A 56,771-nucleotide genomic window follows, 5' to 3' on the forward strand; every position below is an offset into this window, starting at 1 on the left:
ATCCACGGTGCCTTGCTGAGATGCCATGTCGTCCTCCCTGTGAGGGGCCAGTGTAGCGCAAGCCTGCGCGCCGGCGGGCTTTTTGCAGCGCCGCTCTGGCCAGCGGGGCCATGGTGCGGCTACACTACGGCCATGATTTTTTTGCATTGACGATACTGCCATGACACCCGAGCTGATTATCCACCGCGGCATCACCATCGCCACCCTGGCCGCCAGCCAGTCCGTGGCCACCCATTGCGCGCCCGGCCACACGGCCATCCGCGAGCAGGACGACGGCTGGTGGCTGTATTTTGTCGACGAAGACGGCACCGTCGACGGCTACGACAGCCCGTTCGCCAGCCACGCCGAAGCGCTGTGGGCGGCCAAGGCCGCAGCCGAGTTCAGCGCGCAATGAAGGCCAGTCCATGGGCCTTCCTGGGATTGCCGCAAGCGCCCGTGCCGGAAGCGGAAAGCGCGGAATACGGCGCCTGCCGCGCCACCTTGGACGGCAAGCGGCTGGTCTTGCGCGTGGCGAAAACCACGCCGACGAAAACCGGCCAGTTCGTCACTTCCTGGAAACGCCCCCATCCCGATGCCGAGATCGCCCCGCTGGACGAAGCGGACCCCGTTGATTTCCTCGTCATCGCCGTCAGCGACGGCGTACGGCATGGCTTTTTTATCTTGTCCCGCGCCGTGCTGCTCGAGCGCGGCGTGATGTCGCGCACCAGCGCCGGCGGCAAGCGGGCGCTGCGCGTCTATCCGCCCTGGTGCGCCCCCGCATCCGCCCAGGCCCTGCGCACGCAGCGCTGGCAGGCCGGCTGTTTTGTGGCGGCAGGCGACCAGCGCAGACTGGAACAGCTGCTCGGGCAGTGATTGTTGCCGTTGGCCTTGGAAGTTATCTGCGTCTTGCTGAAGCATTCCAATCGTCCGCTATCGGCCAGCACCCGTCGTTGAGTTCATCGAGAAAAACATGGAAAATATTCTTCGCCACATTCACGAGGGCCACTTCCGGGTCATCGAAGAGTTCAACGCCGCATTCGCTGTTCATGGCGGTTCAAGAAGCGCGTTCTCTGACAGTTTTTCGAAAGAAATTACTGAGAGATATCTTGCGGGTTCGATTGACTTCGACATTGCTGATTGTGCGATGAATGCACTATCCGCCTGGACGCCACTTGAAGATTTTTCTTCCTACTCTTGGGCGGTGTACCAAGCCTTTGATGAAGGAGAGTATATGCACCCAGGGCAAGTCATCGGTAGCAATGAAGATGTATATACTCGTCCATTGCTGCGTAAAGCAATGTCGGATTTCCATCCTCTGGATTGCAGCGAGCGGCCAGTAGCGGATACCCCACTAGCAACTTAAAGGAACTCAGTGGCCTATCATCTGATGATTTTTAAACAGTCTACAGCGATTGAGCCTGCTATCGATTTGTACTTGGGTTCTGCTCACACCGTGCATCTCTATTGGGAAGCTGCCAGCTTCGATATCGGGCTACCAACGATTAGCGCAATTATGGAGCGGGCTGATTCTGAGGCGGGATTCTGTCTGTCGGGTGCCACGCTAATTGCTTTTAAGGTGGAGGTGGAGCTGCTTTACAAACACTGGAATTCACCACAAAGTGGCCATGAATTGCCGCCTACCCATGCTGCACTGATGCGCACAGTGATTTTAGCATTGGGTGATGAGTCGTTTGATAACGCGACGCTGGTGATTGCATAGCCTGGCCTGGCGACAGGATTTGACAGCCTGTTCTGGCGCGGAACCTGGCAGCGCCGGCAACCGGCCACAAGCGCTCGCCGGAAGCACTCATCCGTGAACCCAGCCAATATGACAGAGTGACTTGATGAGAGATGTACTTGAAGAAAAACCAGAATTTGATACGCATGGCGCTGGGTGCCGTGCTGCTGTGGCCAGTCATGGCGCAGGCCGATATTATTCAGCGACACGTGTTTACAGCTATTTCTAGCGAACAAGATAGCGAAGGCGCCGATGTGCTGACCGTGGCGGAAGCCACGGCCTGCGGCGGCAATCGGCTGCGCATCAAAGAGGGGATGCTGGAAAACAAAGATGAGTATGCGAGCCTCAGGCCCGCACTCGCCGAGCGCATCCGTGATAAGACAGCAATGGTCGTGACACTGTTTGGCTGCCCTGTCGGGAAGACCGGCGAGGAGGCCGTTCCGTTTGCGCGCCTGATTGCCGGCTGCGGCCCGGGCACCTGTGCCGACGGCAAGGCGCGCCTGTATCTGGACGAACAGCTGATGCCGCAGGTCAAGCAGCGCTCGCCTTATGTGCTGGTGCTGCCCTTGCCCAAAGCCGCGTTGCCCGGTACCTGGAAGGTGGAGATTTTCGATACCATCAAGAGCGACCTGGTGCGTATCTCCGGACAGACCGATGCTGCCGATTTTGTTTCAGGCAAGATGGTGGGCGGCTACCGCCTTTATGATCGGGATGGCAACATCGAATCGCAGGTAGAGCAAGATGAGCATGGCCGCGAACATGGCGTAGCGACGACGTATTTCAGCGATGGCAAGCTGGAGTCGCGGGGGCAATGGCGCGAGGGCCTGCCCGTGGGTGTACACAATAGTTACCATCCCAACGGGAAGGTAAGCATTCGTCAGGTTTACAGCGACAAGGGCGTGCTGCTGAGTACCCAGCAGTTCACCGAGCAAGGTGCGCCGGTGTATGCCGATGGTCAAAAGTCGAAAAAATGAACTGATGCGGTGCGCGACGCTCCGGGAGTAGGTAGCGATGTAGCAGCGATGCACGGCGCCCAGGGATTCCTGTTCGCTTTGACGGTGGCGAGGGTGGCTGTTGCGTCCGGTGGTGCCCATCGAAAGTTTTTCAATTATTAACATGCTGTGCCTGTCCATACGGCCGTGTTCGACCAACAGCTGACCTTAACGAATTCATGCCTTCTGATGGGGAAAACATGATGAACGATGAGCAAGGAACGCCGGACGACAGCGCCGGTATGGATGCGCCGATGGCAGGCCACGACCTGGTGGCACAAGCCCCTACGCCAGCGATAGCGGAAGTGACCCCGATGCTGGCATTGAGTACCGATGCCAGCAATCAGGGCGGGATCGCCGCACCGGCCGCGCCCGGTTGGCAGGCATCCGACAAGTCGCTGATATATGCGTTTGGCAAGATCGGCTATGACTTCGGAACCCAGGCCCGCATGGATAGTATTTTTCAATTGATGGAGCCCGATCACAGCCCGTTCAATACCGAACAATTGCTTGATTTCCTCGCAAAACGCGAAGCCGAAACGCGCATGCTGATTTGGACCTTGAATGTCGATCTGACGCCGGTGTACGCGCTTGAACCAGGCGAGCCATGCTCTCGCGACACGTATGCGCTGCTGATCGGTGCACTGGAAGGCCAGGTGAGAGGGGAAGGCGACGCAGGTTATATCGCGCGAGTCGCCATCCCCGGCTATTTGACGGGGAAAAAGGTGCGGCTGTATTCGGGCCAGGTGGTGCCTGTCGTGTCGGTGCCAGCGCGCGCGATCTATTACTGTGACGTCAATCAGATCATAGAGGACGCAGTCAAGGCGGTGGGCGCCAACCAGGCAGCTGAGCAAGTGGATAAATTGCGCATCGGCTTGCGCGAATGTCTGAACCGGATCTACTGCAGCGTCTGCAACCTGGGCATGTGGTCGTCCGACCGGGCCACGAATTTTGTCGCTATCAATGCCGCCCAGACGGTCACGGCACTCACACACGATCTGCTCGCCGGCAGTAGCGGCGGCATCTGGCAGTTGGCCCAGATCGCCGTCGAGAAAAGTCCCGTCTGCCGCGTGGATTCCGACTGCTGGGACGTGAAACTGGCTTTCTTTGATCCGGAAAACCACCGCCGTCCCATGCGTATCGTCTGCTATACCATTGATGTCAGCAATGTCATGCCGGTCACGATAGGCGAGCCGAAGTCGTGGGAAGCGAATATGTTCTGACATTCCAGCAATTCTCGCTGATGAAAGTCGTGCGTCTGACCTGAATGCCCGCCTGCGCTGCAGAGACTAATGCCGCGCTCAAGCCAAAGCTGCTTGAGTTTCGGCGCTTACATCGACCTGGCCGGCAACTGAACGCCTGCCGGTGCGGTCAAGCAAGGCGTTCGCGGACGGCACGGGCCTGCGGGCGGCAATGGCGCGAATGCGCCAGGTATTTTTTGCTGGCCTGGGGGCGCACTCACTGATAGGCTTGCACATGCAAGATGGTCAACACGTCAAGTCTTGCCAACCCTGTTGATGCCTGGCTGGATGCCCATGTTCTGCAAGCTGGCCTTTCCCTGGACATAAGCAAGCAACCCACAAGACCTCCCCATGAAAACTTCTGATGCTCACCGCAAAACGTTTTTTTCACCAAGAATACTGGCGGCTTCTTTCCTGTTGATGATCTCCACATGCGCGCATGCCCAAGCGGACGGCCATTCACATGGGGAAAAGACAGACGACTACGCTGCCAGAATTGATCGTTTAATAAAGGAAACGAGTCCGCGAAGTTTCAATGGCGTCATTCTTGTCACGAAAAATGGAAAAACACAATATTCAAAAGCTTTCGGCTATGCGGATTTTGAAAATAAGATACCGTTAAAGCCGGACGATAATTTCAGGATCATGTCGAATAGCAAGCAGGTCACGGCTGTATTGGTATTGAGGGAAGTCGAAAAAGGAAAAATAGACTTGCACAGTCCCGTTAGAAGATACTTGCCCGACTTGCCGCAGGCCTGGGCCGATACGGTGACGGTGCATCAACTGCTCAATTTTTCGTCTGGCATCACGGAAATCGACAAGCCGCTGAGCTTCAAGCCCGGAACGGATTTCTTATATGGCGTAACAACTTATACCATGCTGGGCAGTATTTTTGAAAAAACAAGCGGGAAAACGTATATCGAGGCAGCAAATGACTTGTTCAACGAACTGGGGATGAAGAACAGCTTTTGCTATGAGGAAAATAAAGAGAATAAGGTTATCAATGGCTATGTGAATTCAAAAAATACTTACACATTGAAGGAACATCCAGTCCAGGGCGAATACTGGGTTGGCTTCATTCCAGCCGGTGGTATTGTTTCAAACGCAAGAGACTTGAATATTTGGGATGAAAAACTGCACAAGGGAAGAATTTTGAGCCCGAAAACCTATAAGCTGATGACCAGTTATGATATATCGAGCCAGCATGTTGCTTTCGGTGATGAAAAAAAAGGTTATGGTTATGGCGTGTATGTCAGCGATACAACGCCGGTGAAATATATCGGCCACTCGGGAAAAGGCCTAGGGTTTGCCTCCATTAAAGTTTATTTTCCTGAAAAAGATGTGGATGTTGTTGTCTTGGAAAATCAATATAGCGAAGACAGCGGCCTTCATTACTATTTTGAAAGAAAAATCAGGGAAATCGTAACGAGTAGCAGTCTTGTGAGATAGTCAAGGCTGGCTCGAATAGCAGTTTCGCACGGCGAACGGCAGCAGTCGGGCAATAGCGCAAGGTCAGGACGATGTTCGGCCTGAATTGCACTGCCAAGATGCGCCTGCTATCATCGCTTGCATTCAATGCAACGACAATCTGGAGTTTACAGTGACGGCATACATCCCCGCATCGATCTGGTTGCTCTCGGCAGTGGCTTGCCATCTGATTGCCAAACGGCGCCTCCTGAAGAGGACGGCTGTCAGGGACATGGTGGTCGCTCTGACCGGCCCGTTTGCCATCCCCTGGTTTCTCATCGCCAAGTCCGAAAAAGCCTGAGCACGCTGCCTCCACGCAGTCCTGGACTGTGGATGGCATCTGAATCTCCGGCAAGGTCACCGGCCCGACACTTTTGCTTCATTTAGTCAAATACAAAGGTGAATTGATGCAATTATCCAATTATCTTTTCTTTACTACCCGCTGCGAACAAGCCCTGACGTTCTACGCGCAATGCGGGCTGGGCAAGATAAGCGATGTCTTGCGATTTGGTGTCGATGGCATGCCGGTGCCAAATGAATCGATGCGCGGAAAGATCATGCATGCGCGATTCGAGGGGCCAGGTGTGTTGTTCTTTGCCTCCGACAATGATGATGCGGAGCCCATGCGCGGGTCGGCACACATTTTGCAAATGAATGATAAACAATTAACGAAGCAGCTTTTTGACAAGCTGGCCGATAACGGTGTGGTTACAACACCTCTCGCTACCCAAATTTGGGGCGATTACTACGGTAAATTGACCGACCAGTTTGGTGTTCAATGGATGTTCAATTGTTCCGCCTGAGTTACTCTTGCTGGCAGTGGACAGGTCTGGTGTCAGGAAATGGCCGGGAGCGCAAAAAATCCCAGGACCTGGAACGAAGGCTGGCACCAACCTTTGTCCATGGGGCGCAGGGCAACGCATCACGGATAGTGACGAAAATAAGGTCTTTGGTTACTGCCGAGGGCGCTTGAACAATGATGCACTCGACGCATTCCAGCCAGAGACCGGCCGACGTGGGCATCGGGCCATCACTGAACATGAATGCAAATGTTGAATACGAGATTTTTTGATGCGATTGCATCTGCGGTGGACTTGGATGACCCTGCGGAACAATTTTTGGCTCAGCGATTCATGAGGCGATTGGAAGAGTGACGTCACAATTGCCTGAGGTTGCCAAGTCAGCTGCAGCTGTGGCGAATCGCTTCACCACTGGTGCGGCGACGGCCGAGGAAGTCATTGCCGAGCGCGTACGCCTGTGGCGAGCCATTGAAGGACGAGACCAATCGGACAAGCCGGACGTTTTGAAAATCAGAACGGCCATCTGCGTCCTGCATCCCATGGATATTGCTAATTCTGCCGAAACATTGGAGTATTTTTTTGCGTTTTGGCAGCAAGCAGGCTTGGCACAGGCGGAGCTCGAGGCCGCTATTCAGAGCACGTATGGAATTTGAGGCGGCTGCAACTGGCCAAGAGCCGCCTGCGATGACAGCGATGGCCTTTGTCGGCCCAGAAGCGGACCATTACACCCGTTTGTAAGGAACAGCATGATACACCGTGAACGGCTCACCGCAACGATCGACGGCGACTTTGTCGTTTTTCTCATCGGCATGCGTCTTAACCAGCCATGGAAGGTGCACAAGTGGTGGCCGGTTGCCGCCGCGATGCCACGCATGATCAGCGAGCTGCGGCGCCAGCCCGAGCTGGGCTTGCTGCATGCGGAGATGTGGTTTTCAAGAACGCTTATTATGGTGCAGTACTGGCGCTCGATGGACCAATTGATGAGCTATGCCACCAGCAGGCAGGCGGCTCATCTGCCGGCGTGGAAGGCGTTCAATCAAGCTGTGGGTACCGATGGAACGGTCGGCATCTGGCACGAAACCTTCGCCGTCGCTGCGGGGGCCTACGAGAGCGTGTATGTCAACATGCCGGCCTTTGGGCTGGGCCGTGCCGGCACTCTGGAAGCGGCGACTGGGCACAAGCATTCAGCGGCGGACCGGCTCGGCGTAGCCAAAAAGCCTGAGTAGCGCCGCAAGAAGCGTTCGCTTTGGGGCGAAAGCGGACGTATAAAGCCATGCTGGGTCCTTCAGGCGGAAAGCCTGTTCGCTGCCGGACTGATGCCACGGCGCATGCACTTCACAGCTTGTTCATGGCGACTCACGGTCATTCGTGACAAGGCGGATGGCTTTCTGTCGCGAACGGCGGGCCAATACGCGCGGCACCTTTCTTTTGCTCGCTTATGAGTTTCATGTTTTCAATATTTTCTTGTCCGGTGCTCTTGGCCGGAACAGGAATGTCTGCATTGCCTCCATTTGCCGTCATGCGTCAATGGCAGAATAAACTTCCCCATCGGCCTCATATAGTATTTTTCACCTTATTTCGCCTTGTAAATTGAGCGCAATTAAAAATACAATACGAGAAAATTACCAAGGGGAAATATGGGTATCAAATATCGCATCGATGAAGACCTTGCATTCCTAGAGTATTGCAAGGAAGAGGATTTGCGTATTCTGGCTGGCTATCTCACGCATGACAAGGATGGATCGGCGCGCATTGCCAGCGAACTTCTGGAAGATAAAGACTTCAAGCGTTATGATGGACACAAGGAGCAGTACCGGCAATGCTGGAAGTTGATTGCAGGTGAGCTGCAGCATTTCGGCGGCGACACCATCGTCAACCTGTTTCGCGGGGATGGCGTGCTTTACAAGGAAATCTTGTCGGACGTTTGCGATAACCAGAACGTCAAGACGGGAAAAAACAGCTCTGCCTATGATATGGAAAATAAGCTGCTGGAGAAATTCATCGGCGATGCATGGGAAAAACTCAGTGCGGAACAACGTGCTTCGCTGCTGAAGGAATTTGACATCAATAAAATGTCACGCGATGCGGAAGGACTGGCCTTGCTGAAAGCGGCCTTGATGAGCGGCGGCATCGGTTCCCTGCAAATATCGGCGCTGATCGCCAGTTCCGCTGCAAGCATGTTTGCAGGGCGGGCAATTGGCGTCATTGCCACAGGCGGCCTGGGCAGAAGCCTGGCCATGTTTGCCGGACCCATCGGACTGGCCGTGTCGGCGGCGCTCACCGTGCCTGCAATCAGCGGTGCCGCATATCGCGTCACTATCCCTTCCGTCATTCAGGTCGCGTATATGCGCCGGGAATGTGAAACGCGTGATTTTTTCTAAGGAAATATAAATGTTGCAAGAAACAATATGGATCGTCGACCAGGCCAAATTGAAGCCGGTGCTGATACAGGCCTTAGCGGAAGGCAAGGCAACCATACATGACGGCGTGGCATACTGGGCCGAGGGCAGCGGCGGGTCCGGTATTATCCAGCATCTTCCGTTCAAGGAAAGTGCCGCCATGAGCGTGGAAGAAGCGCTGAAAATGGCGCAAGCGACAACAGTGGCCGCTGCGGCCGTCTCGACCGGCATTATTCTTGCCGCGATTGTGGTGCAGACAAAGTATTTGGCAAAGAAGCTGGATAAAATCCAGGCAACGGTCGACGTCATTGCGCAAGATGTGCATTCGCAGCACATTGTGTTTTACATGGATAAGATCAGCGAATATGTGGGGCAGGTGGAAGCAGCGCGAACCTTGTTGCAGGATCGGAGTCTGGCAGAGGAAGTACGCGAGCTGGCCATTCCGCTGCTGACCAGAATGGCGGGGAAACGCAATGAAGTCCTGTCCTTTATCGATAATATTCTTGCCTTGGCCAATACGTCCAAAGACGTGACCCCTAAGCATTTCGCGCTGATCACCAATTTCGCCCAATTAATGCTCGACATCATGCCAGCCGGAATTCATATCGAATATCTGCTTTGCGCGCGTATCGGCAAGCTGCGGCTGGCAGAACATCTGCTGCTCGATGGCGCCGGGCGATATAACGACGGTTTGCAAATCTTCCGCAGTTTCATGAATGACTTGCATCGTGAAGTGATACGCGGCGGCGCGGGAGAGCGCAGCGACGTCTACCGCTCCGTCGAAGCGAACGCGATGCAGCTTTTCAAATCCGAGCACGGAAAAATGCTGCTATCGCTGCCCGCCGGCCGCGCTGCCAGGTAACGGCAGGCTGCCTGCCGGCGCTACCTTGCTCACCACATAGCGGTATTTTCCCGAGGCTTCTGCCGCTATTTCCTCGACTTCCTCGATGGCGATGTCCACCTGCGCGCCCAGCCGGGCCTGGAAGCCGCTCACGATGGCGGTGCGCGTGGCGTCGTCCAGGCGGGGCAGGCAGACCAGCAGCACGCGCGTGCGCAGCAGGCTTTCCTGGATAATCTTGAAGCTGCGCACCTGCGGCAGTTCGCGCACGATGTAGACGAGGGCCAGGCCGTGCATGACGGTGCCGTCCTGCGCCGTGAGGAAATCCGTGCTGCGCCCTTCGATCTTTTGCAGCAGGGGCAGGCCCCGTCCGCAGGTGCAGGGCTGCGTGCCCAGCGCGCCCACGTCGCCCGTGGCATAACGGATGAACGGGTAGTCTTGCGTGGCCAGGTGGGTGACGACGATTTCGCCCGTGGCGCCTGGCGGCAGCGGCTGGCCCTGGCCATCGACGATTTCCACGATGACGTCTTCAGCCGTGATGTGCATGCCGCCGTCCGGGCATTCGTGGGCGATGAAGCCCGCGTCGCGCCCGCCGTAGCCGTTGGCCACGGGGCAGCCGAAGGCGGCGGCGATCTGCGCGCGCTGTTCGTCGTACAGGCGTTCGGCCGTGACGAACGCCACTTTCACGCCCAGGCCGTCGAGCGGCAGGTCGCGCGCGCCGGCGTGGCTGGCGATGCGGCACAGGGCTGACGGGTAGCCGAACAGCATGCGCGGACGCCAGCGGCGCAGCTGCTGCACGTAGCCATCGAGGCGCGCGGGCGACATGGAAAAGGCGGGCAGCAGCGTGGTGCGCAGCAGCGCATCGCGCAGGCGGCGCACGCGGTCTTGCGCGTGCAGCTCGATGGGCGAACCCCACAGCACGGCTTCGCGGTCGCCGATATCGACGCCCCACCAGCGCGTGGCGCGCCACTTGGCGGCGATGTCGTGGCTGATGCGGCGCCGGCCAAGGAGGAACTGCAGCGGTTCGCCGCTGGAGCCGCCCGTGGAGAACGGGCGCAAGCCCACGGCGCGGGCGGACTTGAAGCTGTCCCGCGCACTCGCAATATCAACCTTGCGCAGCAGCGGCAGGCGCGACAGGTCGGCCAGCTGCCGCACCTGTTCCGGGTCGAAGCCGCAGCGGGCGAACAGCGCGCGGTAGTAAGGCACGTGGTCGCCCGCATGGCGCAGCAGCGCGCGCAGGCGCGCCAGCTGCCACTGCTGCAGCTGCTGCGCGCTCCACCACTGCGAGCGTTCCAGCCGGCGCAGCAGGCGCGCGCTGTGGTGGCCCTTGAACCATTCATGCAGGGGAAACAGCCAGCGGGCGACGCAGCGCGTGTAGGCACCCGGGCGCGGCGCAGTGCGGATGCGGCGGTAGTGCGCGGCCAGCCTGGGTGCGATGCCGGGCCAGCCGAAGGCGGAGGCGTGCATCAGGCCCGCCTGCGCCATCGCCTGCGCGCGCGGCGGGGCGCGCAGCAGCGCCACGATGGCCTGCGCCATGGCGGCCGGATCGCCGGGCGGCACCAGCAGCGCCGTCACGCCGTCCTGCAGCAGGGCGGGGATGCCGCCCACATCGGTGCTGACGACGGGCACGCCGCACGCCAGCGCTTCGAGCACGGAAATGGGCATGTTGTCGGCCAGGCTGGGATTGAGGACGATGTCGCTGGCCTGGTACAGGGCCGGCATGGCGGCGTTGTCGACGGGGCCGGCAAAGCGCACGGAATCGAGAATGCCCAGCGACCTGGCCAGGCGCGCCAGCGCCGCGCGCTGCGGCCCGCCGCCGGCCAGCACCAGGCGCGCCGCGGGATAGGCCTGGCGCACGATGGCAAGCGCGCGCACGGCGCTGGCGTTGTCGTACAGGCTTTCCAGGTGGCGCGCCACGAGGATGCAGGGCGCCTCGGCCGCTGACGCGCGCGGTGCGGCCGGCGTAAAGCGCTGCAAGTCCACCACGTTGGGCACGACGTGGGCCGTATGGCCATATTGCTCGAAGATGGCGGCCAGGTAGGCGGAAGGCACGACGATGGCGCTGGCGCGGCGCAGGCTGAACGCCACCAGGCGCGGCGCGTGGGCGAAAAAAACGGCTGCTTCGCCGCCCCGGTAGTTGAGCAGGGCCGGCTTGCCTTTCAGGCTGGCGATCCACAGCGCGGGCGCCGCGTGCAGGTGCCAGGACCAGCCGGAATTGGCCATGATGTGGAACAGGTCGACCGTATTGGCCGTGCGCCACAGCCGCCACAGGTACACAGGCAGGCGCAGCGCGGCGCGCAGGTAGCGGATGCGCGCCAGCCAGGGCGGCAGCACGGAGCCGTTGACGGCCAGCAGCTGCACTTGCGCGCCGTCGTCGCGCAGCAGGCGCGCCAGTTGCTCCGTTTGATTCGCCATGCCGCCGGCCGGCGGCGGCAGCGGGCCGACCAGCGCGATGCGCAGGCCCGTGAAGATCATGGCGCCACTTCCGCAGTCCTGCGCGCCGCCATGCGCGCATACACGGGCGCATAGCGGGCCACGCTGGCGTCCCAGCTGCGCTCCGTCTCGACGAACGCGCGCGCCTGGCGCCGCAGCGCAGGCCAGCTGGCGGGCGCCAGCAGCAGGACCAGTATGGCCTGCGCCAGCGCCTCGGCGTCGCCGGCGCGAAACAGCATGCCCGTCTTGCCATGTTCGATCAGTTCGCGGTGGCCGCCCACGTCGGACGCCACGACGAGGCGGCCCTGCGCCATCGCTTCGAGCGGTTTCAAGGGCGTCACCAGCTCCGTCAGGCGCATGGGCAGGCGCGGATACACGCAGATGTCGACCAGCTGATAATAGGCGGCCACCTGCGCATGCGGCACCCTGCCTGCGAACACCACGGCGTGGGCTATGTCCAAGTGCGCCGCCAGCGCGCGCAGCGCCGCTTCCTGCGGGCCGCCGCCGGCCAGCAGCAGCCGCAGCGCCGGCTGCGCGGCCAGCATGCGCGGCATGGCGCGCAGCAGCAGGGCCAGTCCCTCGTAAGCATAGAACGAGCCGATGAAGCCGATGACCAGGTGGCCATGCAAGCCCAGTTTGTGCGCCAGCCACAGATCGCCGGGTGCGGTGACGCTGAATGCGCCCGCATCGACGGCGTTCGGAATCACGGTGATCTTGTGCGCGGGCACGCCGCGCGCGCGCAGCTCGCGCCGCAAGCCGTCGCAGATGGTGGTGACGGCGTCGGCGCGGCGCAGCGCGTAGTTTTCCAGCGCCCGCGTGAGCCGGTAGCGCAAGCCGCCGGGCCGGCTGCTGCCATGGTCGGCGGCCGCGTCTTCCCAGAACGCGCGCACTTCGTACACGACGGGGATGCCCAGCGCGCGCCCCGCGTTGAGGGCGGCGATGGCGTTCAGGGCGGGCGAATGCGCGTGCAGGATGTCGGGCTGGAGGCGCTGCGCCAGCGCGCGCAGGCGCACGGCCAGGCCGATGACGACGGCCACCTGGCGCAGCACGGGCAGGCTCGCCCACCAGCGCGCAGCGGGCGCCGTGCGGTAGAAATGCCAGCCATCGACCAGCTGCTGGGCGCCGTCGGCCGGCCCCTGTTTGGCACTGGTGAGCTGCATGGTGTGCCAGCCCAGCGCCCGTTGCTGCCGCAGGATGGCCAGGGTGCGGAAGCTGTAGCCGCTGTGCAGGGGCAGCGAGTGGTCGAGGATGTGCAGGATGCGCATGGATTTACTCCATTGCCATGGCCGGTGAGGGCACCGGCGCCTGGCGGCCATCGACGGGCAGCACCTGGCGCAGAAAGGCCTCGAACATCAGCAGCGACCACAAGGGCGCGCTGTAGTCGCGCCGTCCGCTCGCGTGCTGCTCGAGCAGCAGACGCACGTAGTCCATGTCGAACAGGCCGCACTGCGCCAGGATGGGGCCCAGCAGGCGCTGTTGCAGGCGCTGGCGCAGCGGGCCCCGCAGCCAGTCGGCCAGCGGGACCGAAAAGCCCATCTTCTGGCGATACAGCACGGAGTCGGGCAGCAGCGGGCGCAGGGCTTTTTTCAGCAGGTACTTGCCTTCGCCGCGCCGCAGCTTGAACTGCGGCGGCAGGCCGGACATCCACGCCACCAGTTCATGGTCGAGCAGGGGCGAGCGCACTTCCAGCGCATGCGCCATGCTGGCCCGGTCCACTTTCGTGAGGATGTCGCCGGGCAGGTAGGTTTTCAAGTCCAGGTACTGCACCTGCGACAGGGGATCCTGCGCGGGGCTGGCCAGCGCGTGGCGGCGCAGCACTTCCACGGCGCGGTAGCCCTGCAGGCTGCGGCGCAGCTCGGGGCTGAACAGGCGCGCGCGCATGGCGTCGCCCAGCAGGCTGACGCCGTGAAAATAGGCGTCCGTCGTGTCGCGCGCCAGACCCTCGAACGTGGTCTTGGCGCGCAGGAAGCGGGGCGCCCAGTCGGCCTTCGGATACAGCCGCCCCAGGGTGCCGAACAGCGACTGGCGCAGGCCCGCCGGCAGCAAGGGGGCCATGGCCTTGCGCACCTTTTCCTCGCGCGTGTGCAGGCGGTAGCGCCGGTAGCCGGCCAGGCTTTCATCGCCGCCGTCGCCCGACAGGGCCACCGTGACCCGCTGGCGCGCCAGCTGGCAGACGCGGTATGTGGGCATGGCGGAACTGTCGGCGAACGGTTCGTCGTACAGATTGGCCAGCAGGTCGATCAGCTCGAAGTCGTCCTGCTCCACCTGGCGCGCATGGTGCGCCGTGCCGTAGCGGCGCGCCACCAGGTCGGCGTAGCGCGCTTCGTTGTAGGCCGGGTCGCCGAATGAGATGGAGCAGGTGTTGACGGGCGTGCTGCTGGCCCCGGCCATCAGGGCCACGACGGCGCTGGAATCGACGCCGCCCGACAGGAAGGCTCCCAGCGGCACTTCGGCCACCATGCGGATGCGCACCGCTTCGCGCAGGCGCGCCAGCAATTCGTCGGCCGCCTGCGCTTCGCTGGCGGGCGGATTCGGCGTGAACGGGATGTCCCAGTAGGACTGCGGCGCGGGCAGCGGCTGGCCGGCGCGGATGGACAGCGTGTGCCCGGGCGGCAGCTTGCGCGCGTGCTGGAGGATGCTGCGCGGCTCGGGCACGTAGCCGTACGCGAAATACTCTTCCACGGCCAGCGGGTCGATCACGCGCGGCATGGCCGGATGCGCGAGCAGCGCTTTCAGTTCGGAGCCGAACAGCAGGGTGCCGTCCTGCGCCTCGCCGTAATACAGGGGTTTCACGCCCAGGCGGTCGCGCGCCAGGAACAGCACATGGCGCCGCCGGTCCCACAGGGCGAAGGCAAACATGCCGCGCAGGTGCCGCACGCAGTGTTCGCCCCATTGTTCCCAGGCGTGGACGATGACTTCCGTGTCGCTGCTGGTGCGGAACGGGTGGCCGAACTGGCGCAGTTCCGCCATCAGGCTGCGGTAATTGTAGATTTCGCCATTGAAGACGATGGCGATGCTGCGGTCGGCGTTGAACAGCGGCTGCTGGCCGCTGGCCAGGTCGATCACGGACAGGCGCCGGTGCGCCAGGCCCAGTCCCGGCTCGCGGTGCAAGCCCCCTTCGTCCGGTCCCCGGTGGCGCAGGCTGTGGTTCATGCGCGCCAGCAGCAGCACGTCGATGTCGCGCTGGCCCTGCAAATCAAAGATGCCGCTGATGCCGCACATGGGTGGCCTTTCAGGGATAGGTGGACAGGGGGGAGGGCTGGCGGGCGCCCGTCAGGCGGTCGTACACGGCCAGGTAGGCGCCGGCCATGGCGGGCAGGCTGTGTTCGGCCAGCACCTGGCGCCGGCCCCGCGCGCCGTGGCGGGGCCCCAGTTCGGGCATGCTGTAGTAGTCGAGCATGGCGTCGGCCAGCATCTCGGGCGAACCGGGCGGCACCAGGGTGCCGCTCCAGCCCGACTGCACCAGTTCCGCATTGCCGCCCACCTGCGTGGCGACGATGGGCAGCCCCGTGGCCATCGCTTCGAGGATGGTGTTCGAACTGCCTTCGGCCAGCGAGGGCAGCACGAACAGGTCCATGGCGCGCAGCAGCTGGGCCACGTCGTCGCGCGTGCCGGGCAGCCAGGCGAGATGGGCCGCGCCCGCCTGCTGCAGCAGTTCCAGGCAGGCCTGGCGGCACGGTCCGTCGCCCACGATGATCAGGCGCAGGCGCGCGCGGGCGCCCGGCTGCGCCAGCAGCAGCAGGAAGGCCTGCACCAGCGAGGCATGGTCCTTGACGGCCGCCATGCGGCCCACGCTGCCGATGACGAAGGCGCCGTTGCACAGAAAACCGGGCGGGCCCACGGCAGCCGGGGGCCCCAGGCGCGGATGGAATTGCACGCTGTCGACGCCATTGCCGATGTGCGACACCTGCGTGGGCGCCGCGCCGATGGCGTTCACCAGCCATTCGCCCAGGTCGGCGCTGACGGCGATGAAGTGCTGCACCAGCGGCAGCATGCATTTGCGCAGCAGCCGGTATTTGCGGCGGGTGCCGTGCAAGTCGCTCATGTCGCGCCCGTGTTCGCCATGCACGCGCAGGCGCACGCCCGCCAGGCAGGCCAGCAGCTGCGCTTCCAGGCAGCCCAGGTTGCGCGTGTGTACCAGCGCGGGGCGCAGCTGCCTGAGCACGCGGTACAGGTGCAGATAATGGCGCCAGTCCTTGCCTTCGCGCTTGTCGAGGCTGATCACGTCGACACCGGGCGTGGTCAGGCGCTGGCGAAACGCGGTGGCGTTCTTCAGGCAGACGATGGCGTGCCGGTAGCGCTCGGGCGGCAAATGGTTGATCAGGTTGACCAGGCCGTTTTCCAGCCCGCCCACGTCGAGCTGGTGGATCACGTGCACGATCAGGGGGGCCGTATTGGCTGCGCCGCCAGCCTGCCGTGTGCGGCCCGTCTCGGTGTCAAGGGCCATGCGGCAACTCCTGCAGGCGTTGTTCGATGACGGGCAGCGCCGCCCGCAGGAAAGCTTGCAGGCGCGCGCGCGGCGGCGGCGCCAGTTCGTCGTAGGCGGCAAAGACGATGATGTCGGCGCCATCCTGGCGCGTGCCCAGCAGCTTGGCCTGCGCCAGCAGCAGTTTGACCAGCACGGGCCGGGCCGTGACGACGCCGCCCTGGCGGTAGACGCGCCACACCAGCAGGCGTTCGCCGCCGCGCGCCAGCACGGCTTCGCGCACGTCCACGGTGCCGCTAGCCACGGCGACGTGCTGCATGCGCTGCGCCAGCGGCATCCAGCGCGCGCCGTATGGCAAGGCCTGGTGCGTCAGCAGCTCGGCATTGCGCGCCTGGCGCGCATACCAGTGCAGCTGCAAGCCCACCTGTGCGCCGTCGCCGTTCCGGCGCGCATACGTGGCGGCAAACAGCGCGGGCGCGCCCGCATACGGCGCCTGCCATGCCGATGCCGCATCGTGCAGGCGCTGCCAGGCGGGCGGATCGGGCAAGGCCAGCATGCTGGACGAAGCGGGCGGCGCGGCGCCGTCGTCGCGGTGGCTGGCCAGGGCCAGCGCGGGCCACAGCGCCGCCAGCAGCAGGCAGGACACGCTGGCGCGCACGACGGCGCGCGTGCCGGCTACGCTGGCGCCGGGCCGCACGGGCAGGGTGGATAGGGCGGCGTGCACCGGCGGCAATTCGCGCCAGCGCGCGGCCAGCCAGAACAGCAACAGCGCCACGACGCCGAAGAACAGCCAGCCATAGATCAGGTGATCGACGCCCACGGCCAGGCGCATGTTGCTCAGGTGGCCCAGCATCACGATCAGGTAGGCGCGCACGCCATTGGCCACGATGGGCACGACCAGGGCGGCGGCCATGACGGCCAGGCGCCGCCCCGTGCTGTGCACGTTCACGTGGGCGTACAGGGCGCCCAGGGCCAGCGCGGCGATCAGGTAGCGCAAGCCGCTGCACGCCTCCACCACCGACCAGTTGCCTGTGGGCAGCGAGAAATTGCTGCCATCGCGAAACACGGGTAGGCCCGTCCATTGCAGCGCGGTGACCGTGAAGGCGGCCGTGAAGTCGATCAGCGGTTCCAGGAAGACTTCGCCAAATGGCACGGCGAGAAACAGGTAGGCGAGGGGAAAGGCCAGCAGGCGCACGGCCGGCCAGCCCAGGATGGCCAGCACGCAGGCGGGCAGCATGGCCGTGGCCGCATACTGTTCCACCACGGGCACGTTGGCGGCGTCGGCCAGCAGCCAGCCCAGGCCCAGCGTGGCCAGCAGCAGCAAGCCCTGCCATGACGGCTGGGGCGCAAGCGCGGCCAGGCGGGCACGCTGGCGCCAGGCCAGCCAGCAGCTGATGGGCACGATCAAGAAGCCATGCGCGAACGTTTGCGAGCGGGACCACAGCTCCAGCATCGACCAGAACGTGGCGTGGTACAGCAGCACGACGGCGGCCAGGGCCAGCAGCAGCAAGGCCCGTGCGGCCTGATGCGGTCCATGGCCGTACGGCAGGAAGGCCGCGTCCGGCAAGCGGGCGATGCTGTCAAGCTGCAGGCTCATGTGGATGGCTCCCGCACGGGCAGCGGCGCTGCAGCCGCGCCGCTGCCACCCGCATCGGCTTCGGCAGGCAGGCCCAGCATGGCGCCCAGGCCGCGCAGGTTGCGTTCCCAGTCGTATTCCTGCAACACCAGCTGGCGCGCTGCCGCGCCGATGGACGTGCCGCTGCCTTCGGCCGCGCCGCCCTGGGCCTGGCGCAGCACGCGCGCGGCATGGTGGATGAATTCGGCGTCGTCGCGCGCCAGCAGCAGTTCCAGGCCCGGCTGGGCGGCGATGCCTTCCAGCGCCTGCGGCGTGGCCAGCACGATCTTGCCCATGGCCATCGCTTCCAGCACCTTGTTCTGCACGCCGCGGGCAATGCGCAGGGGGGCCACGGCCAGCGCCGCGCCGGCAAGGTAAGGCCGGATGTCGGGCACCTTGCCCGTCACCACCACGCCCGCCACCCTGGCCAGCGCCGTCACGGCAGGCACGGGCGCGTTGCCGACGATATAGAACTGCAACTGGGGAAACTGGCGCCGCAGGGCGGGCCACACGTGGCGCACGAACCATTGCACGGCGTCGACATTGGGCCAGTAATCCATGGCCCCCGTAAACACCAGCGCCTGTACGCCGGGCGCATACACGGCGGGCTGGGCCGGCATGGGCGCGAAATACGCCGTGTCCACGCCGTTATTCACGTGGCCCGTCTTGCGCCGCGCCATCGGTGCGCACTGGCGGAACAGGGCCGCTTCGGCGGGCGAGACGAAGCTGGAGGCCGTGAACTGCTGGGCGATATGGCGTTCGTACTGCAGCAGCAGCTGCGCCTCGCGCCGGTACAGCAGCGACATGGGCCACGGCTTGCTGTCGCCGTACTGGCGCCACTTGTCGGAATCGACATCGACGAAATCGATCACGCGGTGCAGGGAGCGCCCCGCGCTGCCGTCGATGTATTGCGCCATGGGCCCGGAAAAGGCCAGCGCATGGCGCACCTTGCCGCTCGACAGCAAGCCGTCGACCCATTGCAGCAGGCGCGCATCGCGGTAGTAATGCACGCTCATGGCTTGCCGCGACAGCAGCGCCTGCATGGCGCGCCAGCGGGCCGCGCCGCGCCCCAGGCCGATGAAGCGCGTGCTGGCGCACAGGGCGGCCACGGTTTTCGCGTGCTGCCAGTCGTCGTCATCGTCGATGAAGCAGCCCAGGTGGACGCGGAAATGCCGGCTCAGGTACTGCAGCATGTGCCACGAACGTATCTTGTCGCCCTTGTTGGGCGGATACGGCAGGCGGTGGGCGAGGAAGAGCAGTTCGCGCATGGTGTGTCCGGATGCCTAGCCCAGTTGCCGCACGATATGCGGCCCCAGCAGGTTGGCCAGCGGCAGCGGCAGGCGGCGCCAGGCGCGGATGAACAGCGCGTACCTGGGATTGAGCGGGTTGACTTCCGGTAGCGCCGCGGCGCGCACGAGACGGTAGGCATACGGCAGCGGCTGCGGCGCGAAGCCCCAGTTCTTCTTGAAGTCGTAGGCGCCCGTGCCCAGCTTGCTGCGGCCGAAATCGAACAGGCGGCAGCCGCGTGCGCAGGCGCGGCGCATCGATTCCCAGTACATGAAGTCGTTGGCGCCCGTGCTGCGCGCCAGCACGCTGCCGCCCCCGTAATAGGGCAGTATTTCATCGCGGAAATAGAACTGCAGCACGCTCGCTTGCGCCTGCTGGCCGTGGTACACGGTGAGGATCTCGCAATCGGCGCCGAACACGGCGCGCAGCAGGGCAAAATGGCGGTGCGCGAAGACAGGCGTGCCCAGCCGGTGCACGCTGGCCGCGTAGATCGGGTAGAAGCGTTCCAGGTCATGGTCGATGGCGCTGTGCAGGCCGGCCGCCATGGCCTTGCGCACGACGGCGCGCTGCTTGCGGGGAATGGCCAGCAGATTCTGTTCGGCGTCGGGATGCAGGGGGCGGCGGAAGGTCGCGTACAGGGGCTTGCGCAGCCAGCCGGCCGGCGCCTTGTCCGGCGCATCTTCGTGTGTATTGTCTGTCTCCTCGCGCCAGCGGTATTCCAGATGTCCCACGCCCAGGCGCCGGGCCAGCGCCTGCGCCGCCTCGTCGAGGGCCAGCCGGACAGCCGTGCTGCCGCCGGCGATGCCGCCGTACACGCAGAACGGCAGCGAGACGAGCGAAGAGCCGAACAGGCGGCTGCGCACATGGGCCAGCGGCAGCACGCCGGCGATGCGCCCGTCCCGTTCCGCGTACAGGAAATGGCTGTCGTGCCGGAAACCCTGTTCCATGATGGTTTGCCAGCCGGCGCGGTGAAAGAAGGTGGCTTCGGGGCAAGCATCGACAAAGGCATCCCAGCGCGCATGCTCGTGCCCCTGCAGCGAGCGCACGGCCATGGCGCTTGCGCGCGCCATGGTGCCGGGCGCTGGCGCCGGGAGGTCGAAGGGAAGGCTGGCCTCGTGCATCATGTGCTTTCCAGAAAAATACGGTCCATGCGGTCCCAGGCGAAGTCGCGCGTCAGCCGGGCCAGCCGCGCTTCCATGCGCCCCAGGTTCAGGTAGTGGCGAAAGCGCGTCTTCGCGCTGAGGCCGGGTGGCCGGGGCTGGCCGGGATCGAGTTCCCAAGGATGAAAATAGAATATGCCAGCTTGCCCGTCGCGCGAATTGATGCGCCGCAAAAGCCAGCGCGACAGTGCATACGGCATCAGGCGAAAATAGCCGCCGCCGCCGGCCGGCACGTTGCGCCCGTGCAGGCGCACGGTGCTGACGGGCAATTCCAGCACGCCCAGCGGCCCCCGCGGACGCCAGGCGAAGCGGGGCGCGCCGGGCATGCCGTAGTGGTCGTGGCGGATCGGGTAGATGCTGGAACTGTAGCGGTAGCCCGCTTCCTGCAGCACGTCGAAGGCCCACAGGTTGGCCGCGCCGATGGAAAAGCTGGGCGCCCGGTAGCCGTGCACGGCCAGCCCCGTCAGCTGCTCCAGGATGGTCTTGCTGCGGCGCACGTCGTCGGCAAATTGCGCGGCCGACTGGTCGCAGGCGCGCAGGTGCGCATAGCCGTGGCTGGCCACTTCATGGCCCGCGTCAGCCACGCGGCGCAGCATGGCAGGATAGCGTTCGGCGATCCAGCCCAGGGTAAAGAAGGTGGCGTGGATGTGCCGGCGCTCGAGCAGCAGCAGGATGCGCTCGATATTCGCCTCGACCCGGCATTCGAGGCGGGGCCAGTCGGCGCGCGCGATGTGCGGCGCAAACGCGGATACCTGGAAATAGTCTTCCACGTCGATGGTCAGCGCATTGCGTAACAGCGCGGGCGGCGCCGTCATGGCGTGCCCCCGCGCGCGGCCAGCCAGGCGGCGATGGCGGCGGCGATGCGCGTGGCCGCGTGGCCATCCCACAGCGCGGGCAGGCGGCCCCGCTTGCCGCCCGTTGCCAGGGTGGCGCGCGCCAGCGCCAGGATGACGGCAGGGTCCGTTCCGGCCAGCGTATTCGTGCCGTCGCTGACGGTGACGGGCCGCTCCGTATTGGCGCGCAGGGTCAGGCAGGGCACGCCCAGGGCCGTGCTTTCTTCCTGGATGCCGCCCGAATCCGTCAGCACCAGGCGCGCCCCCTGCATCAGGCCCAGCATTTCCAAATAGCCCAGCGGCGGCAGGCAGACGATGCCGGGCTGCGCCAGCAATGCTTCCAGACCCGCCAGGCGCAGGCCGGCAGCCGTGCGCGGGTGGATGGGGAACAGCAGCGGCAGCTGCCGCGCCAGTTGCCCCAGCACCCGCAGCAGCCCTTCCAGTTGCACCTTGTCATCCACGTTGGACGGCCGGTGCAGGGTCACCAGGCCATACGCGGGCGGACAGGCGTGGCCGTGGGCGCGCAAGGTGGCGGCGGGCGCGGCGGCGCGCGGCAATTGCTGCCGCAGGCTGTCGATCATGACGTTGCCCGTGAAATGGATGCGCTCGGGTGCGATGCCTTCGCGCAGCAGGTTGGCGCGCGCGCCTTCCTCGCTGGTCAGCAGCAGGCTTGACAATTGATCCGTCAGTACGCGGTTGATTTCCTCGGGCATGGTCCGGTCGCCGCTGCGCAAGCCCGCCTCGACGTGGATCACGGGCGTGCCGCGCTTGGCCGCCACCAGCGCGCACGCCAGCGTGGAATTGACGTCGCCCACCACCAGGACGCCATCGGGCGCCAGCGGCGGATAGGCGTCGAGCACGGCGTCGAAGCGGCGCATGATCTCGGCCGTCTGCTGCGCGTGGTTGCCGGAGCCGACGTCGAGGGCGATGTCGGGCGCGCGCAGGTCCAGGTCGGCAAACAGCTGGCCGTTCATGGCCGTGTCGTAATGTTGTCCAGTGTGCAACAAGGTCGTGCGCACGGCGGGCGTCTGGCGGTCCAGGGCGGCCAGGATGGGCGCCATCTTCATCAGGTTGGGGCGCGCGGCCACCACGCACAGCAGGTGCGCGGGCGTTGCTGGCGGCAAGATGGGCATGCTGCATCCTCCTTAAAACTGCATGTTGAGCGTGGCGCTGACGCCGTTTTCGCGGTAGCCGCCGCCCCGGGTACTGCTGTGCTGGGTGCGCCGCAGGTCGATGCTGGCCGTCATCTTTGGCTGCAAGGTGCGGCTGAGGCCAGCCGTGACGGTGACGTTGTTGTCGCGCCGCGGGGCGCTCAGCGAACGCACGCTGGCGTAGCCCGCATTGACGTTCACGCTGGTGCGCGACGACGCTTGCCAGCTCCAGCCCACGTTGCTGCCCACCTGGCGCGTGCGGTCTTCGCTGCCGAATTCCACGCCGGGCAGCAGGCCGCTGTCGATGCCGCTGGCCGTCTGCGCCGTGCGGTCGACGGCATTGACGGCGACGATCACCGTGCTTTTCGCCGTGGCGCGGGCCGCCGTCAGGCTCAGCTGCTTTTGCAGAAAATAGCGGTTGCTGAAGTAATTGATGGCGCCCAGTTCCGGACCCAGCCCGTTCGCATAGCGCAGGAAGGCGTCGATGCGCAGGCGGCGCTGCATGGCGTTGGGGAAGATGCCGCGCCACAGCTGGTCCAGCAGGTTGGCCGCGTCGGCATTGCCCAGGCGCAGGTACTGGGCGGGCATGGTGGTGATGTTCTCGCTGTAATTGAGCGACCAGTTCGTATGGCGCTGCAGGAAGTGGGCGTCGAGGCTGTAGGTCTGGCCAAAGAAGCGCCGCCCCGTGCTGAAGGCCACGCTGGTGCGCGGCGACGGCGTCCAGACGCCGCCCACGGACCAGAAGCGCCCTTGCGGCGCCTTGCCCGTGCTGCTGGCATAGCCTTCCTTTTCCGTGCCCGCGCTGGCCGTGGCCGCCCATTTGCTGCTGAACGGGTAGCGCAGGCCCACGCTGCTGCGCTCCATGCGCTCCGGCGCCAGCTTGCTGTTTTGCGTATTGCGCCTGTCGTAGCTGGCGTTCCAGCTCCAGCCGTTGCCGCGTGGTTCGCCGCTGAGCAGCATCTGCACTTCATCGCTGTGCATGCCCAGCAGGTCGCCGCCGCTGGCCACCGTGCTGCGCGTGTAGCGCAGTTCGGCCGTGCCCACGGCGCGGAAACGGTGGCGCAGGTAGGGGCTCAGCATGGTGGTGCGCACGGTGCTCTCGTTGCCGCTGCCTGGCAGACCGTCGATGATCTGCGGGCCGAACGGCGAGACATTCTGGCGGCTGACGCCGGCGCGTGCCTCGACGTGCAGCCAGTCCTTGACCAGTTCCGCCTCGGTGGACGCCTGCAGCTGGTGGGTGTCCGTGTCGGGCCGGTGCAGGTAGTGGAACTTGCGCCAGCTGTAGTCGAGGTGCACCTGCAGCCGGGGGCCGCTGCCGATCAGGGCCAGGACGGGCGCGATTTCCGTGATGAAGTCGGACCTGGCCTGCGCCTGCGGCGCCAGCACGGCGTTGTCCGTGTAGCTTTCGCGCAGGCGCAGCGACGGCACCACCAGCCAGTCGACGGCGCCGGCGGGCGCGGGCAGCAGCAGGGACAGCAGCAAGGGGACGGATCGCGGCGCGCGGCGGCTAATCGTAATAGCCATAACCGTAGTAGTCGCTGCCGGGGAACGATTTGGTCTTGTTGTAGATCAAATGAATGTGTTCGCACGATTCGATCTGGCGCAGCGCTTCCTTGACGGCGTGCTGGGTCGTCGTTTCCGCCTCGACCACCATCACCACTTGCCCCATCTGTCCCACCAGCGCGTGCGCTTCGCTGGTGATCAGCAGGGGCGGCGAGTCGAAGACGACGACGCGGTCCGCGTAGCGGCTGGCAATTTCTGCCAGCAGCCGGCTCATGGCCCGGCTGGCCAGCAATTCCGTCGCATGCTTGTTGCTGCGCCCGGCGGGCAGGATGCTCAGGTTGGCCACGTTGGTTTTCAGGATCACGTCCGCCATGGCCAGCTGCGGGTCCAGCAGCACGTCCATCAGCCCCGGCTCCGGCGGCAGGCCCAGCACTTTCAGCACGGACGGGCGCGCCACGTCGGCGTCGACCAGCAGCACCGTGATATCCATTTCCATGGCGATGCTCATGGCCAGGTTGACGGCGCAATACGTCTTGCCTTCGCCGGGCATGGCGCTGGTGACGACGATCAGGTTGCCGTGGCGGATGGCGTCGGTACCGGTGGCGCGCGCCTGGCGCAGCAGCGGGCGCTTGATGATGCGGAAATCCTCGGCCACCGAGCTGCGCCCGCCATCCTGCGTGAGCATGCCTTGTTCCGCCAGCCGGGCCAGGTTCAAGGTCCGGTAGCGGGGGTTCAGTGCCTCGGCCTGGGCGTCCGCCTGGTCCGCGCCGTACGGCACGCCGGCCTCGGCCACGCCCAGGATGGTGGGTTCCTGCCTGCCGCTGTCCTTGGTGCTCATCGTCGCTCCCGTGGTGGCGCTAGAATTTCAGCAGCGCGGCCGTCATGACCCCGCCGTACAGTACGAACAGGCTGCCCAGGCAGGCGCCAAAGCCATAGCGGGCGCGGCGGCGGCGCACCTGCTGCAGCGCCGTCCAGTTCATCGATACCGTGCCCAGCACGTTCAAGCCCGTGGCATCGCGCAGTTCGGCGGGGCTGAGGAAGGTGGGGCGCACCTGGCTGATCAGCAGGGCCGTGGCGATGCCGGCCACCAGTGCCGCACCCAGCGCCGCGCTGAACAGCAGCGGGCGGTTCGGCCCCACGGGCGCATATTGCACTGTGGGGGGATCGATGATCTTGAAGGCCATCATCTCCGTGGTGGAGCTCAGTTCGCCCGACAGCTTGGCCGCTTCGCGCCGGCCGATCAGCTTTTCATAGTTTTCCTTGTTGATGATGTAGTCGCGGTTCAGCTGCGCCAGCTGCGACTCCACCTCGGGCACGGCATTGCTTTGCGCCAGCAGGCGCTCGTTGCGCGCGTTGTATTCCTGCACGCGGGCGCGGATGGCGGCCACCTTGGCGTCCGCGTCCGTCAGCGCCACCTTCAGCTGCTGCAGCATGGGGCTGTAGTTCTTGCCCGGATCGCCGGCCGCCGTTTTCAGCTTGCTTTCCTCGATCTTGCGTTCTTCCAGCTGGGCAATGAGACGCTTCGAGGCGATGATGTCGGGATGCAATTCCGTAAATTGCATGCGCAGGCTGTCGAGGTTCTTGTTCAGCGAGGCGATGCGCTCGTCGAGTTCGGGATTCGTGATGGTCGACGCGTTCGGTTCCAGGTCGAGCACGGGTTCGTCGCCCTCGATCTGGCTCTGGATGGCCTTGCGGGCCTGTTCCGCCTCGACCAGTTCCAGCTTGGCATTGTTCAGGCTATCGGACGACATCAGCAGCTGGCTGCCATAGTCGATGCCCTGGCGCGGCAGCAGCAGGTTGTTGCGGATCTTGAATTCCTTCACCAGATTTTCCGCCGCGCTCAGCTTGTCCTCGTAATTCTTGATCTGCTCGTCGATGAACTGCACGGCCTTCTGCGAGTCGCCCTTTTTACCCTGGAAGCTGCCTTCGACAAAGATGGTCAGCAGGCTTTGCACCACGTCGCGCACCAGCTTCGGGTCGCGGCCGCTGTAGCTGATGGTGTAGATGTCGTAGGCGTTGGTGCCCGTGATCTTGATGCGGCTCATCAGGTCGTCGAGCTGGGCCTCGTGCTCGCGCACGGTCTTCGAGTCCAGGTCCAGGTCGACCATGCGCATGACGCGCTCCACGTTCGGGCGGCTGAGCAGGGTGCGGCTCATGATGGCCACCTGCTGTTCCGTATTCGGCACGCTGGTCATGCCGGCCATCAGCGGCTTGAGGATGGTTTGCGTATCGACAAACACGCGTGCCGACGTCTGGAAGTCGTCCGGCAAGGTGATCACCCGGATGAAACCGCCGATTGCCACCAGCCACGCCACCAGCACCGCATGCCAGCGGTATTTCCAGATGCCTTTCAGGCCGGAAAGCAATTGCTGTATCAATTCTTCCATGTCGCTTCCTTCAAGTGACGGTGCTGCACGGCAGAGGACTTGGCGGCGCGGACAGGCGTCTTGCAAGAAATGCTTGCCTGTTGAGTAAGCAAAGTATAGGACCCCTGTCGAGCAAGATTTCCCAAGATGATTGCTTCTTGATACGCCTCAAGGTTGACTTGCCGGGTTTTAATAATCATAGGAAGTTCGCGGCTCAGGCTGGTTCTGCGGGGCCGCCCATGGACGCGCCATCGACCCGAAGAGGCTCCGCATGAATCCGTTTCGCCGTGCATTTGTCTGCCACGCGCTGGTCCTGGCGGGCGCCGCCAGCCTGTTGGGCGCCTGCCGCACGCCCCATCCGCCGGCGCCCGCCGACGACAGCGCACCCATGCACGACTACCTGATCGGTCCGGGCGATTCCGTCAACATCATCGTGTGGCGCAACCCGGAAGTGTCGCTGACGGTGGCCGTGCGGCCGGACGGCAAGATCACCACGCCGCTGGTGGAAGACCTGGAAGCGAGCGGCAAGACGTCGACCCAGTTGGCGCGCGACATCGAGCAAGCGTTGGGCAAGTTCATCCAGCAGCCCGTGGTGACGGTCATCGTCACCAATTTCTCGGGGCCGTACAGCGAGCAGATCCGCGTGATCGGCGAGGCCGCCAAGCCGCAGGCGCTGCCGTACCGGCTGGGCATGTCGCTGATGGACGTGCTCATCGCCGTGGGCGGCATCACCGACTTCGCCGCCGGCAACAAGGCCAGCATCATCCGCATGCGCGAAGGCAGCCAGCAGCAGCTGGGCGTGCGCCTGGACGACCTGCTCAAGAATGGCGATATTTCCGCCAACGTCATGATGCGGCCCGGCGACGTGTTATTGATACCGGAGAGTTTTTTCTAAATCGGCAATAGTCCTGTCAAAACAGCATTTTTGTTTGTCATTTTGTACTTGCGGGCAAATTTCAGCGTGCAATTTTGCTATTAAATAGCGTATTTCTTCTGCTTTTTTTGCCCGGCGTGGGAACTTCTCCAGTTTTTATCTTGTCACAAGGCATTGGCTTCAGTCCGTCTCGACGGCGGCCGATGAACGTGAGGACAAGATGAGCTTTGACGATGAACCCATTATTTCCTTCGACACGCCGGGCAATTTCAGCGACCTGGTGGTGGGCGAGGGGCAGATCGATCCCGCCATGGAGCACGAACTCGACCTGCAGCGCTTTCATATCCGCATGGCCAATTCGCGTGGCCGGCGCGAAGCGGCGAGTTTGCTGATCCGCAAGATGTACGGCTGGCGCGGCTATGCCGTCGATCCCGGCATTGCGCATGCGCTCAATAAGATCACCCTGTTTGCAGAAACGGCCGGCAGCACCGTCGGCACCATGACCCTGTGCCTGGATAACGACGAGACGGGTTTGCCCGCCGATGAAAACTTCCGCGACAAGCTCGACGTGCTGCGCGAAGAGGGCCGGCGCCTGTGCGAACCGTCGCGCCTGGCCATCGACAAGGGCGTCAGCAAGCGCGTGTTTGCAGCGCTGATTCATATTTCTTATATCTATGCCCATAATATTCACGGCTTTACTGATTACGTGATCGAAGTCAATCCCCGTCACGTGGTGTTTTACAAGCGCATGCTGGGTTTCAAGGACTTCGGCGGCGAACGAGAGTGCACGCGCGTGGGAGCGCCGGCCGTGCTGCTGCGGCTGGACCTCGATTACATGGGGGCCCAGATCCGCAAATACGGCGGCTTGATGGAACAGCATGGGGGTGAACGGTCGTTTTACCCCTTTTTTTTTCCGACATGGGATGAGCCTGGCATTACGGACCGGCTGAGGCAGGGGCGCAACTGACAACTCATTTGTTTTTCAGCAAGATCGCCTGCATGTGGCTGCCCGGTATCGCATACGTGATGCCGCTGGGCGCGCTGATGGCCGCCTCTTTCAGGCCCTTGACGTACACCATGTTGACGATGCCGTAGACGAGACCGGTCTCGGGATCGAACAGGGGGCTGCCGCTGCTGCCCGGATACGCCGTCGCGTCCAGCTGGAACACGGTGTACGGGGCCTTTTGCAGCTGCGCCAGGCGCCGCGGGTCCAGGCGCTGCGCGTTTTCACTGGGCATGACCACGGGCGTCAGCGACGACACGGTGGCGCGGTGCGTCACGTGGTGCAAGCCCAGCAAGGTGCCCAGGGGAAAACCCGTGAAGGCCATGGCCTGGCCTTCGCGCACGGCGGCCGCGTCGCCCAGCGCCAGGGCGGGCAGCGGCGCGCCCGCCAGGCGCAGCAAGGCCAGGTCGTGTTCCGTGTCCAGCGCCTGGACTTTGGCGGGGCGAAATTGCGCCACCTCGCCCTGGCCCGTGAGGATGCCGATCACTTCGTCGGGATTGGCGTCGAGCAGTTTCTGGATCACATGGGCGCAAGTGAGCACGCTCAAGCCGTCGCCCGTCACGAAACCCGTGCCGATGAAATTCATGGGCGGCGTGCGCGTCTTTTGCAGGCTGCCCACGCCGACGATGGACGGTTTGACGCGCGCGATGGTTTGCGCCAGGGTATCGTCGGCGCGGCAGGGCGGGCCGGCCAGGGCCAGTACCAGGCAGGACAGCAGGGCGGAAGACAAGGCTTTCATGGCGGCGCACTTTCAAGGGCAGGAGGAGAGCGGACGGGCTGCAGCAGCGCGCACAGCAGCATCAGGTAGCACAGCAGGGCAATGCGCGGCACGTCGAGCAGGCTGTCGAACAGGCCCACGACGAGAAAACCCAGCAGGGCGGCGGTGCAAGCCAGCGCGCCCTGGTTGCCCCGCGTGGCCCGGCGCAGCAGGCGCAGTCCCGCCAGGGCCAGCAGGCCCAGCATCGACAGTGCGCCGCACCAGCCCGTTTCCACCAGCAGATGCAGCGCCAGGCTCTTGATATGCCACGGCAAGTGATGGTGGTCGCTGCTGAAAAACCAGTAATTGTTTGCCTGCGTAAAGCGTCCATTGGCGATCAGCTCCTCGCCGCCGGGCGCGCGCAGGCTCAGATTGTCGACCTCGACCACGGACGAGGTGGCCGTGCCGCTGGCGGCCAGTTCCAGCTGCACGGGCGGGCGCAGCAGCCAGGAACCGCCGCCCAGCCAGGCGCTGTCGAACGGTATTTCGTAGTGCTGCCAGGCACCCGCGGGACTGCCAGTCGGCGCGGGGTGCAGGCGCAGCGGGATATTGACACAAGCTTGTGCGTACAGCAATTGCCGCTGGCACAGGCGCACCTGCAGCACGGGCATGGGCCCCGTCCGGCGCGCATCGAGTGCCAGCGTGTAGCGTGTGGCGGGCTGTACGGGCAGGCGTTGCAGCAGCCGCAGCAGTTCGCCATAGCCGGCGCTGTAGCCGGGACTGGCCAGCCGCACGTAGCGGTTGCCGGGGTTGTCGGGGTTGCCGGCTTCTTCGGCATACGCGATGCTGGCCGGCACCTCGCGCCCCGGATTGTGCCAGTAGTACGTGGCGGGAAAACTGCCCATGCCCATGCCGAACAGGCGATCGCCCCAGTCCGCAGGCTGCATGGCCAGCACTTGCCGCCAATGGCGCAGGCGGCCCTGCATGTCGAAGGCGGTGGTGGCGAAACGTTCGGTGGCGTAATAGCTGGCCGAGACGGGGATGGCCAGCAGCAGCAGGATGCCGGCAGCGCCCGCGATGCTGAGGCTGGCCCGATCCAGCCGCCACAGCGGTGGATGCACGCGTGCGTTGCTCAGCATCAGCATGGCCAGCAGAACGACCAGGCTGGCCGGCAGCAAGGCCGGGGGGCCTGCCCAGTGCCAGCCTATCCAGACGAGATTGCATGCCAGCATGGTCCACGCCACCATCGCCAGGCCCAGCCTGCCCGGGCTTTTGCCGCCGGCCTTGCCTGGCCACAGCGCGCACGCCAGCAGCGCGGCGGCCAGCAGGAACAGGAAATACGGACCTTTCAGCCAGCCCGTACCTTGCAGGCTGGTGCCGTCCGGCCACCAGCTGGCCAGCAAGCCCTGCAGGCACAGCGCGCACAGCAGGCTGGCCGGCGCCAGGCGCCACGGCAGGGGCCGCGCCGCCAGCACGAAACTGGCCGCGAACAGGACCACGGCGGCCAGCAAGCCCCGGTAGCCAGCCAGGGTAAACATATACACGAGCAGGACGGTGCCGAGGCCGGCCAGCAATAGCCTGAGCAAGAGTTTGCGTACAGGCAGCCGGCCGGGCGGGTGCCGTGGCGTACCCGGGGGCGTGCGCAGGGTTTGCCAAAATGTCAGCAGCACGGCTGCGGCCAGTGCCAGGTACAGGCCCCGCGAAAAAGTGGTGAAGGCCGCGTGCAGGGCCAGTGCCAGCAGCAGCAAGGCCAGCGCCGCTTGCCAGCGGCTGCGCGCGCGCGCCAGCCACAGGCCTGCAAACGGCAGGCTCAGGGCCAGGTAGCCGTCGAGCGCCGCGCCGCCCGTGTGCATGGCCGAAAACGGCGCCGTGATGCGGTAGTCGCTGGACAGGTTCAGCAGGCCGGGAAACGCGGCCCGCTCCCACAGCGCGAACAGCGACACCATGGCCAGTCCCGCCAGCATGCCCGGCAGCGCGTAGCGGCGCATGGCGGGCGCGTCTGCGTCGCGCAGCAGCAGCGGCAGCAGCAGCATGCTCCAGGCCCAGGCTTTGCCCAGCCGCAAGCTGTTGTACGGGCTCAGGTAATTGTCCCAGGCATTCGCGTCCAGCGGCGCCAGCGGCAGCACGCCGCGCAGCACGGCGATCAGCCAGGCCAGGCTGCACAGCAGCAGGCAGGCGCCGGCGGCGGGCGACAGCTGCGCCGCGGCGGGCTGGTCCACCGCGCCCAGGCGCCAGTAACCGCACGCCACCGTCAGCAACAGCAGCACGTCGATTTCTTCGAGAAAGAACCAGCCCGTCCACGGCGCCAGGTCCAGCACGGGCAGCAAGGCGGGCACGCAGAACAGCCAGCAGGCGGGACGCCAGCACAGCAGCAGGAAGTAGGCGGGCAGCAGGATGGCAAACAGCAGGCCGGGCCAGCCGTGGCCCAGCGGATAATGGCGCAGGGCCAGCGCGCAGGCGCCGCCCGCAAGCAGGGCCAGCAGCCGCGCCGCCAGGCCGGGCAGGGCCGCGTGCGCCGCCATGGCCTAGAGCTGGGTCAGCAAGGCTTGCGCTGCGGCCCGCTGCGGAAAGTCTTTGTTAGCGGCCAGCAATTGTTCCAGTTGCTTGCGCGCGCCGCCCTTGTCGCCTGACTTCGCCAGGGCCGCGCCCAGGTGGTACAGCACTTCGGGCGACGCCGGCGCCAGCACCGCCGCCTGGCGCAGCAGGGCCGTGGCGCGCTTGACGTCGCCTTGCTCCAGCACGATCCAGCCCAGGGTGTCGAGCACCGAGGGATTGCCGGGCGCCAGCTTGAGCGCCTGCTCGGCCGTGGCCTGAGCGCGCGGATCTTTTTCCTGCTGATAGGCCCAGGCCAGGTCGTTCAGCGCCACCACGTTGCTGGTGTCCTTGGCAACGATGTACTGGAAATGCCCGATGGCGTCGCGGTACTGCTTGGCTGCCAGCATGGTGCCGGCCAGGTAGGTGCGCGTGCTCAAGTCTTCCGGATGCGCCTTCAGCCAGGCCGCCATGCCCGCATCGGCGTCGCGCGCCTGTCCCGCCGCCTGCAAGGCCCGGTACAGCTGCACCTGCAAGGGGCCGATGGGGCTGATCCCGAATGCGTGCTGGTACAGCTTGACGGCTTGCTGCGGCAGCTTTTGCTCCATCAGCACGTCGCCTTCGAGCTTGTAGCCGGCCGCCAGCTTCGGCTGCTCTTCCTGCACCTGGCGCGCCACGGCCAGCGCCTCGCGCTGGCGATTCAGGTTCAGCAGCATGGCCACTTCGATCACGCGCGCTTCCAGCAGGCCGGGATCGAGCGCTTGCGCCCGCTTGACGGCTTGCAGCGCATTATGGTGGTCGCCCAGCGCCAGGTGCAGGCTGGCGATGCGCATCTGCAAAGGCGCCGAGCTGTTCTGGATGCCGGCCAGCTTGATGTAGCTGTCGAGCGCCGACTGCGCCTGGCCCGCGCTGTATTCCACCTGGGCGCGCAGGGCCAGCGCATCGGCGTCGCCCGGATGGCCTGTCTGCAAGGTGCGCGCCAGTTCCAGCGCCTTGTCGGGCGCTCCCGTCTTCAGGTAAAAATTGCTGAGCAGCAGAGCCGGGCCCACGGCGTCGGGATTGTCGCGGTGGGCCCGCTCAAGCCAGCGCCGCGCCTCGTCCGTCTTGCCCTGCGACGCGGCCAGCTTGGCCAGCGCCGCACACAGGTCGGCATTTTTCGGCGCCTTCGCCAGCGCCCGCTCGAAGCGCTCCCGCGCTTGCTCGGGCTTTTTCTCGGCCAGGTCGATCTGCGCCAGGTTGTTCAGGGCGGGCAAGTACACGGGGTCCATGCCCAGCGCCTGCTCGAAGCCGGCGCGGGCGGCCGGCAAGTCGCGCAAGGCCAGGTAGACGCCGCCTTTCAGGTTCAGCAGCAGGGGATTCGTGCCTTTCTGCTGCTGTTCCATCATCTTGACGGCAGCCAGGGCCTTGTCGTTCTGCTTGTTGCGCAGCAGGGTCATCACCAGCATGGTGCCCGCCTGCGGCGTGCTCCTGTCGAGCATGCTGGCCCGCTCCAGCTCATTGATGGCGCGGCTGTTCTCGCCCTGGCCCAGGCGGCTGATGCCCAGCGCCGCATGCAGACGGGCCGTGTCCGGCGCCAGGGTGCTGGCTTTTTCGAAATACGCCGTCGCCTTGTCGTACTGGCGCGCGCGCAAGTGCGCTTCGCCCGCCAGCGACAGCAATTCCACGTCCTCGGGAAAGGCGGCCAGCATCGGTTGCAGCAGGGCGATGGCCGCGTCGGTCTTGCCCCGCATCAGTTCGATCGAAGCCATCATCTTGACGGCGTACAGGTGCTGGGGATACACGGCGAGGAAGCGCTGCAGATACGATTCCGCCAGTTGCGGCGAGCCCAGCGCCAGTTGCACGGCGCCGGCCAGCAGGATCGACGGCATGTGGTCGGGCGCCGCCTTGAGCACCAGCTGCAAGGCTTGCAAGGCCGCCTTGTTTTTGCCCTGGCGAAAATCGAGCAGCGCCTGCGCTTGCAGCAGGCCCAGGCTGTTGGGCGCCGTCTTGCGCGCCGTGGCCAACTGGGCGCCCGCTTCCGCATAGCGGTTTTCCGCGATATCGAGGTTGGCCAGGTCGATATGTGCCTGGGTATTATCCGGTTTTATCTTGAGGATCTGTATGTAGGCGAGGCGCGCCGGCCCGTTCTTGCCTTGCAGGCGCAGCAGGTCGCCCTGCAGGCGCATGGCGTCGAGGTTGGCGGGCGCGCTTTTCAACGCTTGCGCCAGCAGCAGCTGGGCCGCCGGCACCTGCTGCTCCAGCGCCGCCAGCCGCGCCAGGCCCAGCAAGGCCTCGACCTGGTCCGGATGGGCTTCGAGCAGGCGCGCAAACACGGCGCGCGCCTCGTCCCGGCGGCCCAGGGCCAGCAGGGCGTCGCCGCGCAGGGCCAGCACGACGGGGGGCTGCGCCGCATCGTCGGCCACTTCGGCCAGCACCTTGTCGAACTGGCCCAGCATCAGCCAGGACTTGCCCAGCAAGGGCATCACTTGTTGCGCCGACAGGCCCAGCGACTTTGCCTTGCGCAATTCTTTCTCGGCCGACAGCGCTTCGCCCGTGTCGATATAGATGCTGCCCAGCAGCAAGCGTGCCGCCGCATTGTCCGGTTCCTTTTGCAGCAAATTCTTCAGCTGGATGATGGCGGCCCGCGCCTCGCCTTTCTGGCGGTACTGCTGCGCGTCGGCCAGCAGCGATTCGCTGCTTTGCGTGCCGTGGCAAGCCGTCAGCAGGGGCAGCAGCAGGGTGCAGCACAGCGCGGCGGCAGGCAGGCCGGGGAAAGGGCGGGGCAGGGAACGGGCCATGGAAGTCTCCGGTAGCGGCGTGCATGAGGAATGGGCATGGCCTAGCTTAAAAAGATGGCCGCCGCTCTCCTTGATTGCGCTCAACAAGCCGCCGATTGTCGCCGCGCGCGCTGGCCGCCGCCCCGCGTTTCTTGTTCCGGCTCAAGAATGGCCGGACCTGCAACCGTAGAATTTCCTGGACGGCGCTGCTGGGGCCGCAACCATTCGGAGCACACGCATATGGACAGCAAGGTGGAGAGCAGGACGGACGTGGTGGCGGTGGTGGGGCTCGGTTATGTGGGCTTGCAGCTGGCCGTGGCGTTTGGCATGCGCCAGCGCACGATCGGCTTTGATTTGTCGGCCCGCAAGGTGGAAAGCTACCGCAGCCATGTCGATCCCACGGGCGAAGTGAGTACGGAACAGCTGCGCGCCGCGCAATGGCTGAGCGTCGGCTGCGATCCCGCCGAGCTGCAGCTGGCCGATTTCATCGTCGTGGCCGTGCCCACGCCCGTCGACAGCGCGCACAATCCCGATTTCTCGGCCCTGGCCGGCGCCAGCGCGGCGGTCGGCCGCCACATGCGGCGCGGCGCCACCGTCATCTACGAATCTACCGTGTATCCGGGCGCCACCGAGGAAATCTGCATCCCCATCCTCGAACAGCATTCGGGCCTGCGCTGGAAGGAAGACTTCCATGTGGGCTTTTCTCCCGAGCGCATCAACCCCGGCGACAAGGCGCATACCTTGCACAGCATCCGCAAGGTGGTCTCGGGCGACGACGACGCCACCCTGGACAAGGTGGCGGCCCTGTACGAAGGCGTGGTCGAGGCCGGCGTGCACCGGGCGTCCAGCATCCGCGTGGCCGAAGCGGCCAAGGTGATCGAAAACACGCAGCGCGACCTGAACATCGCGCTGATGAACGAACTGGCCATCATCTTCGACCGCATCGGCATCGACACGCTGGAAGTGCTGCAGGCGGCGGGCACGAAATGGAATTTCCTGCCGTTCCGGCCAGGCCTGGTGGGCGGCCACTGCATCGGCGTCGACCCCTATTATTTGACGCACAAGGCGGAAATGCTGGGCTACCACCCACACGTGATCCTGGCCGGGCGCCGCATCAACGACGGCATGGCCAAGTTCGTGGCGGAAAAAACCATCAAGGAAATGGTGCGCGCCGGCTTCAAACTGAAGGGCGCGCACGTGAACGTGCTGGGCTTGACCTTCAAGGAAAATTGCCCGGACTTGCGCAACTCCAAGGTGGTCGACATGATCCACGAACTGCAGTCGTACGGCGTGCAGGTGCACGTGCACGACCCCGTCGCCGATGGCCGCGAAGCGCTGGAAGAATACGGCTTGTCGCTGGAAAGCTGGGAACAGCTGCCGCGGGCCGAGGCCATCATCAGCGCCGTCTCGCACCAGGCCCTGCTGGCCCGTCCGCTGGCCGACTTCCAGAGCAAGGTACTGGAAAATGGCTGCTTCATCGACATCAAATCGCATTTCGACCCCCGTCCGCTGGAAGACGGCGGCTTGCACGTGTGGCGGCTGTGATGGCGGCCGATGCCTGCGGTCCGGCCGCAAATCCGGCGTCTGGCGGTCCGGCTGCCAGCGCTTACGCGCAAGCGTGCGCGCAGCTGACCAGCGAACCGCGGCGCTGGCTGGTGACGGGCGTGGCCGGCTTCATCGGTTCGCACCTGCTGGAAACCCTCTTGACGCTGGGGCAGGAAGTGCGGGGCCTCGATAATTTCATGACGGGCCACCGGCATAACCTGGAACAGGTGCGTGCCAGCGTGGGCGAACAGGCGTGGCGGCGCTTCACCTTCATCGAGGGCGATATCCGCGACCCGCTGGCGTGCGCGCGCGCGTGCGGCGGGACGGGGGGCGCAGGCGGTGTTGCCAGTGCCGCGGATACCGTCGCGGATGTGATTGCGGGCAGTGCAAGCGATGGAAATCGTGGAAGTACGGGCGGCAATGCCGGCGCTGGCAAGATTGCAGACAAAGATGCAAGTAATAGTGCGGGAAACAGCAAGGGGGCTGGTGACAGCGCCATTGCAGGCCATGGCGGCAGTGACAGCTATGGGGCGGGCGGCAGCGACTATGCCGGTGGGCCCGTCGACTACGTGCTGCACCAGGCGGCGCTCGGTTCCGTCTCGCGTTCGCTGGAAGATCCGCTGCTGTGCCACGCCGTCAATGTCAGCGGTTTCCTGAACATGCTGGCCGCTGCCCGCGATGCGGGCGTGCAACGCTTCGTGTATGCGGCGTCCAGCGCCACCTATGGCGACCATCCGGCCTTGCCGAAAGTGGAACAGCATATCGGCGCACCCCTGTCGCCATATGCCTTGAGTAAATATGTCAATGAACTGTATGCGCAAGTGTACGCGCGCTGCTACGCCATGCAGACGGTGGGGCTGCGCTATTTCAATGTCTTCGGCCCCCGACAAGACCCGCTGGGCGCCTACGCGGCCGTCATTCCCCGCTGGATCGCCGCCATGCTGGACAATCAGGCCGTGCACATCCACGGCGATGGCGCCACCAGCCGCGACTTCTGCTTTGTGCACAATGCCGTGCAAGCCAATATCCTGGCCGCCACGAGTCCCGACCCGGCTGCCGTCAACCAGGTCTACAACGTGGCCGTCAACGCCCGCACCAGCCTGACGCAGCTGCACGCCACCATGCAGCAGATGCTGCTGGCGGCCCGCCCGCAGCACGCACCGCTGGCGCCCCGGTACGGCGAGTTTCGCGCCGGCGACGTGCGGCATTCGCAGGCCGACATCGCAAAGGCGGCCCGCTTGCTCGGCTATGCCCCCACGCACGACCTGGCGCAAGGTTTGCGCCAGACCATCGCCTGGTATGTGGCGCAGGCTGGCCAGACCTAAGGCAGCAAGCAAGAGGCAAGAGCTTGCCCGGCGTGTAGACAAGCTGGCAAGGCGTGACGACAGGCCGGCCAAGCATGACGGGCAGCCGGCCGAGCGCAAGGATCTGCCACCCGTTGCAAGGATCAGCCGGTCTGGCATGACGATCAGCTGATCAACTGCGGGCTACAGGCTCCTCAAGGGCTACAGGCTGCACAAGCGAACTACAAGCTCTACAAGCTGCTCTGGCGCGCATTACAAGCTGGCCAGGCGCAAGGTCGCGGCTGGCGGCTTAGCGAATAGCGAATAGCAGATAGCGGGTAGCAGGTAGCAGCAGGCCGCCCCCGAGGTGCGCGCACAGGTGGCCCGCGCAGCAGGTGATCGCTACCGGAGCCAGACGCGCACGATATGCATGCGCCCGGTCATCTGCCGTTCAGTGCTGCATGGGTGACCCTGCCGGTGTCGGCGTCGGCGTCGGTGCCGGCACTGTCGGCGCGGGCGGTTCGGGTACGCCGTCGGTCTTGCTGCGCAGAACCCGGGGCGTGCCGCGGAAATCGGCCGTATGCAGGGTGACGGGGCGGCGCCAGACGCGGGCGATATACGCGAGCACCTGTTCCGCCCGCTCCAGGTCCAGGCCGCGTCCATCGCGCTGGTGATCGTGGCGCAGCACCAGGCTGCCGTCGTCGTTGAGCAGGGTGGCGGCGATGCAGGGCGCGCCATAGTTGTACTTGGGCGCCAGGATAGCTTCGCGGATGGCCCGCAAGTCGCGGTTGGCCAGGCGCGTCTCGCCGTCGCGGCGGCTTTCATGCACGAACAGGCCCAGGCGGTCGGCCAGTTCCCCGTCCAGATAGTTGCGTATGAAACTGAAATCATCATCGTCGCGGCAGATCTGGCGCGCCTGCGCCAATCCCTCGCACTCGATGATGTGTTCCCACATGCAAAAGCCCAAGTGGTAGGGATTGACGGCCAGCGCCTGCTGGTGCTCGCCCGCGTAGGGGCGCACCACGTCCGAATGCGACTTGATGGCGGACAGATACAGTGCGGGCGGCAGGAAACGGGCTTCGCGCAGCAGCCGCGCATGCCAGTACGAGGCCCAGCCTTCGTTCATGATCTGGCAGGCGTACACGGGATAGAAGTAAAACGACTCTTCGCGCACGGCCAGGAAAATGTCGCGCTCCCAGTCGGCCAGTTCCGGTCCGTATCGAGCGATGAACCACAGCAAGTCGTACTCGGCTTGCGGCGGCAGGAGCGGGCGCTGCGCCAGCCGCGCCCTGGCCGCCTCGTGCGCCTCCAGCGCGGCCGCTTCGCCCGGCAGGCGCCGGTAGCGCTGCGCAAAAGGATCGTCAACGCCGGTCCTGTCTTGCTTGCCGGTCACACCGGCGGGTGCGGATGGTGCGGCATAGGGAGGACGGTGCAGCTCGGCGTGGATGTCCACGTGCTGTTCCAGCGCCAGTGCCGCGTCGAGCACGGCCTCGACCGCCTCCTGTCCGTGGCGTTGCAGCGCCGCTTCGAGACGCTGCGCCCGTGCCGCGCTCTGTTCCAGGATGTGCTGGCCCGCCATGGCGCCGAACCGGAGGAACAGGGCATTGCGGCTGGCAAAGTCGGCATGGCCCAGCACATGCGCCGTGACGAGGGTATTTTCTGCAATAGAATTGTGTTCGGCCATGTAGGCATGGCAAGGGTCGCCGGGAAACATGACCTCGAACATATGCGAGTTGCCCATCTTTTGGTGCACGAGCTGGTGGATGTAGCGCACGCCGAACGACCAGTGACGCATGCGCACGGGCAAGCCATAAATGGCGATTTCGGCCATGAAACTGTCCGGCACCAGCTCGAATTCGACGGGGGCAAATTCCAGGCCCAGTTGGCGCGCCAGCGCTTCGATGCGCGCCGCGTAGCCGTCCAGTCCCGCTGACTCTGGCGTATTCGCCATATCTGGCATGCCTGCAATTGCTGTTGCCGTGTCGCCTGTTGTCGCTGCCGTGCCGCCGTGGAGGGCGGGCGGTGTCGCCGGACCAGGCTCCGCAGCCGGCCGTGGGGCGGATTGCGGACTGGGCCGCGTCATGGGGTTTCCTCCGCGTCGGCCGCCTCGTGCTGGAAAAAGGTGCGGATGGCGGCCCACACATCGTCGGGTTTGCTGAGCAGGCTGCTGTGCAGGGGCAAGCCGCGCCGTTCCTGTTCGGCAAACAGGCTGTGCATCTCCGTTTCCAGGCTGCGCGGTACGCCGGGCAAGGTTTCCACATAGCCTATATAGTTGAGCAAGGCGGCCAGTTCGCCCAGGGCCACGCTGGCCGGCGCCCGGTCTTCGCTGAAATTCTCGCCGTCGGAAGCATAGAACAGGTAGGTGTTGTAGCGGCCCGGCGCGTAGTGCTCTTTCAGCAGGTCGCGGCTCAGGCAAAAGGCCGTGGAGGCCATGGTGCCGCCCATGCCGTTGACCTGGAAGAACTCGGCTTCGGAAAATTCCCAAGCCCGCGTCGTATGGGCGATGAAGCGCGTTTCCACGCGCGCATACCGGCGGCGCAAGCCTTGCAAGGCAAAGAAAAAGAAGGACTTGGCCAGCCTGCGCTCGGCCTGCGCCATGCTGGCCGACACGTCCAGCACGAAAAACACGACGGCATTCGCGCTGGGCCGGGGCTGCGGCAGCACCTGGCGGTAGCGCAAGTCCTCGTTGGTGAAGGGCACGGGCTGCGCTTGCACCGCACGCCGCTTGATGGCTTCCTTGACGGTGCGCCGCCGGTCCAGGCGCGAACGGGCGCCATGCCGGTCCAGGCCGCTACGCACGAGCCGTACCTCGTCGATCGCGCCCAGGTGGCGCGGTTTCAGGTGGGGCAGGGCGAAGGCGTCCCACAGCCAGTCTAGGATGTCGTCGATGGGGAACTCCAGCAGCAGGCGCACCGTCCCCTCGCCATTGCCTCCTTCGCCTTGCGTCCCGGTCTCGTCCGTGGTGGCGGGACGCGCGGGGCGCAGGATATCGCCGGGCTGGCCGTCCCCTTGGCCCGCGCCCACGCTGTTGCGCGCGGGCGCCAGGCGGAAACGCGCATGTTCGAGCAGGCGCATGGGCACGTGCACCGTGCGCTGCTGCGGTCCGCCGATCAGGTCGGGCGTGGCGATCAGCTCGGGCAAGTGCGCCTGCACGGCTTCTCGCACTTTCTGGTTGTGGCGCAGCCAGTCGCGCGCGCCGCGCGAGAACAGCGCATACCACGGCTGGGCCAGGGCCGGCGCGGCCGAAACCGGGGCTGCTCCGCCTGCAGCGCCTGCTGCGGCGTCGCGCGCTGGGCCGCCATCGTGGTTGCCGCTGCCTGGCGAGGTGGTGGCGGACATGGCTATTCCTGCGCCAGCAAGGTGGTCACGTAGTTGAGCGCTTCGCGCGCGCTATGGGCGTCATAGCCATATTCGTCGACCAGGCGCTGCTCGACGGCGGAAATCCTGGCCCGCACGTCGTCATCGGGGCGCTTTGCGGAGCCCACCAGGCGCAGCACGTCGCGCCGCTGCTCGAACAGGTATTGCTGGATGGCGTCGTGCAGCTGCGCATGGCTGGCCAGGCCAAACGCTTCTCCCCGCTTGAACGCGCTCATGGCCTTGCGTACCACTTCTTGCCGGAACGACTGCTTGCCCGAGTCGCTGATATGGATTTTTTCTTCCACGGCGCGCAGGAAGCGCTCGTCGGGACGGCGCTCTTCGCTGGTGATGGGATCGCGGATCTGGCGGTTGTCCAGCATGGCTTCCACTTCATCGAGGTATTTGTTCAGCAAGTCTTGTGCTTCTTGCTCAAATGAAACGAACAAGGCCTTGTGCACATCGGCCTTGACCCAGCGGTTATAGAAATCCTTGCGCGTGAGTACCAGGTAATCGACCCACTTGCGCTTGCGCCGGGGCTCGATGCGCGCATCGTTTTCAATGCCATCCTTCAGGGCCAGCAGCACGTCCATGGTGGAAAGGCTGTTGCGCTGGGCGGAAATGATGGCGTGCGACAGGGCATTGATGACGAAACGGGGAGACACGCCCGACAGGCCTTCGTCCGGCGCCTTGTCGCGCTCGCGCATGCGGCGGATGTCGGCCGGTTGCAGGTCGTCGACGTCCTCGTCCGCGTAGATGCGCAGCTTCTTGACCAGTTCGGCTTCCTTGTCGTCCGCTTCGGGCAAGCGGCTGAGGATGGCAAACACGGCTGCCGCATGCAGCACGTGCGGGTCGAGGTGCACGTCGCGGAAGGCGGGCGCGGCCGCCAGGATCAGCTTGCGGTAGATGCGTGCTTCCTCGCGGTAATTGAGCGTGTACGGCACTTGCACGATGACCATGCGGTCGAGCAGCGCCTCATTCTCGCTTTCTTGCAGGAATTTGCGAAATTCAGCCAGATTCGTGTGCGCGAGAATGGTTTCATCGAGGTAGATCAGGGGGAAACGCGACACCTTGACATTCTTTTCCTGCGTGAGGGTCAGCAGCAGGTAGAGGAATTCCCGCTTGACCTTGAGGATCTCGATCATTTCCAGCATGCCGCGGCTGGCCGCATACACGGCGCCGGACCACGACCAGGCGCGTGGATCGCCTTCGTCGCCGTACTGCGCCACTTTCGACAGGTCGACGGAGCCCACCAGGTCGGCCAGGTCGGCCGTGGTGGGGTCGTGCGGCGCATACGTGCCGATGCCGCAGCGGCCCGCCTCGGACAGATGGATGCGCTCGACGGGCATGCGCAGGAAGTCGCCCCCGTACTGTTCTTCCAGGCGTGTGCGGCAGTGGGGGCACAGGTCGCCATGCAGCTCGGCATCATAGCTGGCGCGAAAGTCAGCGCGCATGCTGTGCGGCACCAGGTGCAGCGGCGATTCGTGAACGGGACAGCCGGCGATGCCGTACAGCGCCCCCTCGCTGCTGTGGCTGTATTCTTCCAGGCCCCGCTTGAGCAGGATCACCATGGTCGACTTGCCGCCCGATGGCGGGCCCAGCAACAGCAACATGCGCCGGCCCACCTCGGAACCGGCCGCGGCCGCCTTGAAGTAGGCGGCAACGCGGTCGATCGCTTCGTCGATGCCGAACAGCTCGTCGTCGAACAAGCGGCAGCGGAAGCGCCCGCTGTCATCGGTGTGGCCGTTCCAGCGCATCATGTCCCACAGGTACTGGTGCGCGCTGCGCGCCAGCAGGGCTGCCCGGCCCGGCAAGATCTGCTCGAGGAAGTCGGCAAAACTGCCGCGCCAGGGGCTGATGCGGTGTTTTTCCGCCCAGGCCGCCATGCCGAGCACGAAACCCGCATGCTGGGCGGCGTGCGGGCCGGTGGCTTCTGCGCCAGCAGTGCCTGCCAGCTCGCCCGCAGGCGCTGTTGCCGCAGGCGCGTTGTCGTCGGATTGGCGTGTCATACCAGGGCTCGTCATTGTTTCCCCATCCATACCGTTGCTGCCGTTGCTGCCGTGGGGCAGGCCCAGTTCCAGCGTGTCGGCCAAGTATACGGCGCCGCCTCTGCCCGCACGCCTGATCTCGCTCAACCTTGACGAGGGAACTATTTTTGTCTTCGCCGCCCTCTGGTGAGGCAGGCCAGCCGTGCGCCAGCGTAGTTGAATCCAGATCAATACCGGCTGGCGCGGCCCGCCCACACTGGAAGCTTGCAGCGACCCACGAGGAGAACATGATGATAGGCAATGAAAATGGTTTCAGCGCCCCGCCTGGCAGCAGCGGCAGGGGACAAAGCGCCGACGATGAAGAGGCCGTCGGTCAATTTTCCGTCCCAGGCGACGACGACAATGCGGCCGAGAGCGCATCCGTCTCGGACGTGCCCGACGCCTTGAGCGGCGTCAGCATGGAATTGCTGGAAATCAAGCGCAGCATCGAAGACGGCATGCGCCAAAGCATCTCCCAGGCGAGCGGCGTGCGCGCGGCCGATGCCTTCAGCGATGGCGGCAATATCCAGGGTGTGTCCATCGGCCTGGGCGAGGGGGCCAGCGACAGCTCGTCGGGCGAACCGGGCTTGCCGGCCCTGACCCTGTACGTGGCCGAACCCACGTCCGTCGACCGCGCCAAGGCCGCCATCGTGGGCGCCATGGGCGTGCGCGCCGTGGCCAGCGACAAGGTGCCCGTCAACATCGTCGTCACGGGCGTGATCGATGCGCAACCGCACCGCTTCCGTCTGCGCCCGGCGCCGGGTGGGGTGTCGGTCGGGCATTTCCGCATCACGGCCGGCACCATCGGCTGCCTGGCCGTGGGGCGCAGCGCGCCGCGCAACAGCCGCCTGATGATACTGAGCAATAATCATGTACTGGCCAATTCCAACGGCGGCGTGTTCAACGATTGCATCGTGCAGCCTGGCCCCATCGACGGCGGCCGCTGTCCGCAAGACCAGGTGGCCGTGCTTGAGCGTTTCGTGCCCATCAATTTCAGCGGCGGCGTCAACTTTGTCGACTGCGCCACCGGCTGGGCCTGGCCTGACCGGGTGCGGCCCGAACTGGTTTACCTGAGCGGCGGCGTGCCTGCCTATTTCCGCATCAGCAATGCGCTGGTGGCGCCTGCGCTGGGCATGCTGGTCGGTAAATCCGGGCGCACGACGCAATTGACGCAGGGCCGCATCACGGGGCTGGGCGCCACCATCAACGTCAACTACGGCGGCGGCCGGATTGCGCTATTCCAGGACCAGATCGCCATCACGGGCGTCAGCGGGGCGTTCAGCGCGGGCGGCGATTCCGGCTCGTCCATTTGGACCTGGAACCAGCAGCGCAATCCCGTGGGCCTGCTGTTTGCCGGCGGCGGCAACATCACGTTTGCCAACCAGATGCGGCGCGTGGTGGTGGCGCTCGACATCAATTTGTACACTTGAGTACGCTTTCAGAAGCAAGCGGGCGCGTCACGCCGCCTTGCATAACGCTGCCTTTTGCACGATGATGATTGAGGGCCTGTGCCGGCTGCGAGCGTCGCCTGATGCGTCTTCCTGAGCGTCTTTGCCGGGGCAGGCTGCTGGCAGGAGCAGCCGCCTGCGTGCCCGGCGAAGCGCGCGGCGGCGCCCGATGACCGGGTGTATCATGGAATGCATCAGGAGGGTGTGTCATGTCAAACAGTAAATTTGCACAATCGCCATATGCCGTCTTCGAGGATGCCGCCATGCCGTATTTGCCGGACGAGCCCCTTGGCCAGGGCGCTGCCGGCGCAGGGTACGCCCCTGCCGTGCCCCAGGGCCGGCTGGAAGCGGCCAAGCGGCGCAATGAGCGGGCGCTGATGGCCATCGACGGCGTGGAAGGCGTGAGCCTGGGACGCAACGCCGTCGGCAAGGAAGCGCTCGTCGTGTATCTGCGCGACTCGTCCGTCAAGCGGCGCGTGCCCTTGCAGGTCGAAGGCTATCCGGTGGAAACGAGCATCACGGGCCAGATCGACATCCAGCGCTGGTAGCGCGCTGGCGCGGCGGGCTTGCCTTCACGCCAATCAGAAGCTTACCCGCGGCTTGCCCGCCAGCGAGGCAGCAGGCGGGCAGAGGGGCAGGCCGTGCTTCGGCGCGTTTGGATCGGCCACCGCGTGGCAGGTTATGATGCGGCTGGTGCCCATCCCGCGGGCCGTTGCGGCGGAGGGCCCGGTTCACTGGCGGCCCTCCTGAACCTTCGCCCTCCTTGCCAAGCCGCTGGTCTTGCCGGCGCGCCTTATTTGCTCAGGCGGCCGATCGCTTCGGCCACGCCCGCGCCATAAGCGGGGTCGCACAGGGTGCAGTTGCCGATGTGGCGTTGCTTGACTTGCTCCGAGGCGCCGGAAATGGCGCGCGCCGTGTTGTCGAACAAGGCTTGCTGCTGTGCCGGGCTCATCAAGCGGAACAGGGCGCGTGGCTGCGAATAGTAATCCTCGTCGACGCGGTGGTTCCAGTGGTCGGCCGCGCCTTCGATGCTCAATGGCGGTTCGCGGAAATCGGGCTGCTCGGCCCATTCCTGCTCGCTGTTCGGCTCGTAGCCCAAGGTTCCGCCCTGGTTGCCGTCCACGCGCATCTGGCCGTCGCGGTGATAACTGTGGAACGGGCATTTCGGCGCATTGACGGGAATATGGCTGTGGTTGACACCGAGGCGGTAACGCTGCGCGTCTCCATACGAAAACAGCCGGCCTTGCAGCATCTTGTCCGGCGAAAAGCTGATGCCGGGCACCACGTTGGCCGGGTTGAAGGCCGCTTGTTCCACTTCGGCAAAGTGATTGTCCGCATTGCGGTTCAGTTCCAGCACGCCCACTTCGATCAGCGGATAGTCGCCGTGCGGCCACACCTTCGACAGGTCGAACGGGTTGAGGTGATACGTGCCTGCCTCTTTTTCCGGCATGATCTGCACGTACAGGGTCCAGCGGGGGAAATCCTTGTTTTCGATGCTTTCGTACAGGTCGCGGTGCGAGCTTTCGCGGTCCTTGCCCACCAGTTCCTCGGCTTCGGCATCCGTCAGGTTTTGAATGCCTTGCTGGGTCTTAAACGTGAACTTGACCCAGAAACGTTCGTTTTGCGCATTCAGGAAGCTGAAGGTATGGCTGCCGAAACCGTGCATGTGGCGGAAGCTGCGCGGCAAGCCCCGGTCGCTCATCACCACCGTCACCTGGTGCAGCGCTTCGGGCAGCGAGGTCCAGAAATCCCAGTTGCTGTTAGCGCTGCGCAAGCCCGTGCGGGGATCGCGCTTGATCGCGTGGTTCAGATCGGGAAATTTGAGGGGGTCGCGCATGAAGAAGACGGGCGTATTGTTGCCGACCAGGTCCCAGTTGCCTTCTTCCGTGTAGAACTTCAGGGCGAAGCCGCGGATGTCGCGTTCCGCGTCCGCCGCGCCCCGTTCGCCAGCCACCGTGGAAAAGCGCGCGAACATGGGGGTTTGCTTGCCCAGGGCGCCAAAGATCTTCGCCCGCGTGTAGCGCGTGATGTCGTGCGTGACGGTAAACGTGCCATGCGCGCCGGAACCCTTGGCATGCATGCGGCGCTCGGGAATGACTTCGCGGTCGAAGTGGGCCAGCTTTTCCAGGAACCACACATCTTGCAGCAGGGCAGGGCCGCGGGGGCCGGCCGTCTGGATATTCTGGTTGTCGACTACAGGCGCGCCAAAGGCAGTGGTCAGCTTTTTCATTGGACTCTTTCTTTATAGGGAGGTCAACGGACGAGCCAGGGCCTACCCAAACACTGGCTGGGCTGAGCATTGCGAGGCGCTCACCGAGGCTGGTCCAGAGTAACAAATTTCTAAAAAGCAAATTCAGTGTAATCCATTTCGAGGCCGGCAACAGCCCCGCCGCGTCAGGGGAAGCAGCGTGCCCATCATAGCCCCTGGGCGAGGTCCAGGCCAACACGATAGCCGCGGCGCATACGGCTAGGCGGCTGACGCCGCGCGCAGGGCGGCCAGCGACCGCAGCTGCCTGCCAGGCGCGGGCAGGTTGTCCGGCGCCAGCCACTGCGCCAGCGCTTGCCGCACGGCGGGCCAGTCCCCATCGATGATGGCAAACCAGGCCGTGTCGCGGCTGCGGCCCTTGTAGACGGTGGCCTGGCGAAAGACGCCTTCGAACTGAAAGCCCAGGCGCAGCGCCGCCTGGCGCGATGGCGCATTCAGGCTGTCGCACTTCCATTCGTAGCGGCGGTACCCGAGTGTATCGAACGCGTATTGCATCAGCAGATACTGCGCTTCGGTGGACGCGGGCGTGCACTGCAGGGCTGGCGAAAACATGACATTGCCCACTTCGATGGCGCCGTTGGCCGGATCGATGCGCATCAGGGCCAAGGTGCCGACGGCCAGGCCGCTCGACAGATCGATGACGGCGAAGTGCAAGGGATCGTCGCTTTGCGCGGCCAGCGCCGCATAGGCGCGGTAGCTCTTGGCGTCGTCGAAGGGGCCGGCCAGCATGTAGGTCCAGCCGCGCTGGTCCGGCGCCTGCGCATACGCGCGGGACAGGTCTGCCGCGTGCCGGTCGGCATCCAGCGGCTCCAGGCGGCAATAGCGGCCGTGCAGGGTCAGGCGTTCGGGACGGGGGCGGGCGGACCAGTGCGGCATCGGAGCGCCGATGGCTTGCTGGAAGGAATTCTGAAACGACGACATGGATGGCTTTCTGCTGAGGTGGCCCGCACGCTGCGGTCCTGAGACAGGCAGGATAAGTGGGGCATGGCCCCATCACAAGCGCCAGTCAGTGTATATTTTATGGTGCCACGATTTCACGCCTACCCCATGAACCAGCCGCAAACGCCTCTCGAACTTCCCCTGTCCCGTGCGCCGGACGCTGCGCCCCTGCAACGGCAATTGCATGCGCGCCTGAAACACGCCATCCTCGCGGGCAGCATGCCGGCAGGTAGCCGCCTGCCCGCGTCGCGCCTGCTGGCCCAGACCCTGGGCATTGCGCGCAATACCGTCAGTGCCGTGTATGAGCAATTGGCGGTGGAAGGCTTTGTCCTTGCGGGACGGCAAGGCACCGTGGTTGCCGTCTTGCCCCAGCCTGGCGTGGCGCCGCCCGCGCCGCCCATGCCGCCGTTGGCGCGGCGCACAGTACTCCTGTCGGCCGCGCCCGTCACTGAATGTGCGCCCGCCGCGCTGCGCCCCGGCGAACCGGCCTTGCCGCAGTTTCCACTGGCGGCGTGGCGGCGCGCGCTCGATGTTGCCTGCCGCAGCGGCAGTGCCGCGCTCGCGTATGGCGAGCCGGCGGGCGAACCGGCCCTGCGCGCGGCGATCGCCCGCTATCTGGGCGTGGCGCGCGGCGTGCGTTGTCTGCCCGGGCAAATCATCATCACGGAAGGGGCGCAAGAGGCACTGGGGCTGTGCGTTCGGCTGCTGAGCAATCCTGGCGAGACGGCGTGGGTGGAAGACCCCGGCTACCGCGGCGCCAAGGCAGCCATGCGCGCGGGGGACCTGCGCATCGTGCCCATGCGTGTCGATGGGCAGGGCATGGTGGCCAGTGCCGAGGATTGGCAGGCCCGGCCACCGCGCCTCGTCTACACGACGCCGGCCCACCAATATCCGCTGGGCCCGGTGCTGTCGGCCACACGGCGCCTGCAGCTGATCGAGGCGGCGCAAGCGCATGGCGCGTGGCTGATCGAGGATGATTACGACAGTGAATTTCGCCATGCGGGCGAGCCGATCGCCGCCATGCAGGGCTTGGCCAGCCAGGGACCGGTCTTGTATGTGGGCACCTTCAGCAAGACCATGTTTCCCGCCTTGCGCCTGGGCTTTCTCGTCTTGCCGCCCGCCTTGCTGGCGGCGGCTCAGGCGCCGCTGGCCGCCATGCTGCGCGGCGGACACCGGCTGGAACAGCTGGCCATGGCGCATTTCATCGACAGCGGGCAGTATGCCCGCCACCTGGGGCGCATGCGCCGCCTGTACCGCGAGCGGCAACAAGCCTTGCGTGCGGCGCTGGCGCAGTCGTTCGACGTGCCGCACAGCATAGAGGGAGGGCATTGCGGCCTGCACCTGACTGTCCGTCTGGCTCCGCAGTATCCGGATGCCGCCATCGCCGGCGCCGCGCGCGCCTACGGCATGGCGCCCACGGCCCTGTCCAGCTTTGCGCTGGCGGCGACGCCCGCCGACAATGGCCTGGTGCTCGGCTACGGAAACACGGCGCCCGGCCTGTACGCGCCGCTGCTGAGACGCCTGGCGCAGCTGGCAAGGGCAGCGCGCCGGATGCCTGAATGAGCTAGAAACGGTTCCAGTTGTTGTGCCGGTGCTCCGTCGCTTCCTTCATCAAATGGCCTGCGCGCAGCGCGTCGCCGGCCTGCACCGTCATCGCCAGTTCCTGGATGGCGGGCGGATATTCGTGGTGGGCCGCTTCTTCCAGCAGTTCACGCCCCTTGGCCAGATCGCGCGGCACGCCGCGGCCTTCGCGGTAGGCGTTGTACAGCAGGAACATGGCATGCGGGTTGCCCAGTTCGCTGGACTTTTCCAGCCAGTGCGCGGCGGTCACGGGGTCTTTCGGCACGCCTTCGCCATTTGCCGCCAGCAAGCCCAGCATCAGGGCCGCCTTCGCATGGCCTTGCTGGGCCGCTTGCCGGTACCACAGCCACGCCTGGTCCGGAGCTGCCGCGCGCCGCATCTGGCCCAGTTCGAATGCTGCTTCCGTGTCGCCCGCGCGGGCCGCCTGTTCGAACAGGGCCAGCGCATCGGCGCGGCGTTCGGGTCGGGCCTGGTAAATCAGCGCCAGTTCCCGCTCGGCCACCGGCATGTCCTTGCTGGCCCAGCTGCGCACCTTGCGTTCGGCCAGATGGTCGCCCGCCTGGCGCGCATGCATGGCGACGGCTTCGATCTCGGCCGGCGTGGGCGGCGGCGAGGCCTGGCAGGCGGCCAGGGCAGCAGCGAGCACGACGGCAGGCAGGGAGAGTGCGTGTTTCATCTTGATCACCTTTCATTGCGGGGGCCGGAACCGTTGCAGTCCCGGCCCATGGACCTTATTTGCTCAGGTCGATGCGGTACTTGGCGAAGCCGCTGGCGTCGAGGCCGCCTTCGGCCGCCACGTTGGCAATGCCGCTGCCTTGCGCCAGCGCCAGGTGGCCCGGCGCCGAGCGCAGGATCACGGGACCGGCCGTGGCCGTCTTGACGAAGCTCCAGCTGCGCGCGCTGCCATTGGCTGCCAGGGTCACCTTGCCGCCCTTGGTGCTCAGCGACGCCAGGTAATTGCTGACCACGGCCTGGTTCGCATCGGGCGACTTGATGATGGTCTTGCTGCCATCGATGCCAGGCACGGCGCCGCCGCCACCGGCGCGGTAGTCGTTGGTAGCCACGATGAAGTCATCGCCATCGGCCACCGCCGCGCCCTTGTACGTGAGGTTGACGATGCGGCTGCCCGCCGGTTTCGTCACATCGATCTGGTACGTCAGCGCGTTGTTCTCCGCATAGAACACGTCATAGTTGTAGATCGTGCCATACGACGGCACCAGGTCCTGCTCGGCGCTGCTGGCCGGATCGATCTGGGCAAATTGCTTGGCCGACGTTTCCAGCCATGCCTTCAAGTCCGAACCCTTGATCTTCACCGCTTGCAGGTTGTTATTGCTGTACAAATACAGATCGCCCGGATTGCGCACTTGCAAGCCGACGGGGGCGGCCGGCGTCGCGCCAGCGGCCACGTCCGTGAAGTCCGATGGTCCGTTGCGGCCCGCCTTGAACGGCGCGCTGCACGAGATGACGGGGATGTTCTTGTAGCTCGACAAGGTGGCATCCGTGCTGGTGGCGATGAAGTTCTTCACGTAATCGAGCTGCGCCTGGTTGACCAGCTGGATGGCGCTCACGTCGCCCACCAGGGCAAAATAGGCGGACATCTCGAAGTCCGTGCTGATGCCCAGCGGCTGCTTGGCGTAGGCGATGGTGGCTGCATGCTCGGTGGCCACCAGCGGCGCGATGGCCGGGTCGGCTTTCACGAGGGTCTTGCCATCCGTGTACTTGAAGCCGCGCGATTCCACCGTCGTCTTGGCCGGCTGCACCACCCACTTGCCGCCCTGATAAGCCATGGTCAGCTTGATGATACCCAGACGGCGGCCCCAGCTTTGCGCCATGACGGTAGGCACGCCGTTGACGAAACCGTTAACGGCGTCGATCTTCGCGCTGGCGGGGAAGGCGGCAAACGAGGCGTCCAGGGCGGCTGCGCCTTCTTCCTTGCCTTTCGGGAAGATCAAGTGCGAATGGCCGATCATCAGCGCGTCGATGCCCGTGCTGGTCAGGTGGTAGCTGCCGTTTTCCATCTTCGGGCTGTAGGCGCTGGTGTCCAGGCCGCCATGCGACAGGGCCACGACGAGGTCGGCGCCCTTGCTGCGCAATTCCGGCACGTATTGTTTCGCCGCTTCCTGCACGCCCGTCACGCTGACCTTGCCAGCGAGCACTTTCTGGTCCCATTCGAGGATCTGCGGCGGCACAAAGCTCAGCACGCCCACATTGATTTTCACGGTCAGCTTGCTGCCATCGGGCGCCGTGGCGGCGAAATCGCGGGGCAGCACGGTGTAGGGTTGGAAGATGGGCTTGCCGCTGGACACGCCAACGACATTGCTCAGCACGGAAGGGAAGGTGGGCGCGCCGCAGGTGCCCGTCGGCTTGGCCACGCCGGGAATGCCGAAATCCGTGTTGGTGATCTGGCTCAGGTAAGCGAGGCCATAGTTGAACTCGTGGTTGCCCATGCCGCCCGCATCGTATTTCAGCGCGTTCATGGCCTTGTGCACGGCCAGCGTGCCGCTGCAAGGAACGGGCGCGGCCACGGCCTGCAGGTCTGCCAGCAGGGTGCCCTGGATGACGTCGCCGTCGTCGAGCAGCACATTGTTCGGATTTTCCGCGCGCGCCGCCTGGATCAGGGTCGACGTGCGCTCCAGGCCCAGACTCGTGTCTTCGGCCAGCGCATAGTAGTTATAACTAAGGACGTTCGAGTGGATGTCCGTGGTTTCCAGCAATGCGACGGTGACCGTCGTGCCTTCAGGAATGGCCGGTGTGGCCGGGGTATTCGAACTGCCGTTGCAACCGACGAGACCTGCACTTGCCAGCGCTGCCAGCATGACCCAATTTGTTTTCATTACCGCCCTCGGAGAGATTCAAAGGACGCGACTGTAACGCCGTCATATGACGGCGCGATGACAGCCGTGCAAGGCGCATGGAATCAAGGGCCGCCGCAGGCGGCCACGGCCTTGGCCAGCCACGCCGCATCGACGGGACCCAGGCGCCGCGTGCAGATCCGATGTTGAGAATTCACAATCACTGTGTACGGCAAGCCCTTGATTTGATTGCCAAAGGTGGGCAGCAAGGCTGGTCCGGACAAGGCTTGCGGATAGCTGGCCGGGTGGCGCCGCAGATACGCTTGCGCGGCCGGGCGCGTGTCGATGGCGATGCCGATCAGGCGTTGCCGGGGCTGGCTGGCGGCGTAGGCATGCAAGACCGGCAATTCCTGGATGCAGGGCAGGCAGTTGCTGGCCCAGAAGTTCAGCACGACGGCCTGGCCGTGGAACTGGTTCAGCCTGAGCTGGCCGTCGCCATCAAGGCGGAGCAGGTCGAAGTGCAGCGGCGCGGCGTGGGCCTGGCAGGCGAACGCCAGCAACAGTGCGGGCCAGCGCGTCATTGCGGTACCACGGCCGCATCCGTCATGCGGTAATACAGGCCCATGGGGTCGCTGGCCAGCACTTTCAGCTTGCCCTGCACGATGAAGGGCGCGTAGCTGAATTTCACGGGTGTGCGGCTCTTGATTTCCACCACGCCTTCCGGACCGGCCGGCAGGCAGTAGGGACAGCTGGCCGAGGTGACGGTGAGCAGGAAATGTTTCTGCTTTTGTCCCGCTTCCAGCGGCATCATGAAGCCTTGCACCTTGACGTCAGTATTGTCGAGCGCGCTGATTTCCGGCGTGTATTTCGGCACCATGCGGCCCTTTTTTGCCTTGACCGTGGTGGCCTGGCCCAGCAGTTTCCACGACACCACGCCGGGCAAGTCCGTCAACGGAGCGAAGAACGACGGCGGTTCATCGGCTGGCGCCGCTGCGGCGATGCCGGCCAGCAGCAGGCAGGCGCTTAAAACAAGGATTTTCAACATGGCTCTCTCCTCAGGGGCGCGCCAGGGTGGCGGCAATATCGGTGCGGTAGGCGCGCAGGGCGGGAAGGGCGGCGGCCAGCAAGCCCACGCCGGCGGCGATCACGGGCAGCCACGCTTCGCCGGCGACGATGCGCCACGCCTGCAGGTTCAGTTGCTGTTCGCTTTCCATGCTCCACTGCAGCAGCGCCACGCCGCCATGGCCCAGCAGCCAGCCCAGCGCCGCGCCCGCCAGCGACAGCAGCAAGCCTTGCGCCAGCAGCAGGCGCAGCAATGTGGCGGGCGAGGCGCCCAGGGTGCGCAGGATGGCCAGGTCGGCCTTGCGCTCTTCCAGCGCGCCGTACAGGGCCACGAACAGCGACAGGGCCGCCACCAGCAGCACGCCGGCGGCGATCGCCCGCAGCACATCGATGCCCACGCCCAGCAGATTGAACAGCCGCGCCGCCTCGAACGCGGGCTGGGCCGCCTGCAGGCGCGGCTGGCCATTCACCCAGCGGGGCAGGCTGACGGCCGCCAGCGGCGATGCATATTGCACCAGCACGGCCGTCAGTTCGCGTTCGGGGGCCGCTGCCGGCTGTTCATCGGGGTCCGTTTCATGTACTTGCCACACGGAGGCGACGGGCGTGAGGATCAGCCGGTCCAGCACCGTGCCCGTGGGCGCCAAAATGCCCGTCACCGTGTACGGCGCATGCGCGTGCAGTTCGCCGCCCACCGCCAGACCATGCGATCCCGCGAAGCGGGCGCCCAGTGTCGCGCCCGTCTCGCGCGCGGCGCGGGCGCCGAACACGGCTTGCATCGGCTGCGCGAACAGCGTCCCTTGCGCCAGGTGCGCGCCGTAATGGCCCAGCAGGGCCGTGGTGCTGCCGACAATGCGGAAACCGTGGAAATTGTCGCCCAGCGCCAGGGGGATCGCGGATTTGACCAGCGGCTGCGCGGCCAGGGCCGCCAGTGCCGAGTCCGGGATATTGCCGGTCGGAATATCGGCGTGATACACGGACGACAGGATCAATTGCAGTGGGGAACCTTTCGCGCCCACCACCAGGTCAATGCCTTGGGCATCGCGTTCCGCATGCTCCTCCAGCTGGGCGGAGACGGCGAGTATGAAGGTCATCATGGCGATGCCGATGGCGATCAGCAGCAGGTTCAGGCTAGAGGCCAGCGGCTTGTGGCGCAGCGCGCGCCAGGCCAGCGTGACCGCGTTCATGCCACGCCCCTGGCGCGCGGCAGGCGCAGCACGGCTGCGTTTGGCAAGGCGGCCAGCACCCTGGCGTCGTGGCTGGCGATCACCAGCGAGGCGCCCGCTTGCGCCGCTTGCCGGGCCAGCAGCTGCACGACGGTGGCGCAGGCATCGTCGTCGAGGTTGGCCGTCGGCTCGTCGGCCAGGATCAGTTGCGGGCGCATGACGACGGCGCGCGCGATGGCGGCCCGTTGCCGCTGGCCGCCGCTCAAGGCGTACGGGTAGGCATCGAGCTTGTCGGCCAGGCCCAGCTGGCCCAGCAGGCTGGCGGCGCGGGCCGGATCGGGCCGCTGGTCGCTGGCGTAGGCGGGCAGCAGGACATTATCGAGCACGTTCAAGCTGGGCACCAGCGCCAGTTGCTGGGGCAGCAAGCCGATGGCGCGGCCGCGCCAGCTGTCGCGCTGGCGCGGCGTGAGGCCGGGCAGGGACGTGCCCGCTACTTCGAGACGGCCCGCCTGGGGCGCCAGGATGCCGGCCAGCAAATGCAGCAAGGTCGATTTGCCGGAGCCGGACGGCCCCAGCAGCAGCGCGTGCTGTCCGATGGGCAAGTGAAAGGCGGCGATGTCCAGCACGGGGCGGGCGCTGTCATAGCCGTAGGTCAGTGAGTCGAGGTGGAGCATGGAATTCTTTCGGAAAGCTGGCCGGCGGGCAAAGATTGCCGCACAAATGCAAGTGAGCTGCATTATAATTCAAACGCAATCGACTTGCATTTAAAAATCCGCCGCGTATTGCAGCCGTATTTGCCAGCGCATTTGCAACCGCATTTGCCACCCTATTTGTCAACCTTCATCGTTCCCATCCGAAAGATACTCATGACCCAGCGCAAACTCCCCGTCACCGTCCTGTCCGGATTTCTCGGCGCCGGCAAGACCACCTTGCTCAACCACATACTGCGCAACCGCGAAGGCAAGCGCGTGGCCATCATCGTCAACGACATGAGCGAGGTCAATATCGACGCCTCGCTGGTGCAGGACAGCGCCGAGGCGGCCGGTGCAGCCCTGTCGCGCACGGAAGAAAAACTGGTGGAGATGTCCAACGGCTGCATCTGCTGCACCCTGCGCGACGATCTGTTGCTGGAAGTGCGGCGCCTGGCTGCGGAAGACCGTTTCGACTATCTGCTGATCGAATCGACGGGCGTGGGCGAACCGATGCCCGTGGCCGCCACCTTCGATTTCGAGGATGAGCACGGCGACAGCCTGAACGACGTGGCGCGCATCGACTGCATGGTCACCGTGGTCGACTGCGCCAACCTGCTCGACGATTTCCACAGCGAAGACAGCCTCGAGCAGCGGGGCGAGACGGCGGGCGAGGGCGACGACCGCCAGCTGGCCAATTTACTCACGGAACAGATCGAATTTGCCAATGTCATCGTCCTCAACAAGGTGGACATGGTCGATGCGGCCCATCGCCTGCGCGTGCTGGCCGTCATCAAGGCCTTGAATCCCGGCGCGCGCATCATCGAGACGAACCAGTCCGTCGTGCCGCTGGACGCCATCCTGGGCACGCATCTGTTCAACCTGGAACAGGCGGCCAGCATGCCGGGCTGGGCCCAGGAACTGGCGGGCGTGCACACGCCGGAAACGGAAACGTATGGCATCGGCAGCTTCGTCTACCGGTCGAAAGAACCGTTCCACGCGCAGCGCCTGCACGATTACATTGCCCAGCCGATACCGGGCGTGGTGCGCAGCAAGGGCTATTTCTGGCTGGCCAGCCGCCCCGAGTGGGTGGCCAGCCTGTCCGGCGCGGGCAAGCTGATGAATATCGAACCCGTGGGCCTGTGGTGGGCGTCCGTGCCGAAAGAGCGCTGGCCCACGGACGCGGCGTCGCTGGCGGAAATGAAGGCGGGCTGGAACGAGCCATATGGCGACCGCTACCAGGAAATCGTCTTCATCGGCCAGGACATGGACCAGGCCGCCATCGAGGCGGACTTGAAGAAATGCCAACTCAACTATACGGAAACGCGCCAGGGCATGGCCGCCTGGCGCAAGCTGCCCGACCCGTTTCCCCAGTGGCAACGCATGGAAGAACTGGAAGATTAACCACCGATAGGAAAGCAATATGACAGAACTGATCCCCGTTACCATCATCACGGGTTTTCTCGGCAGCGGGAAAACCACCTTGCTCAAGCGCATATTGCAGGGCGACCACGGCGTGCGCATTGCCGTGATTGAAAACGAATTCGCCGCCGAAAGCATCGACCATGGCTTGCTGGTGCAGGACAGCGACGAGCAGATCGTGGAAATGAACAATGGCTGCATCTGCTGCAGCGTGCGCGGCGACCTGATCCGCATCCTGGGCGAGCTGCACGCGAGGCGCGAAACCGGGGCAATCACCTTCGACCACGTGATCATCGAAACGACGGGCTTGGCCGCGCCTGGCCCCGTGGCGCAAACCTTCTTTGCGGAGCCATCCGTCAGCGAGTTCTACATGCTCGACGCCATCCTGACGGTGGTCGACGCGCGCCATGCGCAGCAGCAATTGACGGCGCACAAGGAAGCGCAGGAACAGGTGGGCTTTGCCGACCGCATCCTGCTGTCGAAGACGGACCTGGTCGACAAGGATGCGCTGGCCGCGCTGCGCCAGCGGCTGGTCGCCATCAATGGCCGCGCCAGCATACAGAAAGTGCGCTTTGGCAACGTGCCCTTGCGCGACATCCTGAACATCCGCGGTTTCAATCTGAACGCCATCGTCGAGCTGGAGCCGGATTTCCTGGGGGAACTGGGCCACCGCCATGGCGACGGCGTGCAATCGTTCGTCTACCACCAGTCCCAGCCCCTTGATCTGCTGCAGGTGGAGAATTTTCTCGATGCCGTGGTGCAGCTGTTCGGTACCCAGCTGATGCGCTACAAGGGCATCCTGTACGTGGCCGACGTGCCATGCCGCGCCGTTTTCCAGGGCGTGCACATGCTGATGGGCTCGGAACTGGGCGCGCCGTGGCGCGACGGCGAGACGCGGGCCAGCAAGATCATCTTCATCGGCCGCGACTTGCCGCAGGATATGCTGATCCGGGGCCTGGACCGCTGCGTGGTCAAGGCGGACAGCCCGGTCGAGGTGGCGGCATGAGCGTGGAAGCGGGCTTGCCCGCCCTGGCGTTGATTTTTCTGCTCGGCATGCGGCATGGGCTGGAACCGGACCACCTGGCCGCCGTCGACGGCCTGACCCTGCGC

At 65.0% G+C, this 56,771-nt stretch carries 48 protein-coding genes and 1 pseudogene (2 of these 49 only partly in view); 22 read left to right on the forward strand and 27 right to left on the reverse strand.

Translation table 11 applies throughout. The annotated features are described in order from the left end of the window. On the reverse strand, positions 1 to 27 hold the 5' portion of the coding sequence (locus VPH41_RS09685; RefSeq protein WP_328569813.1) for a TfoX/Sxy family protein. It extends 336 nt beyond the left edge of the window; 27 of the gene's 363 nt are visible here — the first part of the coding sequence; its start codon is at positions 25 to 27; the stop codon falls past the left edge of the window. A gap of 133 nt (positions 28 to 160) precedes the next feature. Here VPH41_RS09685 and VPH41_RS09690 point away from each other — a divergent pair, with 133 nt between their 5' ends. The 12 genes from VPH41_RS09690 (at position 161) to VPH41_RS09745 (ending at position 9,478) form a co-directional block, all read left to right on the forward strand. Beyond that, positions 161 to 394 carry a hypothetical protein gene (locus tag VPH41_RS09690; RefSeq protein WP_328569814.1) on the forward strand — a complete coding sequence of 78 codons (234 nt, stop codon included), beginning with the start codon at positions 161 to 163 and terminating at the stop codon, positions 392 to 394. Beyond that, positions 391 to 852, forward strand: a complete 462-nt coding sequence (locus tag VPH41_RS09695; RefSeq protein ID WP_328569815.1) for a MepB family protein — start codon at positions 391 to 393, stop codon at positions 850 to 852. Before VPH41_RS09690 ends, VPH41_RS09695 begins: the two co-directional genes overlap by 4 nt. A 97-nt stretch (positions 853 to 949) precedes the next feature. Beyond that, positions 950 to 1,342 (forward strand): hypothetical protein, encoded by a 393-nt coding sequence (locus tag VPH41_RS09700; protein ID WP_328569816.1) that lies wholly within the window; start codon positions 950 to 952, stop codon positions 1,340 to 1,342. A 9-nt stretch (positions 1,343 to 1,351) separates the two neighbouring features. After that, the gene (locus VPH41_RS09705) at positions 1,352 to 1,699 is read left to right on the forward strand and encodes a hypothetical protein (RefSeq protein WP_328569817.1); all 348 of its coding nucleotides are present in this window, start codon (positions 1,352 to 1,354) and stop codon (positions 1,697 to 1,699) included. Between the two features lie 131 nt (positions 1,700 to 1,830). Continuing rightward, positions 1,831 to 2,691, forward strand: coding sequence for a toxin-antitoxin system YwqK family antitoxin (locus tag VPH41_RS09710; RefSeq protein ID WP_328569818.1), 861 nt, complete (start codon positions 1,831 to 1,833; stop codon positions 2,689 to 2,691). A gap of 218 nt (positions 2,692 to 2,909) precedes the next feature. Further along, positions 2,910 to 3,932, forward strand: a complete 1,023-nt coding sequence (locus VPH41_RS09715; protein ID WP_328569819.1) for a hypothetical protein — start codon at positions 2,910 to 2,912, stop codon at positions 3,930 to 3,932. 369 nt (positions 3,933 to 4,301) lie between these two features. Beyond that, a complete protein-coding gene (locus VPH41_RS09720) occupies positions 4,302 to 5,399 on the forward strand; it encodes a serine hydrolase domain-containing protein (RefSeq protein ID WP_328569820.1) in 1,098 nt (365 codons plus the stop codon). A 425-nt stretch (positions 5,400 to 5,824) separates the two neighbouring features. Continuing rightward, positions 5,825 to 6,220, forward strand: a complete 396-nt coding sequence (locus VPH41_RS09725) for a VOC family protein (RefSeq protein ID WP_328569821.1) — start codon at positions 5,825 to 5,827, stop codon at positions 6,218 to 6,220. Between the two features lie 347 nt (positions 6,221 to 6,567). Then, a complete protein-coding gene (locus VPH41_RS09730) occupies positions 6,568 to 6,870 on the forward strand; it encodes a hypothetical protein (protein ID WP_328569822.1) in 303 nt (100 codons plus the stop codon). A gap of 93 nt (positions 6,871 to 6,963) precedes the next feature. Further along, positions 6,964 to 7,443, forward strand: coding sequence for a DUF4188 domain-containing protein (locus VPH41_RS09735; RefSeq protein ID WP_328569823.1), 480 nt, complete (start codon positions 6,964 to 6,966; stop codon positions 7,441 to 7,443). 411 nt (positions 7,444 to 7,854) lie between these two features. Continuing rightward, a complete protein-coding gene (locus tag VPH41_RS09740; RefSeq protein WP_328569824.1) occupies positions 7,855 to 8,598 on the forward strand; it encodes a DUF3944 domain-containing protein in 744 nt (247 codons plus the stop codon). 10 nt (positions 8,599 to 8,608) lie between these two features. Continuing rightward, a complete protein-coding gene (locus tag VPH41_RS09745) occupies positions 8,609 to 9,478 on the forward strand; it encodes a hypothetical protein (RefSeq protein WP_328569825.1) in 870 nt (289 codons plus the stop codon). Here the strand turns inward: VPH41_RS09745 and VPH41_RS09750 are convergent. Genes VPH41_RS09750 through VPH41_RS09805 form a run of 12 tightly spaced genes read right to left on the reverse strand, consistent with a single transcriptional unit; the run spans position 9,446 to position 26,249 of the window. Next, positions 9,446 to 11,929 (reverse strand): glycosyltransferase, encoded by a 2,484-nt coding sequence (locus tag VPH41_RS09750; RefSeq protein ID WP_328569826.1) that lies wholly within the window; start codon positions 11,927 to 11,929, stop codon positions 9,446 to 9,448. The genes VPH41_RS09745 and VPH41_RS09750 overlap by 33 nt on opposite strands. Beyond that, positions 11,926 to 13,152 carry a TIGR04063 family PEP-CTERM/XrtA system glycosyltransferase gene (locus tag VPH41_RS09755; protein WP_328569827.1) on the reverse strand — a complete coding sequence of 409 codons (1,227 nt, stop codon included), beginning with the start codon at positions 13,150 to 13,152 and terminating at the stop codon, positions 11,926 to 11,928. Before VPH41_RS09755 ends, VPH41_RS09750 begins: the two co-directional genes overlap by 4 nt. 4 nt (positions 13,153 to 13,156) lie before the next feature. Next, positions 13,157 to 15,109: an XrtA/PEP-CTERM system amidotransferase gene (locus VPH41_RS09760; protein ID WP_328569828.1), complete on the reverse strand. Its 1,953-nt coding sequence runs from the start codon at positions 15,107 to 15,109 to the stop codon at positions 13,157 to 13,159. A gap of 10 nt (positions 15,110 to 15,119) precedes the next feature. Beyond that, complete coding sequence (locus VPH41_RS09765; RefSeq protein WP_328569829.1) at positions 15,120 to 16,334, reverse strand: TIGR03088 family PEP-CTERM/XrtA system glycosyltransferase; 1,215 nt, start codon at positions 16,332 to 16,334, stop codon at positions 15,120 to 15,122. Beyond that, positions 16,324 to 17,910 (reverse strand): exosortase A, encoded by a 1,587-nt coding sequence (gene xrtA / locus VPH41_RS09770; protein ID WP_328569830.1) that lies wholly within the window; start codon positions 17,908 to 17,910, stop codon positions 16,324 to 16,326. Before xrtA ends, VPH41_RS09765 begins: the two co-directional genes overlap by 11 nt. Beyond that, the gene (locus tag VPH41_RS09775; protein ID WP_328569831.1) at positions 17,907 to 19,196 is read right to left on the reverse strand and encodes a TIGR03087 family PEP-CTERM/XrtA system glycosyltransferase; all 1,290 of its coding nucleotides are present in this window, start codon (positions 19,194 to 19,196) and stop codon (positions 17,907 to 17,909) included. The genes xrtA and VPH41_RS09775 overlap by 4 nt, the downstream gene beginning before the upstream one ends. Positions 19,197 to 19,211: 15 nt before the next feature. Further along, positions 19,212 to 20,336 carry a FemAB family XrtA/PEP-CTERM system-associated protein gene (locus tag VPH41_RS09780; protein WP_328570508.1) on the reverse strand — a complete coding sequence of 375 codons (1,125 nt, stop codon included), beginning with the start codon at positions 20,334 to 20,336 and terminating at the stop codon, positions 19,212 to 19,214. Further along, on the reverse strand, positions 20,336 to 21,190 hold the full coding sequence (locus tag VPH41_RS09785) for an XrtA system polysaccharide deacetylase (RefSeq protein ID WP_328569832.1): 855 nt from the start codon (positions 21,188 to 21,190) through the stop codon (positions 20,336 to 20,338). Before VPH41_RS09785 ends, VPH41_RS09780 begins: the two co-directional genes overlap by 1 nt. Continuing rightward, a complete protein-coding gene (gene wecB / locus VPH41_RS09790; protein WP_328569833.1) occupies positions 21,187 to 22,341 on the reverse strand; it encodes a non-hydrolyzing UDP-N-acetylglucosamine 2-epimerase in 1,155 nt (384 codons plus the stop codon). The genes VPH41_RS09785 and wecB overlap by 4 nt, the downstream gene beginning before the upstream one ends. Before the next feature lie 12 nt (positions 22,342 to 22,353). Further along, positions 22,354 to 23,883 (reverse strand): TIGR03016 family PEP-CTERM system-associated outer membrane protein, encoded by a 1,530-nt coding sequence (locus VPH41_RS09795; protein ID WP_328569834.1) that lies wholly within the window; start codon positions 23,881 to 23,883, stop codon positions 22,354 to 22,356. Beyond that, positions 23,867 to 24,700, reverse strand: a complete 834-nt coding sequence (locus tag VPH41_RS09800) for an XrtA-associated tyrosine autokinase (protein ID WP_328569835.1) — start codon at positions 24,698 to 24,700, stop codon at positions 23,867 to 23,869. The genes VPH41_RS09795 and VPH41_RS09800 overlap by 17 nt, the downstream gene beginning before the upstream one ends. Positions 24,701 to 24,719: 19 nt before the next feature. Then, on the reverse strand, positions 24,720 to 26,249 hold the full coding sequence (locus VPH41_RS09805) for an XrtA system polysaccharide chain length determinant (RefSeq protein ID WP_152281040.1): 1,530 nt from the start codon (positions 26,247 to 26,249) through the stop codon (positions 24,720 to 24,722). Between the two features lie 250 nt (positions 26,250 to 26,499). Between VPH41_RS09805 and VPH41_RS09810 the strand changes: the two genes are divergently transcribed. After that, the gene (locus VPH41_RS09810) at positions 26,500 to 27,123 is read left to right on the forward strand and encodes an XrtA/PEP-CTERM system exopolysaccharide export protein (protein ID WP_328569836.1); all 624 of its coding nucleotides are present in this window, start codon (positions 26,500 to 26,502) and stop codon (positions 27,121 to 27,123) included. 199 nt (positions 27,124 to 27,322) lie between these two features. Further along, the gene (locus tag VPH41_RS09815; protein ID WP_152255691.1) at positions 27,323 to 28,069 is read left to right on the forward strand and encodes an N-acyl amino acid synthase FeeM domain-containing protein; all 747 of its coding nucleotides are present in this window, start codon (positions 27,323 to 27,325) and stop codon (positions 28,067 to 28,069) included. A gap of 4 nt (positions 28,070 to 28,073) precedes the next feature. On the opposite strand, the gene VPH41_RS09820 is transcribed toward VPH41_RS09815, so the two are convergent. The 3 genes from VPH41_RS09820 to prsT are packed head-to-tail and all read right to left on the reverse strand — an operon-like array spanning position 28,074 to position 34,111. Then, complete coding sequence (locus VPH41_RS09820) at positions 28,074 to 28,844, reverse strand: S1 family peptidase (protein ID WP_328569837.1); 771 nt, start codon at positions 28,842 to 28,844, stop codon at positions 28,074 to 28,076. After that, positions 28,841 to 31,324 (reverse strand): hypothetical protein, encoded by a 2,484-nt coding sequence (locus VPH41_RS09825; protein WP_328569838.1) that lies wholly within the window; start codon positions 31,322 to 31,324, stop codon positions 28,841 to 28,843. Before VPH41_RS09825 ends, VPH41_RS09820 begins: the two co-directional genes overlap by 4 nt. A 3-nt stretch (positions 31,325 to 31,327) precedes the next feature. Next, on the reverse strand, positions 31,328 to 34,111 hold the full coding sequence (gene prsT / locus VPH41_RS09830) for an XrtA/PEP-CTERM system TPR-repeat protein PrsT (protein WP_328569839.1): 2,784 nt from the start codon (positions 34,109 to 34,111) through the stop codon (positions 31,328 to 31,330). 219 nt (positions 34,112 to 34,330) lie between these two features. Here prsT and VPH41_RS09835 point away from each other — a divergent pair, with 219 nt between their 5' ends. After that, entirely contained in the window at positions 34,331 to 35,635 is a 1,305-nt protein-coding gene (locus tag VPH41_RS09835; RefSeq protein WP_152281035.1) for a nucleotide sugar dehydrogenase, read from the forward strand. Next, a complete protein-coding gene (locus VPH41_RS09840; protein WP_328569840.1) occupies positions 35,635 to 36,960 on the forward strand; it encodes an SDR family oxidoreductase in 1,326 nt (441 codons plus the stop codon). Before VPH41_RS09835 ends, VPH41_RS09840 begins: the two co-directional genes overlap by 1 nt. Before the next feature lie 409 nt (positions 36,961 to 37,369). On the opposite strand, the gene VPH41_RS09845 is transcribed toward VPH41_RS09840, so the two are convergent. From VPH41_RS09845 to VPH41_RS09855, 3 genes are all read right to left on the reverse strand, one after another. After that, positions 37,370 to 38,869 carry a SpoVR family protein gene (locus VPH41_RS09845; protein ID WP_328569841.1) on the reverse strand — a complete coding sequence of 500 codons (1,500 nt, stop codon included), beginning with the start codon at positions 38,867 to 38,869 and terminating at the stop codon, positions 37,370 to 37,372. A 128-nt stretch (positions 38,870 to 38,997) separates the two neighbouring features. Further along, the gene (locus VPH41_RS09850) at positions 38,998 to 40,257 is read right to left on the reverse strand and encodes a DUF444 family protein (RefSeq protein WP_328569842.1); all 1,260 of its coding nucleotides are present in this window, start codon (positions 40,255 to 40,257) and stop codon (positions 38,998 to 39,000) included. Positions 40,258 to 40,259: 2 nt separating this feature from the next. Then, positions 40,260 to 42,281 (reverse strand): serine protein kinase, encoded by a 2,022-nt coding sequence (locus tag VPH41_RS09855; protein ID WP_328569843.1) that lies wholly within the window; start codon positions 42,279 to 42,281, stop codon positions 40,260 to 40,262. A 266-nt stretch (positions 42,282 to 42,547) separates the two neighbouring features. Here VPH41_RS09855 and VPH41_RS09860 point away from each other — a divergent pair, with 266 nt between their 5' ends. Both VPH41_RS09860 and VPH41_RS09865 read left to right on the forward strand, forming a co-directional pair. Beyond that, positions 42,548 to 43,729 carry a hypothetical protein gene (locus tag VPH41_RS09860; RefSeq protein WP_328569844.1) on the forward strand — a complete coding sequence of 394 codons (1,182 nt, stop codon included), beginning with the start codon at positions 42,548 to 42,550 and terminating at the stop codon, positions 43,727 to 43,729. A 227-nt stretch (positions 43,730 to 43,956) separates the two neighbouring features. After that, positions 43,957 to 44,295 (forward strand): hypothetical protein, encoded by a 339-nt coding sequence (locus tag VPH41_RS09865; protein WP_328569845.1) that lies wholly within the window; start codon positions 43,957 to 43,959, stop codon positions 44,293 to 44,295. Positions 44,296 to 44,540: 245 nt separating this feature from the next. Here the strand turns inward: VPH41_RS09865 and VPH41_RS09870 are convergent, their stop codons facing one another. Both VPH41_RS09870 and VPH41_RS09875 read right to left on the reverse strand, forming a co-directional pair. Continuing rightward, complete coding sequence (locus VPH41_RS09870) at positions 44,541 to 45,977, reverse strand: catalase (protein WP_328569846.1); 1,437 nt, start codon at positions 45,975 to 45,977, stop codon at positions 44,541 to 44,543. Positions 45,978 to 46,220: 243 nt separating this feature from the next. Then, positions 46,221 to 47,007: pseudogene (locus tag VPH41_RS09875) on the reverse strand (GNAT family N-acetyltransferase); the annotation flags it as partial. A gap of 26 nt (positions 47,008 to 47,033) precedes the next feature. Between VPH41_RS09875 and pdxR the strand changes: the two are divergent. Beyond that, on the forward strand, positions 47,034 to 48,515 hold the full coding sequence (gene pdxR, locus VPH41_RS09880; protein ID WP_442906248.1) for a MocR-like pyridoxine biosynthesis transcription factor PdxR: 1,482 nt from the start codon (positions 47,034 to 47,036) through the stop codon (positions 48,513 to 48,515). Between the two features lies 1 nt (position 48,516). Here pdxR and VPH41_RS09885 read toward each other — a convergent pair whose 3' ends face one another. The 6 genes from VPH41_RS09885 to VPH41_RS09910 all read right to left on the reverse strand — a co-directional run bounded on the left by VPH41_RS09885 (position 48,517) and on the right by VPH41_RS09910 (position 54,224). Beyond that, on the reverse strand, positions 48,517 to 49,209 hold the full coding sequence (locus VPH41_RS09885; protein WP_328569848.1) for a tetratricopeptide repeat protein: 693 nt from the start codon (positions 49,207 to 49,209) through the stop codon (positions 48,517 to 48,519). Positions 49,210 to 49,264: 55 nt separating this feature from the next. Continuing rightward, a complete protein-coding gene (locus VPH41_RS09890; protein ID WP_328569849.1) occupies positions 49,265 to 51,367 on the reverse strand; it encodes a bifunctional 2',3'-cyclic-nucleotide 2'-phosphodiesterase/3'-nucleotidase in 2,103 nt (700 codons plus the stop codon). Between the two features lie 83 nt (positions 51,368 to 51,450). Then, on the reverse strand, positions 51,451 to 51,906 hold the full coding sequence (locus tag VPH41_RS09895; protein WP_328569850.1) for a TlpA disulfide reductase family protein: 456 nt from the start codon (positions 51,904 to 51,906) through the stop codon (positions 51,451 to 51,453). Then, positions 51,903 to 52,370, reverse strand: coding sequence for a DUF3299 domain-containing protein (locus VPH41_RS09900; protein ID WP_152281024.1), 468 nt, complete (start codon positions 52,368 to 52,370; stop codon positions 51,903 to 51,905). The genes VPH41_RS09895 and VPH41_RS09900 overlap by 4 nt, the downstream gene beginning before the upstream one ends. Positions 52,371 to 52,380: 10 nt before the next feature. Then, positions 52,381 to 53,571 (reverse strand): FtsX-like permease family protein, encoded by a 1,191-nt coding sequence (locus VPH41_RS09905; protein ID WP_328569851.1) that lies wholly within the window; start codon positions 53,569 to 53,571, stop codon positions 52,381 to 52,383. After that, on the reverse strand, positions 53,568 to 54,224 hold the full coding sequence (locus VPH41_RS09910; RefSeq protein WP_328569852.1) for an ABC transporter ATP-binding protein: 657 nt from the start codon (positions 54,222 to 54,224) through the stop codon (positions 53,568 to 53,570). Before VPH41_RS09910 ends, VPH41_RS09905 begins: the two co-directional genes overlap by 4 nt. 192 nt (positions 54,225 to 54,416) lie before the next feature. On the opposite strand from VPH41_RS09910, the gene VPH41_RS09915 reads away from it, so the two are divergent. The 3 genes in view from VPH41_RS09915 to VPH41_RS09925 are tightly spaced (at most 19 nt apart) and all read left to right on the forward strand, a layout consistent with a single transcriptional unit that may run on beyond the window. Continuing rightward, positions 54,417 to 55,643, forward strand: coding sequence for a GTP-binding protein (locus tag VPH41_RS09915; protein WP_328569853.1), 1,227 nt, complete (start codon positions 54,417 to 54,419; stop codon positions 55,641 to 55,643). Between the two features lie 19 nt (positions 55,644 to 55,662). Then, complete coding sequence (locus VPH41_RS09920) at positions 55,663 to 56,667, forward strand: CobW family GTP-binding protein (RefSeq protein ID WP_328569854.1); 1,005 nt, start codon at positions 55,663 to 55,665, stop codon at positions 56,665 to 56,667. Next, positions 56,664 to 56,771, forward strand: the start of a protein-coding gene (locus VPH41_RS09925) for a HoxN/HupN/NixA family nickel/cobalt transporter (protein ID WP_328569855.1). It continues 372 nt past the right edge of the window; only the first 108 of its 480 coding nucleotides appear in the window; its start codon is at positions 56,664 to 56,666; its stop codon lies beyond the right edge, outside the window. The genes VPH41_RS09920 and VPH41_RS09925 overlap by 4 nt, the downstream gene beginning before the upstream one ends.

It is taken from the genome of Janthinobacterium sp. P210006 (assembly GCF_036231885.1).
In the GTDB taxonomy this organism is placed as follows: domain Bacteria; phylum Pseudomonadota; class Gammaproteobacteria; order Burkholderiales; family Burkholderiaceae_D; genus Janthinobacterium; species Janthinobacterium violaceinigrum.

Coding starts and splice junctions, on each gene's coding strand:
- VPH41_RS09800 (WP_328569835.1), bottom strand. CDS start 24,700: ATGAGCACCAAGGACAGCGGCAGGCAGGAACCCACCATCCTGGGCGTG.
- VPH41_RS09775 (WP_328569831.1), bottom strand. CDS start 19,196: ATGCGCGAACTGCTCTTCCTCGCCCACCGCCTGCCGTATCCGCCCAAC.
- VPH41_RS09920 (WP_328569854.1), top strand. CDS start 55,663: ATGACAGAACTGATCCCCGTTACCATCATCACGGGTTTTCTCGGCAGC.
- VPH41_RS09810 (WP_328569836.1), top strand. CDS start 26,500: ATGAATCCGTTTCGCCGTGCATTTGTCTGCCACGCGCTGGTCCTGGCG.
- VPH41_RS09715 (WP_328569819.1), top strand. CDS start 2,910: ATGATGAACGATGAGCAAGGAACGCCGGACGACAGCGCCGGTATGGAT.
- VPH41_RS09905 (WP_328569851.1), bottom strand. CDS start 53,571: ATGAACGCGGTCACGCTGGCCTGGCGCGCGCTGCGCCACAAGCCGCTG.
- VPH41_RS09710 (WP_328569818.1), top strand. CDS start 1,831: ATGTACTTGAAGAAAAACCAGAATTTGATACGCATGGCGCTGGGTGCC.
- prsT (WP_328569839.1), bottom strand. CDS start 34,111: ATGGCCCGTTCCCTGCCCCGCCCTTTCCCCGGCCTGCCTGCCGCCGCG.
- VPH41_RS09795 (WP_328569834.1), bottom strand. CDS start 23,883: ATGGCTATTACGATTAGCCGCCGCGCGCCGCGATCCGTCCCCTTGCTG.
- VPH41_RS09825 (WP_328569838.1), bottom strand. CDS start 31,324: ATGGCGGCGCACGCGGCCCTGCCCGGCCTGGCGGCGCGGCTGCTGGCC.
- VPH41_RS09845 (WP_328569841.1), bottom strand. CDS start 38,869: ATGGCGAATACGCCAGAGTCAGCGGGACTGGACGGCTACGCGGCGCGC.
- VPH41_RS09865 (WP_328569845.1), top strand. CDS start 43,957: ATGTCAAACAGTAAATTTGCACAATCGCCATATGCCGTCTTCGAGGAT.
- VPH41_RS09815 (WP_152255691.1), top strand. CDS start 27,323: ATGAGCTTTGACGATGAACCCATTATTTCCTTCGACACGCCGGGCAAT.
- VPH41_RS09740 (WP_328569824.1), top strand. CDS start 7,855: ATGGGTATCAAATATCGCATCGATGAAGACCTTGCATTCCTAGAGTAT.
- VPH41_RS09755 (WP_328569827.1), bottom strand. CDS start 13,152: ATGCGCATCCTGCACATCCTCGACCACTCGCTGCCCCTGCACAGCGGC.
- VPH41_RS09750 (WP_328569826.1), bottom strand. CDS start 11,929: ATGATCTTCACGGGCCTGCGCATCGCGCTGGTCGGCCCGCTGCCGCCG.
- VPH41_RS09695 (WP_328569815.1), top strand. CDS start 391: ATGAAGGCCAGTCCATGGGCCTTCCTGGGATTGCCGCAAGCGCCCGTG.
- VPH41_RS09855 (WP_328569843.1), bottom strand. CDS start 42,281: ATGACACGCCAATCCGACGACAACGCGCCTGCGGCAACAGCGCCTGCG.
- VPH41_RS09690 (WP_328569814.1), top strand. CDS start 161: ATGACACCCGAGCTGATTATCCACCGCGGCATCACCATCGCCACCCTG.
- VPH41_RS09870 (WP_328569846.1), bottom strand. CDS start 45,977: ATGAAAAAGCTGACCACTGCCTTTGGCGCGCCTGTAGTCGACAACCAG.
- VPH41_RS09820 (WP_328569837.1), bottom strand. CDS start 28,844: ATGAAAGCCTTGTCTTCCGCCCTGCTGTCCTGCCTGGTACTGGCCCTG.
- VPH41_RS09885 (WP_328569848.1), bottom strand. CDS start 49,209: ATGAAACACGCACTCTCCCTGCCTGCCGTCGTGCTCGCTGCTGCCCTG.
- VPH41_RS09860 (WP_328569844.1), top strand. CDS start 42,548: ATGATGATAGGCAATGAAAATGGTTTCAGCGCCCCGCCTGGCAGCAGC.
- VPH41_RS09895 (WP_328569850.1), bottom strand. CDS start 51,906: ATGACGCGCTGGCCCGCACTGTTGCTGGCGTTCGCCTGCCAGGCCCAC.
- VPH41_RS09890 (WP_328569849.1), bottom strand. CDS start 51,367: ATGAAAACAAATTGGGTCATGCTGGCAGCGCTGGCAAGTGCAGGTCTC.
- VPH41_RS09765 (WP_328569829.1), bottom strand. CDS start 16,334: ATGGCCCTTGACACCGAGACGGGCCGCACACGGCAGGCTGGCGGCGCA.
- VPH41_RS09785 (WP_328569832.1), bottom strand. CDS start 21,190: ATGACGGCGCCGCCCGCGCTGTTACGCAATGCGCTGACCATCGACGTG.
- VPH41_RS09850 (WP_328569842.1), bottom strand. CDS start 40,257: ATGTCCGCCACCACCTCGCCAGGCAGCGGCAACCACGATGGCGGCCCA.
- xrtA (WP_328569830.1), bottom strand. CDS start 17,910: ATGAGCCTGCAGCTTGACAGCATCGCCCGCTTGCCGGACGCGGCCTTC.
- VPH41_RS09725 (WP_328569821.1), top strand. CDS start 5,825: ATGCAATTATCCAATTATCTTTTCTTTACTACCCGCTGCGAACAAGCC.
- VPH41_RS09780 (WP_328570508.1), bottom strand. CDS start 20,336: ATGCACGAGGCCAGCCTTCCCTTCGACCTCCCGGCGCCAGCGCCCGGC.
- VPH41_RS09835 (WP_152281035.1), top strand. CDS start 34,331: ATGGACAGCAAGGTGGAGAGCAGGACGGACGTGGTGGCGGTGGTGGGG.
- VPH41_RS09910 (WP_328569852.1), bottom strand. CDS start 54,224: ATGCTCCACCTCGACTCACTGACCTACGGCTATGACAGCGCCCGCCCC.
- VPH41_RS09720 (WP_328569820.1), top strand. CDS start 4,302: ATGAAAACTTCTGATGCTCACCGCAAAACGTTTTTTTCACCAAGAATA.
- VPH41_RS09915 (WP_328569853.1), top strand. CDS start 54,417: ATGACCCAGCGCAAACTCCCCGTCACCGTCCTGTCCGGATTTCTCGGC.
- VPH41_RS09745 (WP_328569825.1), top strand. CDS start 8,609: ATGTTGCAAGAAACAATATGGATCGTCGACCAGGCCAAATTGAAGCCG.
- VPH41_RS09805 (WP_152281040.1), bottom strand. CDS start 26,249: ATGGAAGAATTGATACAGCAATTGCTTTCCGGCCTGAAAGGCATCTGG.
- wecB (WP_328569833.1), bottom strand. CDS start 22,341: ATGCCCATCTTGCCGCCAGCAACGCCCGCGCACCTGCTGTGCGTGGTG.
- VPH41_RS09700 (WP_328569816.1), top strand. CDS start 950: ATGGAAAATATTCTTCGCCACATTCACGAGGGCCACTTCCGGGTCATC.
- VPH41_RS09840 (WP_328569840.1), top strand. CDS start 35,635: ATGGCGGCCGATGCCTGCGGTCCGGCCGCAAATCCGGCGTCTGGCGGT.
- VPH41_RS09735 (WP_328569823.1), top strand. CDS start 6,964: ATGATACACCGTGAACGGCTCACCGCAACGATCGACGGCGACTTTGTC.
- VPH41_RS09760 (WP_328569828.1), bottom strand. CDS start 15,109: ATGTGCGGCATCAGCGGCATCTTTGATTTGCAGGGCCAGCGCGACATC.
- VPH41_RS09900 (WP_152281024.1), bottom strand. CDS start 52,370: ATGTTGAAAATCCTTGTTTTAAGCGCCTGCCTGCTGCTGGCCGGCATC.
- pdxR (WP_442906248.1), top strand. CDS start 47,034: ATGGTGCCACGATTTCACGCCTACCCCATGAACCAGCCGCAAACGCCT.